Source organism: Fortiea sp. LEGE XX443 (assembly GCF_015206815.1).
Lineage (GTDB): Bacteria > Cyanobacteriota > Cyanobacteriia > Cyanobacteriales > Nostocaceae > Nostoc_B.
Genome location: NZ_JADEXZ010000006.1, coordinates 1 through 57671, shown reverse-complemented (window position 1 = coordinate 57671; position 57671 = coordinate 1). Strand labels below are relative to the sequence as shown.

At 40.8% G+C, this 57671-nt stretch carries 53 protein-coding genes and 1 pseudogene; 25 read left to right on the top strand and 29 right to left on the bottom strand.

Annotated elements, in window-relative coordinates; translation table 11 throughout:
• Positions 1-30: 30 nt before the first annotated feature.
• A complete protein-coding gene (locus tag IQ259_RS04475; protein ID WP_193881429.1) occupies positions 31-453 on the top strand; it encodes a hypothetical protein in 423 nt (140 codons plus the stop codon).
• Between the two features lie 21 nt (positions 454-474).
• On the opposite strand, the gene IQ259_RS04470 is transcribed toward IQ259_RS04475, so the two are convergent.
• The gene (locus IQ259_RS04470) at positions 475-1311 is read right to left on the bottom strand and encodes a DUF4351 domain-containing protein (protein WP_193881426.1); all 837 of its coding nucleotides are present in this window, start codon (positions 1309-1311) and stop codon (positions 475-477) included.
• A 390-nt stretch (positions 1312-1701) separates the two neighbouring features.
• Here IQ259_RS04470 and IQ259_RS04465 point away from each other — a divergent pair, with 390 nt between their 5' ends.
• Positions 1702-2421: a TerC family protein gene (locus tag IQ259_RS04465; protein WP_193881423.1), complete on the top strand. Its 720-nt coding sequence runs from the start codon at positions 1702-1704 to the stop codon at positions 2419-2421.
• A 26-nt stretch (positions 2422-2447) separates the two neighbouring features.
• Here IQ259_RS04465 and IQ259_RS04460 read toward each other — a convergent pair whose 3' ends face one another.
• The 3 genes from IQ259_RS04460 to ndk all read right to left on the bottom strand — a co-directional run bounded on the left by IQ259_RS04460 (position 2448) and on the right by ndk (position 5905).
• Entirely contained in the window at positions 2448-4457 is a 2010-nt protein-coding gene (locus IQ259_RS04460) for an ATP-binding protein (protein WP_193881420.1), read from the bottom strand.
• 16 nt (positions 4458-4473) lie between these two features.
• Complete coding sequence (locus IQ259_RS04455) at positions 4474-5346, bottom strand: substrate-binding domain-containing protein (protein ID WP_193881417.1); 873 nt, start codon at positions 5344-5346, stop codon at positions 4474-4476.
• Positions 5347-5455: 109 nt separating this feature from the next.
• Positions 5456-5905 carry a nucleoside-diphosphate kinase gene (gene ndk, locus IQ259_RS04450; RefSeq protein WP_193881414.1) on the bottom strand — a complete coding sequence of 150 codons (450 nt, stop codon included), beginning with the start codon at positions 5903-5905 and terminating at the stop codon, positions 5456-5458.
• Between the two features lie 193 nt (positions 5906-6098).
• Between ndk and speA the strand changes: the two genes are divergently transcribed.
• Complete coding sequence (speA, locus tag IQ259_RS04445; RefSeq protein ID WP_193881591.1) at positions 6099-8117, top strand: biosynthetic arginine decarboxylase; 2019 nt, start codon at positions 6099-6101, stop codon at positions 8115-8117.
• 77 nt (positions 8118-8194) lie between these two features.
• Here speA and IQ259_RS04440 read toward each other — a convergent pair whose 3' ends face one another.
• The 3 genes from IQ259_RS04440 to IQ259_RS04430 form a co-directional block, all read right to left on the bottom strand.
• Complete coding sequence (locus tag IQ259_RS04440) at positions 8195-9364, bottom strand: sugar phosphate nucleotidyltransferase (RefSeq protein ID WP_193881411.1); 1170 nt, start codon at positions 9362-9364, stop codon at positions 8195-8197.
• A gap of 360 nt (positions 9365-9724) precedes the next feature.
• Entirely contained in the window at positions 9725-10552 is an 828-nt protein-coding gene (locus tag IQ259_RS04435; RefSeq protein WP_193881408.1) for a segregation/condensation protein A, read from the bottom strand.
• A 211-nt stretch (positions 10553-10763) separates the two neighbouring features.
• Positions 10764-11858, bottom strand: a complete 1095-nt coding sequence (locus IQ259_RS04430; RefSeq protein ID WP_193881405.1) for an AI-2E family transporter — start codon at positions 11856-11858, stop codon at positions 10764-10766.
• Positions 11859-11939: 81 nt separating this feature from the next.
• Between IQ259_RS04430 and pdxH the strand changes: the two genes are divergently transcribed.
• Positions 11940-12584, top strand: coding sequence for a pyridoxamine 5'-phosphate oxidase (gene pdxH, locus IQ259_RS04425; RefSeq protein ID WP_193881402.1), 645 nt, complete (start codon positions 11940-11942; stop codon positions 12582-12584).
• Positions 12585-12606: 22 nt separating this feature from the next.
• Here pdxH and IQ259_RS04420 read toward each other — a convergent pair whose 3' ends face one another.
• Together IQ259_RS04420 and IQ259_RS04415 are read right to left on the bottom strand one after the other, a co-directional pair.
• Entirely contained in the window at positions 12607-13026 is a 420-nt protein-coding gene (locus IQ259_RS04420) for a hypothetical protein (protein ID WP_193881399.1), read from the bottom strand.
• A gap of 49 nt (positions 13027-13075) precedes the next feature.
• A complete protein-coding gene (locus IQ259_RS04415; protein ID WP_193881396.1) occupies positions 13076-13429 on the bottom strand; it encodes a hypothetical protein in 354 nt (117 codons plus the stop codon).
• A 331-nt stretch (positions 13430-13760) separates the two neighbouring features.
• On the opposite strand from IQ259_RS04415, the gene IQ259_RS04410 reads away from it, so the two are divergent.
• Positions 13761-14651, top strand: a complete 891-nt coding sequence (locus IQ259_RS04410; protein WP_193881392.1) for a cation diffusion facilitator family transporter — start codon at positions 13761-13763, stop codon at positions 14649-14651.
• Between the two features lie 246 nt (positions 14652-14897).
• Here the strand turns inward: IQ259_RS04410 and IQ259_RS04405 are convergent, their stop codons facing one another.
• The gene (locus IQ259_RS04405) at positions 14898-15305 is read right to left on the bottom strand and encodes a response regulator (RefSeq protein WP_193881389.1); all 408 of its coding nucleotides are present in this window, start codon (positions 15303-15305) and stop codon (positions 14898-14900) included.
• Between the two features lie 383 nt (positions 15306-15688).
• Between IQ259_RS04405 and IQ259_RS04400 the strand changes: the two genes are divergently transcribed.
• The 4 genes from IQ259_RS04400 (at position 15689) to IQ259_RS27040 (ending at position 21767) form a co-directional block, all read left to right on the top strand.
• Positions 15689-17947: an ATP-binding protein gene (locus tag IQ259_RS04400; RefSeq protein WP_193881386.1), complete on the top strand. Its 2259-nt coding sequence runs from the start codon at positions 15689-15691 to the stop codon at positions 17945-17947.
• A gap of 4 nt (positions 17948-17951) precedes the next feature.
• A complete protein-coding gene (locus tag IQ259_RS04395) occupies positions 17952-18407 on the top strand; it encodes a response regulator (RefSeq protein WP_193881384.1) in 456 nt (151 codons plus the stop codon).
• Positions 18408-18409: 2 nt separating this feature from the next.
• Positions 18410-21106, top strand: a complete 2697-nt coding sequence (locus IQ259_RS04390) for a PAS domain-containing protein (protein WP_193881381.1) — start codon at positions 18410-18412, stop codon at positions 21104-21106.
• A gap of 478 nt (positions 21107-21584) precedes the next feature.
• Positions 21585-21767, top strand: coding sequence for a replication restart DNA helicase PriA (locus IQ259_RS27040; RefSeq protein WP_228014358.1), 183 nt, complete (start codon positions 21585-21587; stop codon positions 21765-21767).
• A 200-nt stretch (positions 21768-21967) separates the two neighbouring features.
• Here the strand turns inward: IQ259_RS27040 and rlmN are convergent, their stop codons facing one another.
• The 8 genes from rlmN to IQ259_RS04350 all read right to left on the bottom strand — a co-directional run bounded on the left by rlmN (position 21968) and on the right by IQ259_RS04350 (position 28809).
• The gene (gene rlmN / locus IQ259_RS04385; RefSeq protein WP_193881378.1) at positions 21968-23038 is read right to left on the bottom strand and encodes a 23S rRNA (adenine(2503)-C(2))-methyltransferase RlmN; all 1071 of its coding nucleotides are present in this window, start codon (positions 23036-23038) and stop codon (positions 21968-21970) included.
• Between the two features lie 62 nt (positions 23039-23100).
• Positions 23101-23553, bottom strand: coding sequence for a hypothetical protein (locus tag IQ259_RS04380; RefSeq protein ID WP_193881375.1), 453 nt, complete (start codon positions 23551-23553; stop codon positions 23101-23103).
• 310 nt (positions 23554-23863) lie between these two features.
• Complete coding sequence (locus IQ259_RS04375) at positions 23864-24142, bottom strand: hypothetical protein (protein ID WP_193881372.1); 279 nt, start codon at positions 24140-24142, stop codon at positions 23864-23866.
• A gap of 44 nt (positions 24143-24186) precedes the next feature.
• Positions 24187-24681, bottom strand: coding sequence for a VOC family protein (locus IQ259_RS04370; RefSeq protein WP_193881369.1), 495 nt, complete (start codon positions 24679-24681; stop codon positions 24187-24189).
• Positions 24682-24846: 165 nt separating this feature from the next.
• Positions 24847-25866: an aldo/keto reductase gene (locus tag IQ259_RS04365; protein WP_193881366.1), complete on the bottom strand. Its 1020-nt coding sequence runs from the start codon at positions 25864-25866 to the stop codon at positions 24847-24849.
• A gap of 20 nt (positions 25867-25886) precedes the next feature.
• Entirely contained in the window at positions 25887-26237 is a 351-nt protein-coding gene (gene petJ / locus IQ259_RS04360; protein WP_370567997.1) for a cytochrome c6 PetJ, read from the bottom strand.
• Between the two features lie 296 nt (positions 26238-26533).
• Entirely contained in the window at positions 26534-27466 is a 933-nt protein-coding gene (locus tag IQ259_RS04355; protein WP_193881363.1) for a phosphodiester glycosidase family protein, read from the bottom strand.
• A gap of 95 nt (positions 27467-27561) precedes the next feature.
• Positions 27562-28809 (bottom strand): DUF4912 domain-containing protein, encoded by a 1248-nt coding sequence (locus IQ259_RS04350; protein ID WP_193881360.1) that lies wholly within the window; start codon positions 28807-28809, stop codon positions 27562-27564.
• Positions 28810-29356: 547 nt separating this feature from the next.
• Here IQ259_RS04350 and IQ259_RS04345 point away from each other — a divergent pair.
• The 4 genes from IQ259_RS04345 to IQ259_RS04330 all read left to right on the top strand — a co-directional run bounded on the left by IQ259_RS04345 (position 29357) and on the right by IQ259_RS04330 (position 33081).
• Positions 29357-29716 (top strand): VOC family protein, encoded by a 360-nt coding sequence (locus IQ259_RS04345; RefSeq protein ID WP_193881357.1) that lies wholly within the window; start codon positions 29357-29359, stop codon positions 29714-29716.
• An 89-nt stretch (positions 29717-29805) separates the two neighbouring features.
• Positions 29806-31107 carry a recombinase family protein gene (locus tag IQ259_RS04340; RefSeq protein ID WP_193881354.1) on the top strand — a complete coding sequence of 434 codons (1302 nt, stop codon included), beginning with the start codon at positions 29806-29808 and terminating at the stop codon, positions 31105-31107.
• A 406-nt stretch (positions 31108-31513) separates the two neighbouring features.
• On the top strand, positions 31514-32503 hold the full coding sequence (gene holA, locus IQ259_RS04335) for a DNA polymerase III subunit delta (protein ID WP_193881352.1): 990 nt from the start codon (positions 31514-31516) through the stop codon (positions 32501-32503).
• Positions 32504-32613: 110 nt separating this feature from the next.
• Positions 32614-33081 (top strand): DUF4168 domain-containing protein, encoded by a 468-nt coding sequence (locus IQ259_RS04330; protein WP_193881349.1) that lies wholly within the window; start codon positions 32614-32616, stop codon positions 33079-33081.
• 124 nt (positions 33082-33205) lie between these two features.
• On the opposite strand, the gene mutL is transcribed toward IQ259_RS04330, so the two are convergent.
• Positions 33206-34912, bottom strand: coding sequence for a DNA mismatch repair endonuclease MutL (gene mutL / locus IQ259_RS04325; protein WP_193881346.1), 1707 nt, complete (start codon positions 34910-34912; stop codon positions 33206-33208).
• A gap of 149 nt (positions 34913-35061) precedes the next feature.
• Between mutL and IQ259_RS04320 the strand changes: the two genes are divergently transcribed.
• The gene (locus tag IQ259_RS04320) at positions 35062-35397 is read left to right on the top strand and encodes a rhodanese-like domain-containing protein (RefSeq protein ID WP_193881344.1); all 336 of its coding nucleotides are present in this window, start codon (positions 35062-35064) and stop codon (positions 35395-35397) included.
• Between the two features lie 301 nt (positions 35398-35698).
• Here the strand turns inward: IQ259_RS04320 and IQ259_RS04315 are convergent, their stop codons facing one another.
• The 3 genes and pseudogenes from IQ259_RS04315 to IQ259_RS04305 form a co-directional block, all read right to left on the bottom strand.
• On the bottom strand, positions 35699-36742 hold the full coding sequence (locus IQ259_RS04315) for an adenosine deaminase (RefSeq protein WP_193881341.1): 1044 nt from the start codon (positions 36740-36742) through the stop codon (positions 35699-35701).
• A 215-nt stretch (positions 36743-36957) separates the two neighbouring features.
• On the bottom strand, positions 36958-37125 hold the full coding sequence (locus IQ259_RS04310; protein ID WP_193881339.1) for a hypothetical protein: 168 nt from the start codon (positions 37123-37125) through the stop codon (positions 36958-36960).
• Between the two features lie 126 nt (positions 37126-37251).
• Positions 37252-37831, bottom strand: a pseudogene (locus IQ259_RS04305) (Rpn family recombination-promoting nuclease/putative transposase); the annotation flags it as partial.
• Between the two features lie 206 nt (positions 37832-38037).
• Here IQ259_RS04305 and IQ259_RS04300 point away from each other — a divergent pair.
• The 5 genes from IQ259_RS04300 (at position 38038) to IQ259_RS04280 (ending at position 43108) form a co-directional block, all read left to right on the top strand.
• Entirely contained in the window at positions 38038-39381 is a 1344-nt protein-coding gene (locus IQ259_RS04300; RefSeq protein ID WP_193881336.1) for an adenylosuccinate synthase, read from the top strand.
• Positions 39382-39623: 242 nt separating this feature from the next.
• On the top strand, positions 39624-39923 hold the full coding sequence (gene rplY, locus IQ259_RS04295) for a 50S ribosomal protein L25 (protein WP_193881333.1): 300 nt from the start codon (positions 39624-39626) through the stop codon (positions 39921-39923).
• A gap of 174 nt (positions 39924-40097) precedes the next feature.
• A complete protein-coding gene (locus IQ259_RS04290) occupies positions 40098-41648 on the top strand; it encodes an AAA family ATPase (RefSeq protein ID WP_193881319.1) in 1551 nt (516 codons plus the stop codon).
• Positions 41649-41734: 86 nt separating this feature from the next.
• Entirely contained in the window at positions 41735-42229 is a 495-nt protein-coding gene (locus IQ259_RS04285; RefSeq protein WP_193881316.1) for a hypothetical protein, read from the top strand.
• Between the two features lie 87 nt (positions 42230-42316).
• Positions 42317-43108 (top strand): YdcF family protein, encoded by a 792-nt coding sequence (locus IQ259_RS04280; protein ID WP_193881313.1) that lies wholly within the window; start codon positions 42317-42319, stop codon positions 43106-43108.
• Between the two features lie 132 nt (positions 43109-43240).
• On the opposite strand, the gene IQ259_RS04275 is transcribed toward IQ259_RS04280, so the two are convergent.
• Together IQ259_RS04275 and IQ259_RS04270 are read right to left on the bottom strand one after the other, a co-directional pair.
• A complete protein-coding gene (locus IQ259_RS04275; RefSeq protein ID WP_193881310.1) occupies positions 43241-43654 on the bottom strand; it encodes a putative toxin-antitoxin system toxin component, PIN family in 414 nt (137 codons plus the stop codon).
• Positions 43647-43877, bottom strand: a complete 231-nt coding sequence (locus IQ259_RS04270) for a hypothetical protein (RefSeq protein ID WP_193881307.1) — start codon at positions 43875-43877, stop codon at positions 43647-43649. Before IQ259_RS04270 ends, IQ259_RS04275 begins: the two co-directional genes overlap by 8 nt.
• 215 nt (positions 43878-44092) lie before the next feature.
• Here IQ259_RS04270 and IQ259_RS04265 point away from each other — a divergent pair, with 215 nt between their 5' ends.
• Positions 44093-44314: a hypothetical protein gene (locus IQ259_RS04265; RefSeq protein ID WP_193881305.1), complete on the top strand. Its 222-nt coding sequence runs from the start codon at positions 44093-44095 to the stop codon at positions 44312-44314.
• Between the two features lie 5 nt (positions 44315-44319).
• Here the strand turns inward: IQ259_RS04265 and IQ259_RS04260 are convergent, their stop codons facing one another.
• The 3 genes from IQ259_RS04260 to IQ259_RS04250 form a co-directional block, all read right to left on the bottom strand.
• Complete coding sequence (locus tag IQ259_RS04260; protein ID WP_193881302.1) at positions 44320-44592, bottom strand: ferredoxin-thioredoxin reductase variable chain; 273 nt, start codon at positions 44590-44592, stop codon at positions 44320-44322.
• Between the two features lie 548 nt (positions 44593-45140).
• Positions 45141-47078 (bottom strand): protein phosphatase 2C domain-containing protein, encoded by a 1938-nt coding sequence (locus IQ259_RS04255; protein ID WP_193881585.1) that lies wholly within the window; start codon positions 47076-47078, stop codon positions 45141-45143.
• A 502-nt stretch (positions 47079-47580) separates the two neighbouring features.
• Positions 47581-47877 (bottom strand): DUF3288 family protein, encoded by a 297-nt coding sequence (locus tag IQ259_RS04250; RefSeq protein ID WP_190587988.1) that lies wholly within the window; start codon positions 47875-47877, stop codon positions 47581-47583.
• A 230-nt stretch (positions 47878-48107) separates the two neighbouring features.
• Here IQ259_RS04250 and IQ259_RS04245 point away from each other — a divergent pair, with 230 nt between their 5' ends.
• Positions 48108-50552 (top strand): ATP-dependent Clp protease ATP-binding subunit, encoded by a 2445-nt coding sequence (locus tag IQ259_RS04245; protein WP_193881582.1) that lies wholly within the window; start codon positions 48108-48110, stop codon positions 50550-50552.
• 71 nt (positions 50553-50623) lie between these two features.
• Positions 50624-50830 carry a hypothetical protein gene (locus tag IQ259_RS04240; RefSeq protein ID WP_193881300.1) on the top strand — a complete coding sequence of 69 codons (207 nt, stop codon included), beginning with the start codon at positions 50624-50626 and terminating at the stop codon, positions 50828-50830.
• A 301-nt stretch (positions 50831-51131) separates the two neighbouring features.
• On the opposite strand, the gene IQ259_RS04235 is transcribed toward IQ259_RS04240, so the two are convergent.
• A complete protein-coding gene (locus IQ259_RS04235; RefSeq protein WP_193881297.1) occupies positions 51132-51950 on the bottom strand; it encodes a response regulator in 819 nt (272 codons plus the stop codon).
• Positions 51951-52086: 136 nt separating this feature from the next.
• The gene (locus tag IQ259_RS04230) at positions 52087-52296 is read right to left on the bottom strand and encodes a hypothetical protein (protein ID WP_193881294.1); all 210 of its coding nucleotides are present in this window, start codon (positions 52294-52296) and stop codon (positions 52087-52089) included.
• A 916-nt stretch (positions 52297-53212) separates the two neighbouring features.
• Here IQ259_RS04230 and scyA point away from each other — a divergent pair.
• The 3 genes from scyA to scyC all read left to right on the top strand — a co-directional run bounded on the left by scyA (position 53213) and on the right by scyC (position 57535).
• Complete coding sequence (gene scyA, locus IQ259_RS04225; RefSeq protein WP_193881291.1) at positions 53213-55105, top strand: scytonemin biosynthesis protein ScyA; 1893 nt, start codon at positions 53213-53215, stop codon at positions 55103-55105.
• A gap of 353 nt (positions 55106-55458) precedes the next feature.
• Positions 55459-56520 carry a tryptophan dehydrogenase ScyB gene (scyB, locus tag IQ259_RS04220; protein WP_193881288.1) on the top strand — a complete coding sequence of 354 codons (1062 nt, stop codon included), beginning with the start codon at positions 55459-55461 and terminating at the stop codon, positions 56518-56520.
• 37 nt (positions 56521-56557) lie between these two features.
• Positions 56558-57535, top strand: a complete 978-nt coding sequence (gene scyC, locus IQ259_RS04215) for a scytonemin biosynthesis cyclase/decarboxylase ScyC (protein ID WP_193881285.1) — start codon at positions 56558-56560, stop codon at positions 57533-57535.
• Positions 57536-57671 lie beyond the last annotated feature (136 nt).

Below are 57671 nucleotides of genomic sequence, written 5' to 3'. Positions count from 1 at the left end.
TGATACCTTTAACTCCTCATCACAGTTTTTATGCCTAACCAAAGTGAAACTGCAAGCTACGAAGGACAATTGGACAAATTTGCAGAAACTTTAGCAACAGCTAGAAAAATGCAACAAGATTGGCTAACTTATGGTTTAGATTTTGTCCATATATATGTTGAAGATGTTGATGGAGATTGGCTAGAAACCTGGAGACATGATGAAATATTAAATAATTCTTTATTAGATAAAATTAAAGAATTTTTAGTAAGTAATGATGCCGTAGCTGTACAAGTAAGACAGCAATTAAACGAGCGTTCTTTGTTTGATTTTGCAGTTAATTTAGCAGAATCTTGGCGAATTCCTGAAGATAGAGAAAGGTTATCTGCTGTTAAAAATTTATTAGCTGGTGATGATGCAGACGATAGAAAATTATTCGATTTAGCAAATAATCTTTTAGAAAAATTGCGCTAGTGCATTCAGGCAAAATCGATTCTAGTGATTTTCCAACCAAGATGCTAAATCAGTCAAGTGTTTAAAGTCGAGCAAAGCCTCACCTAAAACTTCTAACTCATCAATAGAGAGTTCATCAAACTGCGATCGCATTGTTTGTGGTAAGATGCCCACCTGACGAGTTAAGAGTTTGAGAATTAGCGATCGCGCCTCTTCTAGTCTGCCCTCAGTCCGACCTTCCTGGCGACCTTCCTGAAGAATATCCTGATAAATCACTGATTCCCGCATCATACCCTCCCGAAACATTTGCTGAATCAATCCTTTCTCAAATTTTAACCCAGCTAAGATTTGAGCATAGGTAGACACCTCACGTCGCTGTTCTGGCTCAAGTTGGGTAACTCTTTGAGCTACTGTTTGCAACAGAGCTTCTGCATTTGTTGAAGCTGCAAGTGAGGCTAAAGGTAGCAATGCTGGCTCGTTGAGCAACTGTGTTGGGTCTTGCTCCCACATCCGTATTACCCGATACTCGTGGCGCGTAGACTCTAACTCAAAGACCGTCTCAATTATCGTTCCTGGTGCTGGTGGTAAAAGTAATACTACTACTTGTGTAACTGGTAATCGATACAAACGATGCAGTCTGACCCAATAGTCTAGCATTCGCAGGGGTAATGGCGGATTCGATTCTAATTTAGTCTGAAATTCTAAATGCAGAATTCGCCCTTGCAGTTGTAGAAATGTTATGTAATCTGCTCGAATTGGCTCAATACTCAGTTCTGTTTTTAATACTTCTACTGAGGATTGTTCACTCTCAAGCACCCAAGTGGCAAAACGGTCGGGATACTTTTCTGACAAAAGTTTACACAGGTTATCAAAAGACATTCAAAACAAGCATTGGCAATTGATTTATTATATAGCTGCTTTGTTGGACAATCTACGTAAACGCTTGCGGTAAGGCAATGTTGCGGGGGTTTCCCGCGTTGTAGCAAGTGGCGTTAGAGGCTTTAATTCTTGCTCCCCTTCCCTACAAGGGAAGGGGTTGGGGGTTAGGTTTGAGAGAAAGTTGTACACGGCGTGATTTAAAAACCAAGAAAATCGCCAAAATTTGTGTATAATGAGACACATTTAAGCAGTATTGTAAAAATACTGGGATGCGATCGCTGCCATTATGCAGCGTCTACACGTTAAGCTGGATAAAAGTAGCGAACTATTACGCTTTTTTATAGAAAAACGTTCTGTTAGTTTTTAATTTTTCTGCTTGAGAAACCCGGAATGCTAGACCGTATATTTGACTATCTCCACTTTCAGTTCAGCGTAGAAGCTCCTATAGTCCTGCTAATTCTGGTGTTTTTAGAGGCGGTGCTATCAGCTGACAATGCGATCGCTCTCGCCGCGATCGCCCAAGGATTAGAAGACAAAGAACTAGAACGTCGGGCGCTAAACTATGGTTTGATTATTGCCTACGTGCTGCGAATTAGCCTAATTTTGACTGCTACCTGGGTACAAAATTTCTGGCAATTTGAACTTTTGGGTGCTGCCTACTTGCTATGGCTAGTATTCCAACACTTTACCTCAGAAGAAACACAAGACGAGCATCATCACGGGCCGAGGTTTAATTCTGTTTTGCAAGCGATCCCCATAATTGCATTTACAGACTTGGCATTTTCCTTAGATAGCGTGACAACCGCGATCGCAGTTTCCCAAGAAAAATGGTTGGTACTGACTGGTGCGACTATTGGGATTATCACACTGCGATTCATGGCTGGATTGTTTATCCGTTGGTTAGATGAATATGCCAACTTAGAAGATGCCGGCTATATGACTGTAGCTTTGGTGGGCTTGCGTTTGCTATTAAGAGTCATCAACAATGATTTAGTTCCACCAGAATGGTTAATGATTAGTGCGATCGCGCTAATTTTAGCTTGGGGATTTTCTAAGCGCACAGTGATCGCATCACCCCAACTAGAACCAGAAAAGACTGAAGTAAAGTAAAAAATAAAAAGCAAAAGATTCTAGAACTAAACCTTGAAAGGTTTAGTTCTAGAATTAGGAAGTGTAATGACAAACTCTGTACCCTTTCCTGTTGATGAAATACACTCTAATAAACCACCATGCTTTTCCGTTACGATTTGATAGCTAATTGATAATCCTAAACCAGTTCCCTTCCCAATTGGTTTAGTTGTAAAAAAAGGATCAAATAAACGCTGCTGCAATTCTTTGGGAATTCCTATCCCGTTGTCAGCAACTCTAATGATGATGTTTTCATTGTTATATTCCGATGAAATGCGAATGAATGGGTGTGGAGAAAGCCCATTTTCCCAAGCTTCATCCAAAGCATCAATTGCATTTGCCAAAATGTTCATAAACACCTGATTTAATTGTCCTACAAAGCAGTAAATTTGAGGCAATTCACAATATTCTTTAATTACTTGAATCTCCGGGCGATGAGTTTGTGCTTTGAGGCGGTGTTGTAAAATTAGTAAAGTACTGTCTATACCATCATGGATATTAGCAGCTTTAAATTCGGCTTCATCCAAACGAGAGAAAATTCGCAAAGAAAGAACAATTTGATGAATGCGTTCAGCGCCAACCTGCATAGAAATCAATATTTTAGGCAAATCTTCTATGAGATATTCAAGATCAACTTCCTCTATCACTTTTTGAATATGTGGATGGGGGTGAGGATAGTGCTGTTGATAAAGTTGTATCAAATTTAGTATATCCTGAATGTACTGTTCGGCATATTCGAGATTACCGTAGATAAAGGTGACAGGGTTATTTATTTCATGGGCAACACCAGCAACTAATTGTCCTAGAGAAGACATTTTCTCGGTTTGAATTAGTTGTAATTGGGTTTGCTTAAGTTCTTTTAAAGTCTGTTTTAAATCAATATTTTTTTGCTGAATTTCTTCTGTTCGTTCTTTTACTTTTTGTTCTAGAGTTTGGCTATAAGCTTCTAATTTTACTTTTGCCTGATACTGTTCTAACAAAAGTTGTTTTACCTGTTGAATTAACTGATTTAAAGAAGTGGCTAAAATACCAACTTCATCTTGAGTAATTATCGGTGCTTGTAAATCGAAATTAGAATCTTTTGTGACTTGTTTGGCAATATTAGTAACAGCGTATAAAGGGCGAGTAATTGTTTGAGCAACTATAAATCCTACAATTGTAACAAACGTTCCTCCTAATAAAAACAAAAATACTAACCTGAGCCAAAGCAATATCTTAGTAGTTTCTAGTTCAGAGATTGGATAAATTACAGTTATTGTAACAGACTGACTAGCTGCTTCTAAAAAAACACTTTTAGCTAAATATTGTTGCTGATTAATCACCACTTTTATCGTATTAGATAAATTAGGAGATGGTGGTTGCCATTTGAGATGAGTAATTTTCGGTAATGTTGCTGCAACTATTCTGCCTTTTTGGGTGGCGATTATTTCTTTGGAAGAGCCAATAACAATTTTTTGTAATAACTGATCATTCAATAAATGACCAATAATAATTCCTCCCAGCAGTTTTGTCGAAGATTTAATCGGATGAATCACTACTTGCAAGACTTTTTGACTTTCTTCAACATCAATAAAATCAGTAAAACCAGCTCCATTAATAGCACTATTAATAATAGCTCTATCGAGTAATTTGGCTTGAATTAATTCTGCTTTTCGTGCATCCAGTAAGATATTACCCTTAGTATCAACTACTTTAATCCAATCCAGACCTAAAATTGTTTTGAGGGGTAGTAGAATTTGTAAAAGTTTTTGTTTATCTTGCTGTTCAACTGCTGAAGTAATTGCTTCCCGTTCAACAATCAAATTAGCTAGTATTTCTAGATGTTCCTGTTCATGCTTCAAATCTTGGTGAATTCGTTCAGCAAAGCTGGCAACTTTCTGGTAAAGACTCTGCTCAAGATTCTCTGTAAACCAGTGTCCAACCATAAATAAACATAAGATAAATACACCCAAAAACACAGTCAAAAATGGCAGCACAATCTTCTGTCTGAGATTGAGCCGAAAAGGGGATTTTCGCATAACGGTTGCCCTGAGATTAATTACTAGGAATAAAGCCTTTATCTAGGAGTAATTTATTACCTTCTGAACTAAAGGTAAAATCGATAAATTTTTGAGTACTAGGTGGAGGTGCTTTATGCCAAATAATTCCCAGCTTGCGTACCATCTGGTACTTACCGTTAGTTAAATTCTCTTTGTTTGGAGCGATACCATTGAGACTGAGGCGATGGACTGGCAGTTGATTGATGAGAGAATAAGCTAAAGAAAATGCACCAATAGAATAAGGAGTGTTTTGTAAAGTATCGATTAACTCCCCTTCTTTGTTTAAAACTATGGCATTGGTGGTAGTTTCGTCTTTGCCCAAGTAGTATTTTCGTAGTAATTTTTTAGCAGATTCATCTTCGGGTCTATCTAAAACCACAATTTTAGCGTTCGGCCCGCCTAACTGCTGCCAGTTGACAATTTTTCCGGTGTAAATTGACTGCAACTGAGCAGTAGTCAGATTAGTCACACCCTGAACACTGTTGTGAGTTGCAACTATGAGCAAATCTTGTGCCAATTCACGATATTGAATTTTACCGTTATTCTCTTCGGGCTTGAGTTTGTGGCTACTACCAGCGATATCGACGATACCATTTTTCAGGGCAGCGATCGCCCCTTCAGATTGACTAAGCGATACAAAATCTATCTTGGCAGTTTTGTCTTGGGCTTGATAAGCCTCTGTCAATACTTTAAAAATTGTTACAGATGAGCTAGAACCAGCAATTTTGATGGCTGACTGAGTTTGTGAATCATTTTGACTGGCAATTTGGCTCGGATTGCTAGTATTTGATTTGATTGAGTTACAACTACCAAGCACTAGGAAGATCATTCCTAAGATTATTAGTCTCGGAACAGTAACTATGTTCATAAAAGAGTCGCCGCACATACCTAGATTTAAACTACCCAAATAACTGCAAAAAATAACAATCTGCGGAAGGAATCCCCCCGCAGTCCTGTAATCACCTTTTTACTTTATTTTACTCGTGCAACCAAGGTGTTAATTGTGGTTGCCAATTAACTAATTCTTCATCTTTAAACCACAGAGCAACTTCTCGTTGTGCAGTTTCGGGAGCATCAGAACCGTGAATCAGGTTGCGTCCGATATTGATCCCAAAATCGCCTCGAATTGTTCCTGGTTCCGCTGTTAAGGGATTTGTTGCCCCAATTATCTTTCTTGCCGAAGCAATTACACCATCACCTTCCCAAACCATCGCTACTACGGGGCCGGAAGTGATAAATTCAACTAAGCTACCAAAAAAAGGTCGTTGGCGATGAACATCATAATGTTGTTCCGCTAATTCTCGGCTGACTTGGAGAAATTTCAACCCCACAAGGGTAAAACCTTTAGTCTCAAATCGACCGATAATTTCACTAACTAGTCCACGTTGTACGCCATCAGGCTTGATAGCTAAAAATGTGCGTTCCAAAGCTGTCTCCCAAAACTTAATACAATTTTTATTTAGTCAAAAGTCGATAGTCAAAAGGTTTTGTAACTATTGACCGTTGACTATTGACTCTTGACCAATCAGAGTTTATCTCAGAAATCATCTCCGGGTGCATATCCAATACCAAATGAATGCGCTAAATTGTTTATTCGTGGGTGAAACACAGAGGTCAGAAATGGGTGTTGAGTCAACTGCTACATCTGATGAGGTGGTACAACTACCGTCAAATGGTCATAAATCTGAAGTGAAAAATCACAAACACAAAAAGCTATTACCACCTAGCACTACCGCAGGAGATTTGCCTCGCGCCTGGAAAATCGAGGATAGCGAAGCACTATACCGCATTGAGGGATGGGGACAACCTTATTTTTCAATTAACGCTGCTGGTCATATTACTGTCTCCCCCAAAGGCGATCGCGGGGGTTCCCTTGACTTGTTTGAATTAGTCAACGCCCTGAAACAACGTAATTTAGGGCTACCCATGCTGATTCGCTTTTCTGACATTTTAGAAGACAGAATTGAGCGGTTAAACGCTTGTTTTGCGAAGGCGATCGCCCGCTACAACTACCCTGGTGTTTACCGCGGTGTATTTCCTGTCAAGTGCAACCAGCAACGGCATTTGATTGAAGATTTAGTCCGGTTTGGCAAACCCCATCAATTTGGTTTAGAAGCTGGTTCCAAGCCGGAATTAATGATTGCTTTGGCTTTATTGGATACCCCCGGAGCATTGTTAATTTGCAACGGCTACAAAGACCAGGAGTACATCGAAACAGCGATGTTAGCCCAAAGACTAGGGCAAACCCCAATTATCGTTTTAGAGCAGATTGAAGAAGTCGATTTGGTAATTGCAGCCAATCGTCAGTTAGGGATCAAGCCAATTTTGGGAGTGCGTGCCAAACTCAGCACCCAAGGGATGGGGCGCTGGGGAACTTCCAGTGGCGATCGCGCGAAGTTTGGTTTAACAATGCCAGAAATTATCGAAGCTGTAGACAAATTGCGCGAAGCCGAATTGATGGACTCTTTGCAGTTGTTACATTTCCATATCGGTTCGCAAATTTCTGCCATCAATGTAATTAAAGATGCCATCCAAGAAGCCAGCCGTATTTACGTAGAGTTGGCAATGTTGGGAGCAGACATGAAATATCTCGATGTCGGCGGTGGCTTGGGTGTAGACTATGACGGTTCCCAAACCAACTTCTACGCCTCCAAAAACTACAACATGCAGAACTATGCCAACGATATTGTGGCAGAGTTAAAAGATACCTGTGCGGAACGGCAAATTCCCGTACCCACACTGATCAGTGAAAGTGGACGGGCGATCGCCTCCCATCAGTCAGTACTGATTTTTGATATTCTCAGTACCAGTGATGTCCCCCTGAATCCGCCAGAAGCCCCACAAGAGGGAGAATCACCAATTATCAATTACCTGTGGGAAACTTACCAATCCATCAACAAAGAAAACTATCAAGAGTTTTTCCACGATGCAACGCAATTCAAAGAAGAAGCAATCAGCCGCTTCAACCTCGGAATTTTGCGCTTGCGAGAACGAGCTAAAGCTGAACGGCTATACTGGGCTTGCTGTCAAAAAATTCTAGACATTACCAGACAGCAAGATTACGTACCCGATGAACTGGAAGACCTGGAAAAAATCATGGCTTCCATTTATTACGCTAATTTATCAGTGTTTCAATCAGCACCAGATTGTTGGGCGATCGACCAGTTATTTCCAATTATGCCAATCCATCGCTTAGATGAAGAACCAACGCGGCGGGGAATTTTGGCAGACCTCACCTGCGATAGTGATGGTAAAATTGACCGTTTTATTGACCTGCGCGATGTCAAATCAGTTTTAGAACTGCACACCTTCCAACCAGGCGAACCCTACTACTTAGGTATGTTCCTCAATGGCGCTTACCAAGAAATTATGGGTAACTTGCATAACCTGTTTGGTGATACCAACGCCGTTCATATCCAACTAACACCCAAAGGGTACCAAATTCAACACGTTGTCAAAGGTGACACCATGAGCGAAGTGGTAAGCTACGTACAGTATGACTCAGAAGATATGGTAGAACACATCCGCCAGCGCTGCGAGAAAGCTTTAGAAGAAAAACGCATTACCCTCGCAGAATCTCAACGACTGATGCAAACCTACGAACAGAGTCTCACAAGATACACATATTTGAATAGTTAGAAAGTAAAAAGGAAAAAGTAAAAAAGCAAAATATTATGTTTTTTACTTTTTCCTTTTACCTTTTGACTTTCATTTTCCTAACTAGCGTTTGTCCCTAGCAACTCTTCAATCGCTTGCCGTTCTAGAGGAGTATTGACTGGCGGTGCTTGACGAGCATCAGTAATCAGCCAGTCTAAAGCAGCTGCTTGGACATCAATTGATGATCCCGTCTTATCCACACAGTAACGACCAAACACGAGCTTATCAACTAGGCGGACTCCTGGCCCCAAGCGCGACCATTCAAAAATGACGCTGTTATCTACTGTTGCGCCACTACATATCCAGCAATTCGGGCCAATCATCGCCGGCCCGACGATTTTTGCCCCATCTTCAATTCTGGTCATACCACCAATGTAAACTGGGCCTGTGATATCCACCTTGTCCCAATTCACGGCAACATTTAAGCCAGTGTAGATCCCAGGGGCGACTTCGTGACCAGGAATTTGCACGTTTTTGATTTCACCCAGCAACACACCGCGAATCGCCCGCCAGTAGTCTGGGACTTTACCGATATCTACCCATTCAAAATCCATCGGAATGGCATAGAACGGCGCACCAACTTCCACTAATTTGGGGAAAAGCTGGCTACCAATGTCATATTCAACTCCAGAGGGTATGTATTTAAATACCTCTGGCTCAAAAATGTAAATACCTGTGTTGATGTTGGTGCTGAGGGCTTCTTCCACTGAGGGTTTTTCTTGGAAAGCTTTGATGCGCCCATCGTCATCGGTGACAACCACACCGTAACTAGAAACTTCTTCTAGGGGAACGGATTTGGCAATGATGGTAGCAATTGACCCTCTGGATTTATGCCACTTCACAGCTGCCGTCAAATCTAAGTCAATTAAAGCATCACCGCATAATACTACAAAAGTATCATCAAAAAATGGCGAGAAGTCTTGGATGCGCCGCATCCCGCCGGCTGATCCTATAGCTTCTCCAATTAGTTTACCTTCATCATCAATTTTACCTTCAAAAGAATAAGCAATCTGGACATCAAACCGCTGACCATCACGGAAATAGTTTTCAATTTCCTCAGCCAAATGGCTAACGTTGACCATAATCTGATCAAATCCGTGTTGGCGTAGAAGTTCCACCAGAAATTCCATTACTGGCTTTTGCAGGATGGGAATCATCGGTTTGGGAGTCGTGTAGGTAATGGGACGAACGCGAGTACCCTTACCCGCCGCGAGAATCATCGCTTTCATAAGATTTTATTCCTCAACCACAAGCCAGTTTACTCTACTCAGTACTGAGTGCTGAGTGCTGTTAGCAGCAGCGGGGCGTTTAGCCCGTGCTGAGTAAGTTAAAAAGTACTTAATCTTCAGCACTTCCAACTCAACACTATTCATTTTCAATGAGTGATACTTAATCATCAATTTTGATTTCTGCTCTAAGTAACTCCTAGAAACAGGGATAACAGGAATTTGCTGGTTGTTGCAACCATAGATAGAGATAGACGACAAGCATAGGGAGAGCATGGACGGAGGCATCGCTTATTTTTTAATTACATAGATAGCTTCGGTATCTTGTGTAAATTACTTATATTTTTAGCATGAACCATTAGTTTAGTTTATTGGCTGTTCTAATGGCTTTGGGATGTTAGCTGCATCTGTAATCAGTCGAATTTTAATCTCTTGGTAAAATTCCTCTTGCAATAGCTCTACTTTAGATTGAGCCGACAACAGCAGTAAAGCCCAAAAAACGCCAACTAGGGGGCTGTGTTCGGACTCGTGGCTAGAACCGTTTTGGTGCAGTTGCTTCGTTTGAGACCACAATTGTACAAGCTGTTCAAGGCTGACATAATTTTGTTCTTGAAGTAGTTCTTGAGCGGCAAAATGTAATACCTGCTCCAGTTCCCCAGCTACCTCTGTAAGATTTTCCTGGTGAGCCAATTCTAGCGCCTGCCGCATAGTGCGGACACTGGGCTGACGCTTGGGACGAATAGGTTTATCAATTTTCTGAACCAGTTTTAGCTGGTTTGCCATCAGCTGCAATTGCTCAATTAGCTCTTGCAGGGTAACGCGACGCTTAGGCGGCGGCATGGCAGATGAACGGCGGCGTAAGTGTAACTCTAATGGCAGACGACGCTGATGTAAAAGGCCGTTTTCCAGATCAGATATAGCATCATCCCCCAGAATTTCTGGTACATTTTCAGATGTTGACCATTGCATCAAGGTGTTCGCTTTGAATAACACGAGCATTGATGCAGATAAAAAAGCCTGTCCAGATTGAGATAAGTCAGATTCATAGCCTTTGACTGTTGTCTCTGGTGCCATGAATTCTAAATAACGGTCAATCACCTCAATTACTTTGACATCCCAAGGGTCTATTTCCCCCTGTTCAGCTTGGTCAATCAGGAGTGTTATCGTCTCTAATAGCTCGGAAGCATCCATTCTGATTTCCGAATTATGGAAGTTGTGATTTGAGGTAGGTGAAATAAATGCCAGCAAAATGGTCTAGTTAATTTAATTATTTATCGACAAATTAATATATCATTCGCTTTTTATACTGGTGTTTCAGTAAGATAACTTAATGTCAAGAGTCAATGGTCGTTAGTCATTTGTTCTCTTCTCCCTGCACCCTGCCCCTCTGCTTCCTGCCCTCCTAATTTCTATCCTTTTCTGGTGGATTGTGGGGAATTGTGACAGTTGATACGAAATTACTACCTTTGTTACTCTTAATGGCATCAAAAGTGCCTTTAATCGTACCAGCGATGGGAACAGCCACAAGTGTACCCAACAATCCGGCAATTTCAAATCCCATCAAAATAGATATAAAAATCCAGATTGGATTTAGTCCAATAAAATTGCCCAGTAACTTGGGGGCTAACAAATTATCTTTAATTTGTTGCATAAAAATCGCTGTTGTGGCAACTTGCACCCCTAACCAACCATTTTGTAGCATTACTAAAACTGTTACCAAACCAATGCCGATAGTCGCTCCGATAAAGGGAATGAGTTCGGATAAACCAATAAGTATGGCAAATAATAAAGCAAAAGGTACTTTCATGCCAATAAAAATCGGGGTGAGAGCCACCACCATAAATAAGCCTAGTAATAATTGACTTAAGAAAAATCTTTGAAAATTAAGCTGTAAAGAGACCGTTAAAGGCACTCCAATATGAGAAGGCAAAAGATTAATCAAACCGTACCAGACACGATCGCCATATAAAAGCATATAAAATGCTAAGACCACGACTAACATCAGATTTAATAATCCTGATAATAAAGTTCCAGCCACTCCTACTGCACTAGAAGCCAACTGCTGCAATATATTTTGAATGCTGGCATTGATTTGCTCACTCAATACTCGTAAATCTAAAGGCAAACGCCGCCGTTGTGCAAATGCCTCAAGCTGTTCTAGATTTGCTTGACTAGTGGTTAACCAATCAGGAATCTTATTTAACAGTTGAATGGTTTGGTCAATTACTATGGGTACTAAAGTCACGCCTAAAATCACCACGAGAGTTAATGTCACTAGCAAAACTATGATTACTGCCTGTGTACGCGTGACACGAGCGCGTTCAAAGAACTTAACTGGGTAATTAAGTAAAAATGCTAGAATCGCCGCAACACTCAAAATGGTAATTGGGTGCTTAAAATAGTTGAAAAGTACCGACAGCAACCAAACATTGAGAGCGATCATTGGGCCGCTCAGACCGTAGAATAACAGAGTTTGCAGAGAGGCTGAACGGCGCATTGGATTTAATTATCTAGATATTGTAGATATTTTTAACAAAGCCCTGTATAAGTGTATCTGTTATCGAGGAAATTTATGACGATGGACACTACCATAGCTGACCTCCGCAAGGATTACACATTACAAGACTTAACTGAAACCGAGGTTAACTCTAATCCATTTATACAATTTAAAAAATGGTTTGAGCAGGTATTAGCATCTCAATTACCAGAACCCAACGCTATGACTTTGGCAACTACAACGCCAGATGGGAAACCTGCGGCTAGAATGGTGCTACTAAAAGACTTTGATGAACGAGGCTTTGTCTTTTTTACCAATTACAACAGTCACAAGGGACAAGAACTCGCAGAAAATCCCCAAGCAGCTTTGGTTTTTTGGTGGGCGGAATTAGAACGCCAAGTCCGAATTTGCGGCCATGTAGAGAAAGTTTCGGAAGCAGAGTCTGATGGCTATTTCAATAGTCGTCCTCCCAACAGTCGCCTCGGAGCTTGGGTTTCTCATCAAAGTGAAGTCATCGAAAGCCGAGAAGTTTTAGAACAGCGAATGCGGGAGTTTCAGAGTAAGTATGAAAATCAGGAGATTCCTCGTCCTTCGAATTGGGGAGGCTTAAGAGTCATACCTTCAGAAATTGAGTTTTGGCAAGGTCGCCCTAGTAGATTACACGATCGCCTGCTTTATACTCTTTTAGATGATGGCAGCTGGAAAATTGAGCGATTATCACCCTAGAGGCCACAAAAGGAGGGCTAATTCATTGCTCAAAAACATACTTCTGTGCTACCTTCCAATAACGTGAGAACCGCTTCAAATCGATATAGCCGTCATACTCAAAAAATGGTTCCACTTCCAACACTTCCAATTCTAAAGAACGCTCTATTTCATCGCAGATATCATCAAACCTGGGACTGGGGCTTGTGACTGTCACCACTAAATTGGCATTATGCTCTTTAGCAAAGGCTAAAATTTCTTGGGCAACATTGCCACGGCGAATTTCCACTGGCAACTCTAGCAAGCATTCATAAATAAAAGCAATGCGTTTGAGACTTAATTGCCATTCTTCAATTAAAGCATCGTCCCAAACCCAAATAGCAGGGACATCAGGGTATTTTTGGAGTGCGGGGTTGGATGGACTGAGACAATCTCCATGCACCCAAATAATTGCTTTACTCATGAAATTTACGGCTCATGCCATTTAACTTTAATAAGTAGTCGCAACCAGCTTATCCCACTTGTTCTAAATACTGGTTAATATCTTCAATCAGCCGAGTTAGTTCAGCTTCAGTAGTTAAGCGGATACTAACATCACGCACTGTCAGTAAGACTTTGGCTGCAAAGGGGGTAGGCCAGATATTAGGATTACAGAAAATTTCTAAAAATACCTCGCCAGTGTAACGATATTCCAGGGGAGGCTGAGGAGTGGATTTACCAACGCCAGCAGCAGGTTTCGCCGCGACAGCTTTCAGACACGCCATTAATTGATTTATAGCGGCCTTTAATTCTTGGGCTGCTTGGGGTGAAAAACTGAAGGAGACAGAACCTTCTACTAAGTTCAATGTCAAGGGAGTTGAAGACATGAGCTTGATTAAACCTTTTTGATATTTACCTATATTACCGGATGAGGATACATTACACTGAGCGAATTTTGGCGTGTTGGGATGAAATTACTAAAAAAATTAATGACATTTGCCTATTAATTAATGATAAAAATCTGTGATTAGTTATTAATAGATATCTGATAAATGACAAGGTTGTGGCTCAGATTAATCAGAAATAATCGCAATAGTTTCAATAAAAACCTTGAGTGCATATAGGGAATTATTCTAACTAAGTAAAAATTCTCTGTATCTGATGGACGTTTTAAGTTTTACACTTAGAAGTCATAGAACTTGCTGTTAGAAAAAATCTATGACATACGATAACCGGGCAGCTGTCAGAAAAGTTTTAATTATTACCCTATTACTCAATTTATTCGTTATGGGATTAAAGGCTATTGTGGGTTATTGGACTGGTTCTTTAAGCTTGTTAGCTGATGCTTTGCATAGTGTGACAGACAGCGCCAATAATGTTTTAGGATTATTTGCGAGTCAGTTTTCTTCGCCATATCCTGATCGTGAACATCCTTATGGACACCAAAAATTTGAAGCTGTAGGAGCTTTAGGAATCGCTGCTTTTTTAGGTATAGCTTGCTTTGAAATTCTTCAAGGAGCGGTGGAGCGAATAATTAAAGGTGGTGAGCCTGTACGTATCTCGCCACCTGAGTTGTGGTTACTACTAATTGTGTTGGGTGTAAATATTTTTGTGGCGTTTTACGAACGCAGAATAGGTCAACAAGTAGGTAGCTCAATTTTAATTGCTGATGCTACCCATACCATGAGCGATGTTTGGGTAACTATTTCAGTGATTGGCGGCTTAATTGGAGTTTGGCTTGGTTATCAATGGCTAGATATCGTGTTAGCTTTCCCGGTGGCTTTGTTGGTATTTTGGAGTGGCTGGTCAGTTTTAAAGGCTAATTTACCTTGGCTGGTAGATCAAATAGCGATCGCACCAGAAGCCATACATGCGATCGCCACTTCTGTACCTGGTGTGATGAATTGTCATGATATTGCTTCTAGAGGTCTTTTGGGTAGGCAAGTTTTCATTGAAATGCACTTAATAGTGGATGCGCCAGATGTAGAAACTGCTCACCGCATCACTGAAAATGTTGAAAGGCGGCTAGAAGAATGCTTTCATCCCGTGAGGATTATGATTCACGTCGAGCCGCCAGAATATAAATCTGAGCAGATTAGTTTTAATTAGTGGTATAGCAGGTGACAGGGAACAGGTGACAGGTGACAGGGTTAAAAGTCTTTTAGTGCATGAGTTTTATCATTGGCCGATGTCCTAACTGCCTTGGCTACTGCTATAAGTAATCAGACAGAATTAATTACACAAATTTTTGACTGTAACCTGTAACCTTTAACCTATTACCTATCTTCACCCATGAATTTTATTGTGTCCGACTACTTAAGTCAATGCTAACTGCGTCTTTCCTTTTCCCATTGGCTAATAACTCTGACAGGTTGCAACTAAATTGGCAACGATCGCCACTAGTTGACTGGGGTCAACTGGTTTAGCTACATGAGCCTGAAAGCCGGCTTCTAAGGCGCGGACACGATCTTCACTATCTGCATAGGCGGTTAAAGCGGCTGCGGGGATTTTTCCCCCTTGGTCTGGTTCAAGCGATCGCACTTTGCGAATCAGAGTATAGCCATCTTTACCAGGCATAGCAATATCACACACCAAAACTTTCGGCTGTAGCTTGACTAGTGCTTCTAGTGCAGCATCGGCTGATGCTACTGCTACAACAGTGGCTCCATCTGTTTCTAAGACAGTGGTAACGTAAAAGCGACTATCATCATCATCATCAACTACCAGGACGTTTAAGCCAGCAAGAGGTAGAGGAGGCTGCATAAAATCTCCATTAACTTGGAAAAATTCTGTTTTTTTCTAGTAGATTTGTGGTTTTTCTTCGGCTACCATACTATTGGCAATTTTACTGCGATCGCAGCAGATTTTATGTAAAATAACCTCATTTATTCCAGTCTTTTTGCTATTTTCAGTTTTTTAATTGCTGGAATTTTGAATTTCCACCTCAATTACTTTTTGTGAATATTTATGTGAGGACAAAATAAATAATACTCTAATCAATAATATGTTTAATGGGACACTAACCAAGATTGATGATTCTCTAACTAAAGTCGTATTTCTCAAGATGTATCTCCATACTTCAAGTTGACACCTGCACCAGAGTCTAAAGCTATATTAGTAACACTTGTAATGGTTTTAACCTAGACGTGAATACTAAAGATAATAACATTGCCTTTCAAGTTGACCTAACTAACTGTGATAAAGAGCCAATTCACATACCTGGCTCAATTCAGCCACATGGCATAATTTTGGCATTACAGGAGCCAGAACTGACTATTGTGCAAATTAGTTGTAATACCTTAGACATATTGGGTATTCCTCATACACAATTACTCAATCAACCCTTAACTAAAATTTTTGATGACGAACAAGTTGATCTATTAAAAAATTCTTTTAATCAAGAAGAATTACAATTCATCAATCCCCTGGAATTAACTATAAAAGTTGGTCTTAATAATTTAGATTTTGATGGTATTATTCATCGAGCCAATGGAGTTTTTGTTTTAGAACTAGAACCGAATTTATTGCCAAAAACTAGTAGCTACTTCAAGTTTTATCATGTAGTGAAGCAGTCTATGTCAAAGCTACAGACAGCAAACACTGTGATAGAACTTAGTCAAATGCTGGCCAAAGAAGTGAAAAAAATTACTGGATTTGATCGAGTCATGGTCTATCGATTTGATGAAAATTGGCATGGTGCAGTCATTGCTGAAGAAAAACCAGAATCTCTCACTTCTTACTTAGGGTTACACTACCCTGCTTCTGATATTCCGCAACAAGCTAGAAAACTCTACATCCAAAATTGGCTGCGGTTAGTACCAAATAGTAATTACCAACCAGCAGTAATTGTACCTGCAAATAACCCTGTGACGCAGCAGCCATTAGATTTAAGTGGCTCGACTTTGCGTAGTGTTTCATCTTTACATATTGAGTATATGCACAATATGGGCGTGACAGCATCGATGTCTATTACTCTGATGAAAAATCAGAAACTCTGGGGATTGATTTCCTGTCATCATCAATCGCCTAAATACGTTCCCTACGAAATTCGTAATGCCTGTGAATTTTTAGGTCAAATGACATCCATAGAACTTGGGAATAAAGAGGATAGTGAAGATACAGAATATAAAATTCAATTGAAATCTATTTTATCTAAATTAGTGCAGTACATGTCTTTAGAAAAGAATTTTGTTGATGGTTTAATTAACTACCAGCCAAATCTTCTAAATCTTGTCAATGCTCAAGGAGCAGCGGTATGCTTTGCAGGAGAATTCTTTACCCTTGGTAACACGCCAAAAAAACGATATCTGCAAAATTTAGTGGAATGGATAAATCAAAATTTGCATGAAGAAATTTTTTATACCGATTCACTGTCGCAAGTTTATGCTGAGGCCGAAGAATTTCGAGATGTGGCTAGTGGTTTGATCATGCTGCGTTTTTCTAAAACACAGAAAAACTATGTTTTGTGGTTTCGTCCAGAAGTAATATATACGGTAAATTGGGGAGGTAATCCCCATAAACCAGTTGAAATAACAACCAATGGAAGTTTGCGGTTATCACCGCGTAAGTCTTTTGAGTTATGGAAAGAAAGGGTGCAGTTAAAGTCCCTTCCTTGGAAGACTTGTGAAGTGAATGCAGCACGAGAATTGAGAAGTGCGATTGTTGATGTGGTGTTGCGGAAGGTAGATGAATTGGCACAGTTAAATATTGAATTAGAACGCAGCAATAACGAGTTAGATGCTTTTGCTTACATTGCTTCTCATGATTTAAAAGAACCACTGCGGGGTATTCACAATTACTCTAATTTTCTGATTGAAGACTATGGTGAAACTTTAAATGAAGAAGGAAAAGCAAAGTTAAAAACCTTGATTCGCCTCACTCAACGGATGGAAGATTTAATCGATTCGCTATTGCATTTTTCCCGCTTGGGGAGAGTGGATTTATCCATGCAACAAACTGACATTAATCTTGTTGTGGAGCGAAGTTTAGATTTATTGAGTGCGCGAATTGAAGATATGGGTGTAGAAATTCGGATTCCTAGACTGTTACCCACAGTATATTGCGATCGCATCCAAGTAGGCGAAGTATTCAATAATTTAATTGCTAATGCCATCAAATATAACGAAAAAGACCAGAAATGGATTGAAATTGGCTATCTAGAGCATCCAAATCAACCAGTCATATTTTACGTGCAGGACAATGGTATTGGTATTCTTGACAAACACTTTGACTCAATTTTCCGCATCTTTAAACGATTGCACGGGCCAAGTAAATATGGCGGTGGTACTGGAGCAGGATTAACTATTACCAAAAAAATTGTAGAACGACATGGCGGTAAAATTTGGGTGGAATCAAAATACGGCGAAGGAACTACCTTCTATTTCACACTCCAAGGAGTGGATTAAACCAATGATTGGGAATCCCACTCAACCTTTACTAGTGATTGAAGATAGTGACGAAGATTTTGAAGCTTTCTATCGAATCATGCAGCGTCAAGGAGTTATCAATCCGATCTTTCGTTGTCAAGATGGCGATGAAGCTCTAGATTTTCTCTACCATACCGGATCTTATAAAGATGATCAAACTGCTCCCCGTCCAGCAATTATTTTGGTAGACCTCAATTTACCAGGAACTGATGGGCGAGAAGTCATCAAGCAAATTAAACAGGATAAAAATTTAAAAACTATTCCTGTGATTGTATTAACTACTTCTGCTAATCCAAAAGATATAGAAATATGTTATCGATATTGTGTTAACAGCTATATTTTGAAGCCAATCGATATCAACCGCTTGATACAAACAATCCAAAGTTTTATCACCTATTGGTTAGATATTGTAATTCTCCCTGATGCTGTAAGCAAGTAGTCATGGTGCAACCGCTAACCGTTTTAATCATCGACGATTCGCCGGAAGACCGCCAGGTTTATCGTCGTTATCTGCTGCAAGACCAGGAATATAGCTACACCATTCTCGAATCAGAATCGGGAGAGGAAGGATTAGCACTATATCAGCAATTTTGTCCAGATTGTATTTTATTAGATTTTCTCCTGCCAGATATGGATGGACTAGAATTTCTGGCAGAATTGCCAAAACTGACAAAAAAAGCAATGCCAGCCGTAGTTATGTTGACAGGGTATGGTAACGAAACTATTGCTGTTCAGTCCATGAAAAGTGGTGTTCATGATTATTTAGTAAAAGGACAGACGACAGCAGAACGTTTGCGTTCTACTATCCACTCAGCAGTTGCTCAACTAAAGTTGCGTCAAGAACTGCAACAAAGTGAAGCACGCTTGCGGGAAACTCAGCAATTCATTGAACGCATAGCCGAAACAACACCAGGGATTTTATATGTATACGATGTAGCGGAAAAGCACAATGTCTATCTGAATGGTCAAGTTAATAAATTGCTTGGTTACACTCTCCAACAAATTCAAGATATGGGGAGGGAATTCTTGACTAAGTTCATGCACCCAGATGATTGTCCACTTTTTTCTATTCATCTACAAAAATTTGCATCGGTTCAAGATAGCGAAATTTTGGAATTTGAGTACCGGATGCGACATGCTGATGGTCAATGGCGTTGGTTTCATAGTCGAGATACTGTGTTTAGCAGAAATGATGATGGTTCGCCACGCCAGATTGTAGGTACAACCCATGATGTTACTGTACGCAAGCAAACTGAGGAACAGCTACGCTTAAGCAACGAGCGTTTTCAATTGGCAGCAGCAGCAGTTAACTGTCTCATATACGATTGGGATATCACAAAAAATATAGTTGAGCGAACAGAAGGACTAACTCGGATTCTCGGTTACTCTCAACAAGAGGCGGAACCCACTCAACAATGGTGGATGGAAAAAATACATCCCGAAGATAGAGACTTCTTGCAAAATTATTACCAGATGATGTCTGCCGATGATAACTACTATGCTGTGGAGTATAGAGTCCGGCATAAAAATAACCAGTATCGGTATGTACTGGATCAAGGAGTGATGACACGAGATCAAAATGGGCGGATAATTAGGGCGGTGGGTAGCACAACCGATATTAGCGATCGCAAACATCAAGAAGCTGCACTGCGTGAAAGTGAAGCCAAGTTTCGCAGAATCGTCGAATCGAATGTTATTGGTATTTATTTCGGTGATTTTAGCGGCCGCATCCATGAAGCTAATGATGCTTTTTTGCAAATGTTGGGTTACACCCGCGCAGAATTAGTAGCAGGAAATCTTAGTTGGGATGCTTTAACTCCACCAGAATATCAATCCCTGGATCAACAGAAGGTTCAAGAATTGCAAACTTCGGGAGTTTGTACTCCCTTTGAAAAAGAGTATTTTCGTAAAGATGGCACGCGTGTACCCATTCTTTTGGCAATTGCTGGCATTAATGACACCAATAAGCAAGGCTACAGCGCCTGTTTTGTGCTTGACCTTACCCAACGCAAACTTGCAGAAGCAGCGTTGCGTGAAAGTGAAGCCCGTTACCGCTATTTATCTGATTCAATACCACAACTTGTCTGGATTTGTAATGCTGAATGGGAATGTGAACATGTTAATCAACGCTGGTATGAATTTACTGGACAAACAATTGAAGAAGCGCAGGGCTTAGGTTGGACAAATATTTTACATGCAGATGACATGCAATTATTTATCCAGCAATGGATGAAATCTTTGCCAACAGGAGAACCTTACGAGCAGGAATTACGGTATAGAAAACGTGATGGTAGTTATCGCTGGTATTTAGCTAGAGGTGTACCCATCAAAGATGAACAAGGAACGGTAGTTAAGTGGTTTGGTACAAGTACAGATATCGACGATCGCAAACAATTAGAAGCGGAACGTCAGCGCCTGTTACAACTAGAACAAACCGCCCGCGCCGAAGCTGAAGCCGCCAACCGCACCAAAGATGAATTTGTGGCAATGGTATCACATGATCTGCGATCGCCTCTGAATGCAATTTTGGGTTGGGCCCATCTGCTGCGAACTAGGGAGTTTGACAAAGAGAGTGTTAACTGTGCGCTAGAAACTATCGAACGGAACGCGCAATCCCAGGCAAAACTCTTAGAAGACTTGCTCAATATATCTCGGATTCTGCAAGGCAAGTTACGCCTAGAGTTGAAACAAGTCAATTTAGTAGCAATTGTGGGTGAAGCTATCCAGACTGCTTATCCAGCCGCCAATGCTAAAAAGATTCATCTCGAATCTGTGATTGATCAGTCAACACCACCGATAACTGGTGATAGCGATCGCTTGCTGCAAGTTTTAGGAAATTTACTTTCCAACGCGATTAAATTCACCCCATCCGGCGGACGAGTGGACGTTAAATTATTTTGTCATAACCATGATGCCTGTATCACAGTCAGTGACACAGGTATTGGTATTAGTCCAGAATTTTTGCCTTATGTGTTTGAACGCTATCGTCAAGATGATCGGATTCACAAACAAGGCGGTTTAGGATTGGGTTTAGCGATCGCTCGTCATTTAGTAGAACTACATGGTGGCACAATTCAAGCTGCTAGTCTTGGAGAAGGAAGAGGTTCTACTTTTAGCATCAAGTTACCTTTGCAGTAAATATCATCTGAATACAAATAAATTTCAGATGCCAGAATTAGTTATAGGTAATCGATTTTTTTATCGGAGTAAAAGATTATCTATAGCTTTCCCAAAGATTAAGCAAAGTTTAAAATTGAGATTTTGTTACCAAAGATACAGTAATCATTTGTAATTAACTTTTGAATACAGAAATAGCTTTGTAATAAATTTGAAGTGACTGAAAATAAACCTCTCTCAAAGTTTTAATCATAGGGATCATCCCATTTCTAAGTAAAAACAACTTAAAAGTAAATTTATATATCTAAAGTGGGATGGTAAAAGCACCTATTGATTAAGATAATAAACAAAGCCATAGCAAAAGTTTACTAGCATAAAATTTTCTTTAAATTTTTCAGCCATAATTTTGGCTGTTTGTTACGTTTGTTAAGACCAGAATTTTTCGGTTAAACTAACAGTCCTACCAATCAAAACATAGTTAATATCCAGGGATTTTAAAATGCAGACAGTACAAAAAATTTACTGCCCAAATTGTGGTAAAACAGCAGAGCGTTATTATATTTTGGATAGTGAATTAACACGCACACAATGCTCAAGCTGCGACTATTTAATGATTAGCTGCACACGTACCGGCAAAGTTATTGAAGCTTATGCCCCAGGAATTCAACTAAGTAAAAGGTAAAGAAAAATATACATAGGCAGACTGATAAAAGTAAACATCATTGTGTTAAGTCGAATGATGTCTAAAAATCTTTTCCCTTCTGCCTTTTTTGAAGTATGGCAGTAGCCAAGGCAGTTAGGACATCAGCCAATGATAAAACTCATGCACTAAAAGACTTTTAACCCTGTCACCTGTTCCCTGTCACCTGCTATAAATTGCTTTTACTTTTTATTTACTCTCAACTGTCCACAAGCTGCATCAGCTTCTAAACCACGAGAATAGCGGACAGTAACAGCAATATTTTGTTGTTGAAGGACATTGACAAAAGCTTGAATGCGATCGTGCTTGGGGCGTTGATAGTCAACTTCTTGAATTGGGTTGTAAGGAATCAAGTTCACATGACTTTGAAATCCCCGTAGATGTTTTGCTAGTTCCAAGGCGTGTTCTGGTAAATCGTTGACACCAGCCAGCAGGACATATTCAAAAGTGAGGCGGCGGCCTGTGATTATGACATATTCCCGACATTCAGCCAGTAAATCTTCTAAAGGATAGGAACGGGCGCTGGGGATAAGTTGTTCTCGTAATACTTGGTTGGGGGCGTGGAGGCTTACTGCTAAGGTAACTTGTAAATGATGTTGGGCAAATTGACGAATGCGATCGCGGATTCCGACTGTAGAAACAGTAAGCATCCGCTGTCCAATACCGACATCTTGATTTAACGATGTAATCGCCCCTAAAACATTATCGACATTCAGCAATGGTTCACCCATACCCATGAAGACCACATTGCTGACTCGTTCCTGAAAATCTTCTTGTACAGTTAATACTTGATCAATGATTTCATGACGGCCAAGGTTGCGTGTGTAGCCACCTTTACCAGTGGCGCAAAAATCACAAGCCATTGGACAACCCACCTGGGTAGAAACACAAACTGTTAACCGTCTTTCTGCGGGAATGCCAACAGTTTCCACAATTTGCCCATCAGCCAGTTGTAGCAGATACTTGACTGTACCATCGGGTGCAGTTTTGCGGTAATGTATGGTTGAGCGGCCAATGGGAATATCTGCGACTTCCGCCCGCCATTGTTTAGGAAAAACAGAAATATCAGCAAGCGATCGCACTTGCTTATGATAAATCCAATCATGTAACTGCTTACCTCGGTAGGCAGGTTGTCCCTGCTGCTGCACCCAAGCGGTTAACTCGCTAACCGAAGCACCGAGTAAGGGAGGAATAAGTTCTAATGTTTTAGAGGTGGGTGAGTCAACCTGAGAAATAGATGGCGTAGCAGACATAGAGACTTTCGAGTTGAAACTTGGATCTCTATCCTAAGCTGTTACGCTTGAAAATTGCATAATCAATTAGAGTAACCACTGACATACTTAATTACTGGGTCTGTTTGCACAACCTTACCATTTTTGACAATATCAAGGCTTGCCCCATTCACGATATATTCATATTCTTTATTCTTAGCGACATATCCTGTGCCTTCTTCTGTGTAAGCGCGAAGAGAACGGATACCTTGACGATTGAGTTTAGAAATGCCTGTGTAAAAAAGCTTTCCACGCTTGTTACAAATATGAATATAAAAATTAGTAGTTTCAATGTAAGCTTCTAGCCTTCCGCCTCCAGCGTGCCAAGGGCAAGAATAGGCATTTGCAATCATCTTACTATTCACTGCTGAAAGTTGAGTAGATAGTAATGGCGCAGCAATCGCAGATGAAGATGTCCCAACAATTCCAGTTAGTAGTGAAGCTGTAGCCAGAATTATGCCAAATAATTTATTTTGTGTTTGATGAAAACTGTTCATGACTAGTTCTGAAGTTTGATTACTCTAGACTTCAAATCCAGCTTGTAGTTTTTCGGAATTTTGATTCAAACTTACATAGCAGGTGACAGGGAACAGGTGACAGGTGACAGGTGACAGGGTTAAAAGTCTTTTAGTACATGAGTTTTATCATTGGTCGATGTCCTAACTGCCTTGGCTACTGCTATAAAATAAAGAAAGCAGAGAACCAAGTTATTCACCAAATCTGATTCTCTACATTCTTAAAAAATTAACCGGACACTCTACCGTTTCTAATACAGTTCGGATAAGGATTTTTACAAAAATTAAATTATCAAGATGGTGGTGGAATCAAGCTGGCTGTTTTGGCGACACTATCCCAAACTATCCAACCGCAAGAATTATCTACATCACCTGCATTATCGGTAACTTTAAAATATAGTTTTTCTCCACCTTTGGGTTCAATGGCAAAATCAGCATTTTGAGCATAAACTACTTTGAAACCTCTGTCGCGTAAACAATACATTGCCCAAGCTTTCAACGATTGCTTATATGGTTCGTGGGGAATTGGTGGTTTAGTGATTGCTGCTTCGATGACTTGAAATATCTGCATTGCTATATGAGAAGGGGAAGGACATATCAGGTTTAGATACCGACTCAATACGGGCTGAATGCCTCGCTACCGCTAACAGCACTCGGTACTTTCATTTCAGGTTGAGGATCGCAACGAATTTCAATCATGAAACCATCGGGGTCATAAAAGTATACACCTTTACCTGTAGGGCGGTTGACTGGGCCATGAGCGATCGCTACCTTATTCTCCTGCAAAACTGCTAGTGCCTGCTCAAATAATCGCGGATCTATATCAAAAGCTAGATGATAAGCTCTCGTAAAACTCTGCTCTGGATCTGGATTTGGTGGTGTAAGATCAGGTGTCCAAAACAAGTCTAAAATTACTCCGTCGGGAGTAACGAAGTTGGCAACTTTTCCTTCGGCGACAAGTTCAACTAGGGTTGCGGGTACTTCCTTACCTGTCAGTTCATGCAAGCCTAAAACACTACCATAAAAGTGACGCGAAGCTTGCATATTTTTGACGTTGAGAGCAATGTGATGCACTCTCCGCAAATGTCCAGGAGCAAGAATACTTTTCATAAAGCAGCTAGATGATTATGACTTTTGATTATTCTTGAGATTTTCCAGAAATTAATTTTTGCCAACACCCCGAATTATATCGCGTTGCGGCGAGTAGCGTGTGCTTGAGAAAATACAAAAAAACTTCCGATAAAGGAAGTTACAAAAGTAATGACAAATTCTTAATTATCTTCGATATTCGTCACCACAATCGCCAATAATCTGATATAAATCGCGTGATTGCTGAGAGATGTGATCGATGCGATCGCAATCTTCTTGATCTAAACTAAAATTAAATACTTTGGCGTTATTTTCGATGTGTTCCGATACACCCAACCTTGCACCAACAATCACACCTCCTACTGCTGGTTTATCTAAAATGTAACGTAGTGCTACATTAGTAATAGTTACGCCATACTTATCAGCAATTTCTTTGAGTGTAGAAAGCAATTCCTGAAATAATCGCCAACCACCCCAAGCATCAATCATATTTTTATACTTACGCAAGCTGGCTGTGGCTAAATCAACGTTTCGTGGTTCCGGCTTACCCAAATATGTTTCTGAGAGAAAACCACCACAAACTGCACCATAACTAAAAAGTTTAATATCGTGCTGCTGACAAAATTGTACCATCGCAACTTCTGGACGGCGGTCAACTAGAGAAAATTGCACTTGGTTAGAAACAATTTTAATACCTGCATGTATGATAATTTGCAGGTGTTTTGTATCAAAGTTAGTCAAAGCTAGGTGCTTAATTTTTCCCTCTGTTTGCAGTTCTGTCATATATTTGAGGGCATCTAGATAATTTTTATCTTCATATTCCCACCAGTGGAATTGCATTAAATCTAAAGATTCAACATTCATTCTCCGCAAAGCAATATTGATATTTTCCTCAACCAATTTTTTCGTCATTTTGCGAGGACGAGGAACCCATTTTGTCAAAGCTTGTAGGTTAGCTAAAGCTTCTTTACCTCTGGTAGCAATGAGTTGATTGCGAAATTCACCAATAAAATCTTCAGCAGGGCCATAATGATCAGCTAAATCCCAGGTAGTAAAGCCTGCATCCATATATTGGAACATACCTTGAATCGCAGCTTTGGGATTAATCTGTCCATGTGCGCCAGACACTTGCCACATGCCATTTAATATGCGACAAATGCTTAAATCGGGAGTAAGTTGAAGACGACTTTCTGTAGATAGCACCATACTGTTGAATTTTGAATTATTTAACGCCAGTCTTTTGCTGCTTGTTCAAGAACGTAAGCGGCAACATCTTGAATTTCTTTTTCAGTGAGGCGGTCTTTGTAAGCAGACATATTACTTTTGCCATTGGTGACAATGGATGTAATTGCCTCTATTGAATCCATACCATATTTCTTGAGAGCTTGCTTTTTTAAATTCTTACCCCGTCTAATAATGTTACCACCGTTAATATGACAGCCAGCACAATGAACGCTAAATATTTGTGAGCCGTTGGCTAGATCATTTGCACTTACAGGTAAGGTAAAAGTAGTGGTCAATAACAAAATAATTAAACATAACAACTGGATGAGTTTCAGCGATTTATTTTTCATCATGTTGACGTATTTTTTGGTAGAAATTATGGATTTATATAAACTATGAATCAAAATTTATTTTCTCATAAGTAGGTGAACATCTTATACCAATTCGTAATTCGTAATTAAGAAATTCTGATTTGGTCTGGGTTGTGGGGTTTGAATGTGTTGCCTAATTTTAGAGAATTGGTATTAGAATTTGAAAGCAAATCAAGGCGCAAACTTGCTTGATGGCGATCGCCTACGGTGGGGATCATCCCATCGCATGATTCATGTCAAGCTGTTCTGATACTATAAAATTATTCTTTCAATAAAAATTATTTTGAAATTTTGTAAATCAAGAAAACTGAACCAATTGCTCCGCCATTTTCCACATAAATCTTTTGGTTGTAATATAATCCTGGAGAGCCACCACCATCAAATAACATTCCTTCTTGGATTTTACCTAAACAATTATTACGAGCAATCTCTTCTAAAACATCATCAAATTTATCTGGTAGTAACTCTTGATTTAACTGAGAAGTTTCAATAACTGAATTAGCTTTCAAGTCATTAACTAACAGAATTACATAACCTTTACTAGTTGTAGCTACCATAGAGCGATTAGTCACTTGCTTACAGGCCAATTCTCCTAAATCTTGACAGATATCTTTAAATTTACCTTGACGATAAAATCTGCCATTACCGCCAACTAAATTGTAATTAAGAATATTGTTGTCTCTTCTCCCAGCATGGATTGTAGCTTTTCGCTCTTGGGGTTTTCCTCCTGAAATTCCAAAGGAAGAACGTCTATTTTTAAATGCTCCTGAATACTCAACTCCGCGAGAAATATTTAAGCCTTGTGGTTGATCATCAGTGCCTATATAGTCGGCGTTAATTGCTGCTAGAGGTCGTTGCCCATTTAACTGAGAATTTCCATCAGTAATGATTTGATTAAATTGCTTTGGTATATAATTCCTTAGCAATTTTCCCTGTTGATTTTTAGCATAAAGCTTGTGAGATAAACCTACATTGACTTTGAAATCTAATTTTGGTGATTTAGGATTAAAAATAATTACATGGTTGATGCCTCTTTCGGATTTTTTACCTTGATTATTAGTCTTGAAAAACTCAATACTGAATTGAGCATTTTCACCAGCACAAGTTTTAGATAATTTTGTTGATGAATTGGCAGTATTTTCTTGACAGGCTAATAACAAATTTATCGTCAAGATAAATACAGACACAAGAAATATTTTTTTAATCGGCATACATAAGATAGTAAAAACCCGCTATGAAGACTATAGCGGGTAATAATTCAAAATTTCAATCTGGAGTTATCTAAAATCACCATTTTTCGGCAATTTTAAAATATCCATTCTGGAATGGCTTCTTCTTTGGTGTTGGTATTACGAGATGGTGTTTCACGATTGAACTTCATGTGAATTGAGCGTGTTTGCTCACCATCAGCAGCAACCGCCAAAATTGGATAGTCAATTAAACCATCTTGGAAGGACATCTGGAAGCGGAATGTACCATCAGGATTCAGTTTAATTTCACGACCGCCAATTGTCACAGTTGCATCGGGTTCAGTCGCACCGTAGACAATCAATTCAGCGTCAGCAATTAACCAGAACTGGCGTGGACGTACTGGTACGGCGGAAGCGGAGAAGCCAACACCCGACATTCCCACACCAGACATGGTTAAACCAGAGGTAGTAGGAACAGCCCACATACCTACACCAGATGGGAATACGTAGGAACTGATAGCCTGTTCGGGACGCGCAGAACCTGGAACCTGCTGCATAGAACCAAACAGAGAACCAGCGACTCGTTGTGCTTCAGCAGATTCTGCCAAGCCAAAGATTTGGTCGTAGATGGGGTTGCTGTTGCCATTGGTTCCTGCTGTAGCAAACTTCTTGGCAGGTGGTACTAGTTCGTACAGAGTCTTACCACGCAAGTCTTCTTCAAAGTCAACTGTAATGAAGGCATCTTCAATCCAGTCAGATGGGTAAACAGGTGGAATATGTACTTGGGCAGAACGAGCCAGTACTAACCAACGACCATCAAAGCTACGATAACCGATATCGATGACATAATCGCGATCGCTCACGGGAACTGGTATGTACCATTCTCTGGCTAGTTCATCAACAGGATATTCCTGAATGCTGTGGGGGCTTTGATAATCAAGGCTGATGTCGGTGACATCGTAAATTCGCAGTGCCAACTGCTGTCCACCTTGCCGCCGCAGTTCTTCTTTATGATCGTTGGGAATATCCCAGTAAGTGTAAGCCCATTGAGGATCGCGTGGTAAAAGTACAATTCGACTTTCACCATAGCCACCCGGCAGATCGGCAAGTCCTTCATCAACATCAGCCAGAGAGCCGCCAGTACGGTCTTCTTGACCCAGTTCAAATTTTGCTGCTTCCACGGTTTCCTGTGCCTCCAGAGAACGAGATGGGCTAAACGAAGCTTTACTGCGCTGGACTTCTTGAATTGCTGCCAGCAGTTGTGATTTACGCATTCGGCTATAGCGGGAGACACTGTATTCACTGGCAACTTTGCGTAGTTGCCGTAATGTCATCTCCTCTAGCGGTGGGCGTTCTTTTGCCATTAATTTGGCCTCCAGTAGTTTTAAAGGTAAATTATTTCTCCGGTTACAGAATGCACTATAAAAGTGTCATCTATCCCAGATGAATTTCTTATTCCTGACTCCTGGTTTTGCCCAGTTTTTAAAGTTTTTTAATTCGCTTTTAAAATGAGGGTCACTCCCTTTTAATTTTCCTTGGATGCTTGGGTAAGCATTTTTCGGGATCGGAGGAGTCGTTTTGTTAAGTAAATATTAACCAGTAATCCTCGGTATTGATCAAGGGGTGTAAAGGCACTTTTTTCAGGGTTTCACGAATTTAATAGATTTTGCGGGATCATTTTGTCATGAAAGCTTGACAATTGCATGAAGTACCAAAAATGAATGTATTGAAATCATGACATTTGCTTTTACAAAGCCAGAAAAACCCTGATGGATAGACTGATCTCCTGTCAGAGCAAGGGCGATCGCTGCTGAGATTTGATCTCGATTTATACCTAGAGTACGCCAGCGATCGATTAATTGTGCTGCAAATACGTCAAAATTTAAATGAAAGCGATCGCCCTCACCAAAAATGCAGATTACCCAGAGCCTTCATACAGCCCTTCTCGTTACTGACTTAGAACGCTCCGAATACTTTTATGGCAAAGTGTTAGGATTATCCAAAATTGACCGATCCCTGAAATATCCTGGTGCATGGTATCAAGTCGGTAACTATCAAATTCACTTAATAGCTGCATCAACTGTACCAACCGACAATCCAAACGAAAAATGGGGACGCAACCCTCACATTGCCTTTGCTGTGGCTGATTTAGAACAAGCTAAACAAGAATTGCTCAGTCACAATTGTTCTATTCAAGCGAGTGCTTCCGGCCGCCCTGCTATTTTTACTCAAGATCCAGATGGGAACGTGATTGAGATGAGTGAAGTGTGAAGTATGAAGTATGAAGTATAGAATTTTATTATTTAGCCTTCTGCCTCGTGACTTTTGACAAAGGACAAGTGACTATTGACAATTGATTAATGAAAATTATTGCCTACATTTATTGTGACCCTCTCCTAGAACCTGTAACTCAAAACATTAATTGGGAATGGGATGTGGAACGGGTTTATGAAGATTTGGGCAAACCAGAGACGCGATCGCAGTTACAACAATTACTGACAGATTGCCAAAATGAACCTGTAGAATGTTTGCTAGTGCGTCGTTTGGAAGAATTGGGGGATACTGTAGAGGAAGTAAGCGATCGCTTAAATGAATTAGAGACGATGGGAGTAGCGGTAATTGCTACTGAGCAATCCTACACATCAGAAAAATCCCATTTCCGCGCTGACTTGCTGAAATTACTCCAAGAAATCCAATATCAACAACGTAGTCGGCGCATCCGTCAAGGACACGCACGCAATCGTCTCGAAGCAGCACCTCCACCGGGGAAAGCACCTTATGGTTATCGCCGGGGTCAAGGAAAATACATCATTGACCGCAGCACTTCCCCAGTTGTGAAAGATTTTTTTGACAACTTTTTACTCTACGGTTCCTTGCGGGGAGCAGTACGTTACTTAGCAAAAAAATACGGAAAGAAAATTTCTGTCACCACAGGAAGACGCTGGTTAACGAATCCAGTTTATCGGGGTGATACTGCTTATCTCAATGGTGAGATTATCTCAGACACCCATGCAGCAACCATTTCCAAAGAAGAAGCTGCCCAAATTGACAGACTTTTGCGGCGTAACAGCCGCTTACCATCTCGAACCGCAAGTGCGCCGCGTTCTTTAGCCGGGTTAGTTGTTTGCAGTGAATGTAACTCCCATACAACAGTCACCCGTGTTACCCGCCGCTACCAAGATAAAGAGTATCTTTATTTACGTCCTATCAGTTGTCCCCTCAGTCCTAAGTGTCGAGCTATTCCATACCAAGAAGTTTTGGAATGTACGATTGAAAAAGTCTGCCATGATTTACCATTAGCAGTAGAAGGAATAAATTCGCCTCAATTAGACACAGTAAAGAATAATTTAGGAGATGCGATCGCTCGTCAACAAGAAATCCTAGCTCAGTTACCTGCTTTAATTGAAACTGGCATTTTAGATTTAGAAACAGCAAAATTAAGGGAGTACAAACTCCGCACAGAAATCTCTGCACTCCAAGCAAGACTAGCAACACTTCCGCCAGATGATCTCCGTTCTGTGGCTCAAGCAGTTTCCATTCCTCAATTTTGGTTAGATTTATCGGAAGCAGAAAGACGCTTTTATCTGCGAGAATTTATTCGGCAAATTGAAATTATTCACCAAGATAAAGAGTGGGATTTACGAGTTGTGTTTATTTTTTAGCTGAAGCAGCAGAAGCCCCGCACTCTCCCTCCTACTGTGTACACACAAGTCTTTTAAAGTTGCTACGCCAGTAGGATGGATTAATTTTTACAAGTCGATGTATTAACAGTATTAACATTGTGAGTCTAGACATTAACATTGCCAGGCGATGAATTAACATTGTGAGTCTAGGCATTAACATTGCAGGCGATGAATTAACATTGTGAGCCTAGACATTAACATTGCTTGGCGATGAATTAACATTGTGAGCCTAGACATTAATATTGCCTGGCGATGTAAGTAGAAAGGTGCAAATAAACCGAACTATGTAACGGAAAGTAAAGTAGCTTGAAAACCTCTTCCCTTCTGCCTTCTGCCCTCTGCCTCCTGCCTTGTCATAACGACAATTTTTAACACCGACCTACTTATGCCAATTTTTGTTTACTGGGGTGAAGATGACTTTGCTATTGAAAAAGCGGTTACTTCGTTGCGCGATCGCATTTTAGATCCTCTGTGGACAGATTTTAACTATTCTTATTTTGCTCCTGATCAACCTGATGCGGCGATTTCAGGTTTAAATCAAGCGATGACTCCTGCTTTTGGCGCTGGTGGACGTTTGGTTTGGCTCATGAATACAAACCTCTGTCAACAATGTCCTGAAAATGTTTTGGCGGAACTGACGCGCACCTTACCAGTAATTCCCGAAAATTCATTTTTATTACTCACCAGTCGCAATAAACCAGATGAACGGCTAAAATCTACAAAATTGGTGAAGCAATTCGCCACGGAGTTCCGCGAATTTTCCCTCATTCCACCTTGGAAAACGGAATTAATTGTGCAAGCTGTTCAGCAAGTCGCTCAAGCTGTGGGAGTCCCACTTACTCCTAAAACTGCTGAATTCTTAGCCGAATCTGTAGGTAATGACACAAGGCTGCTTTACAACGAATTAGAGAAATTACGGCTTTATTATCTAGATAGCAAAAAGCCTTTAGATGTAGACACAGTTAGCCAATTAGTCAGAAATACTACGCAAAATAGTCTACAATTAGCAGCAGCAATTAGAACAGGAGACACAGGTAAAGCTTTAACTATTTTAACTGACCTGTTGAATGCAGCCGAACCAGGCTTACGAATAGCGGCAACTTTAATTGGTCAATTTCGCACTTGGTTATGGGTCAAAATTGTCACAGATAGCGGTGAGCGAAACCCACAAGCGATCGCCCAAGCGGCTGATGTTAGTAACCCTAAACGTATCTACTTTTTACAACAAGAAGTCAAATTCTTGTCTGTGCAACAACTAATCTCGTGTTTACCGTTACTGTTAGAGTTAGAAGTCAGCCTTAAGCAAGGATCTGCGGAAACATCTACACTCCAAACAAAAGTAATTGAACTCTGTCAAATATGTAAAGGCAACTGAAAATACATATAAAATTTCGGTACACTGAGATTTTGTTGGAACTTCTCGCTCCTAAAATAATTCACAATCAATAAAGCACCCCTAAGATTGAGTTCTGTGTCACCGAGATTATGAAGAGAATTGCTAATTTGGTTTTCCAAAATACTCTGGAAAGTTTATTAACTAGAACTTGCCTTTTTGGAGTTATGGCTACTGCTAGTTTGTTTGCCAGCACTTTAATATTTACAGGCAAAGCTCATGCTCAAACTCCAGTAGTGAATAATAATGAAATCGTTAGCTATGCCCAAGCTGTCTTAGCAATGGAACCATCGCGTCAACAAGCCTTCGGAGAAATCAAAAAATTGATTGGTGGTAGAGAAATACCGCAGATTGTTTGTAACGACCCTAAGAGTATTAACAATTTACCGCAGAAAGCCAGAAATATTGCTGTAAATTACTGTAATCGCTCTCAACAAATAGTTGAAGAAAATGGTTTAAGCATTGAGCGTTTCAATAAGATTACTGTAGAGATTCAAAATGACAATAACTTAAAAAGACAGATTTACAATACATTGATTCGCCTGCAAAAAAAATCCTAAGTCAGATAATTTTGGATTTTGGATTTTAACACAGTAATTGTATAAACTTTTGGAAAATCCATTTGTCGCAATCATTTTTCCAATTGGTATAAGACAAATTTAACTTTTGCCTTTTGCCTTGTATTTATATTCCGTGGCTTTTACCAATTACCCAATGTCTACGGAAAAATCTTGACAAGGCTGATTCTTCTAGGGATAAATAGATAGGTCTTCCGTGGGGACAGGTACGGGGGTTACGAGTGCGTTGCCATTGCTCTAATAGTGTTTGCATTTCTTGTAGGTTCAGTGGTGTGCCGTTACGAATAGCACTGCGGCAAGCGACAGCTACTTGAGCAGCTTGTAAATCGCCTCCCCAACTGAGTTCTAAAATTGCTTCTGCACAGTCTTCGCGCTGCTGTAAAAGGGCGGGTATATTACGAACTGCCCAAAGTTGTTCGCCAAATGTTTCTATCTCTATACCAATGCGTTGCAATTGGGAAACTTGGGCTGGTGACAACTGATAAAGAATAATTGACGGTTCAACAGGAAGCATCTGCCAATTATCACATATTTGTTCGTACAAAACTCGCTCGTGGGCAATATGCTGTTCTACTAGCCACATACCGCTGGCATGTTCGGCAACAATGTAAGTGTTGCTAACTTGGGCGACAGCTTTGAGGGAGTGCTGAGTGCTAAGTGCTAAGTGCTGAGTATTGTCTTCTGGTTTGGGGTTAAAGTTATAGCCGCCTTTTTCTTCAGCAGCTTTGAGTAATTTACTGACTCTGGTTGTGTGAACAGCTTCTTTAAAATTAGCCGAATCAATACGGAGTGCTTGGTCAATGGCTTGGGTGATTTGCCCTTGCCAATAGTTTAGTTCATTGAGATAGATTTCGGTTTTGGCTGGATTGCGATTCCAGTTAATTTGGTCGGGAGAAATGAAAAGATGTAATAAACAAATAGGATAGCGATCGCGTGGTAATGTCCTATGAAACGCTGACAAAATTGTTTGCTCAAGTTCTGGTGATTTTACCATCCGTCCGTTAATAGCTATCCGCACCCAGTCTGGACGATGGCGATGACAACGGTCTGGTAATCCTACTACTAAATTAAGTGCTGAGTGCTGAGTGCTGAGTTTTGAGTGCTGAGTGGGGAGTTGGGGGTTAGGGATTTCTAGTTTTAGTTCTTGTAAATCACCTTGTCGGACTTGCGGTAAGATTTGCGGCAGTAGTTGTCCTGTGGTAGCAGCGGGGGAAATGGTAAACCATACTCGGTCATTTTGCCAAAGTTGCCATGTAACTTGGGGATGACAAAGGGCAATTTGATGAATTGTCGTTTGTACAGCTTTCATTTGTTGCGTGGCACTGGGTAAACCTTGACGGCGTGACACGCAATTACCAAAAAGATTGGAGACTGTGACTACTGTACCAGGTGCGATCGCGGTTGCTTCTACTTCTTGTGCCTTGCCATCATCACCATAAACCACCCGCCATCCTAAATCGCCATCGTTTGGACGACTCAAAATTTCCAAATCTGCAAGAGTAGTCAAGCTGTGCAAAGCTTCACCACGAAATCCCAAGCTGTTAATGTTCCATAAATCATCACTAGAGTGAATTTTACTAGTGCTGTGGGCTGTGGCTGCTTGTTGCAAATCTTCTAGGTTCATCCCACAACCATTGTCGGCAACGCGGATGCGCCACTGCTGCGGCCACAGGTAAACCACAATTCTGGTTGCACCTGCATCCAAAGAATTTTCTACTAATTCTCGGACTACAGAAGCAAACGAGTCTATGACCTCGCCAGCGGTAATGAGATATACGACCTCTGTTGGTAAAGCTTGAATAGTAGATGACATAAATTCTAGTTTAAGCCAGCCAAGCAACCACTGAATAGAATAAGTAGTTTTATCTATACCTCAACAGAAATTTTTATTAATTGTAAAGAAACCTCTATTGAAAGTCGATTTTTGATAGATTGCTTGTGAGATGTAAGCGGGAAATGCTTATGAGTAGTAACTTAGTCACCGATGCTCACGATTTAAAGTCTCGGTTGGAATGGGGTCAACCAGCTTTTACAATTATTGATGTGCGCGATCGCCACAGTTATAATCATGGTCACATATCTGGGGCAATTCCAATCCCCTTAGATGACCTGGTAAATCGCGCCAAATCTACTCTACACAAAGAACGCCATATTTATATCTATGGCGACAATGACCAACAAACCGCCCAAGCCGCACAAGTACTGCGTGGTGCTGGATTTTCTGAGGTAGGTGAAATCAAAGGTGGTTTAATTGCCTGGAAAACAGCTGGCGGCGCTACAGAGGGTGTGGCAGCGTAAACAGCATAACTAGGGAGTAGGGGTGGGGAAAAGACATTTTTATGTATGTCATATCACATGTTCCGCCTAACCCTAGCGATTAAAAATCGCGGCTACACAAACTAAGTCCGCCTGCGCGGACTGACGAAAAATGAAGGCTTTAGAACCCGCGTAGGCGGGTTTTGCCTTTGTAGCCGCCTTGGTACAGCAATCAAATCACAGTTCATAACATTAAACAGATGAGAAAATTGAGACAACACAAGGCTTTTTACCCTGTTACCTGTCACCTGTTACCTGTCCCCTGTTACCTGTCCCCTTGCTACTAATCTTTCATAGCCAAAACTTTAGCTGTTTCTGGCTGAAGTAAACCATTTAGCAGCGATGCGGGACGGTGACTGTAAGGCCATGCAAAAGCGTGGCGAAAAGCAGCATCTTGGCAGGCTTGTAGCTGTGCAAAGCTGATAATGTCGTAAGTCAAGAGATTTTCGTACTCAAATGGCAAACGGACATTATGTAAACCGGCGTTGTCAGTACAAATCGCAATATCTACCCCTGCATCAAAACAACGGTCAAAAACTAATTTTAGTTGGCGGATGTCTTGTAAAGTCCCAGTTTTAAGGTAAGTTGTGGGGCAAACTTCTAAACACTGTCCCCTTCTAGCCACATCCTGTAATAACTCTGGATATAACAATGGAATTTGGATACCGTGACCAATCCGCATCAGATATGGTAAAAGTTCTGGGTAACAACCAGCGGTGGTTTCGTAAAGATGTCCAGTGGTATTAATGCCTTGCGATCGCGCATAATCATATAAACTAATCCATTCTTGCAGGCGATCGGCATAATAGCTATCTCCCCCTGCTATATCTATCCCACATACATAATCTTTGTTCTGCACTGCCAAATCAATAATCGCCTTATTCACCTCATAAGGCAGGCGCGAGTGCATACACAAAATTTGGCTAGTGACAATGGGATATTCTTGCAGGTGACTGGCTTTACCCACCACGGACACTATTTCCGCCATCTTGTCAATTCTTTGTGATTGACCCAGATGTTCTGGTGTCCGTAAATACGGTGTATAACGCAGTTCGAGATAAGCTAAGTTTTCAAATATATAAGCACCCCGCACCAAGCGATAAATAAAGTAAGGCAAAGTCTCTACAGTTTGCACACTTTCAACTAAGGTATGCAATTCTAAATATTCATCTAGGGTATTGCGGGGTCTTGTATAAAAATTTTCAAATTCTCCGTAGTTGGGAAAACGAGAAACTAATTCCGCAGAATGTCGCTCAAAATATCGCCATAAAACACGCGGTACAACCGAACCGCCCAGATGTCGATGCAATTCAGCATGTAAAGTCATAATATTATTTTGGATAAAATTTTGATGATCTTAACAAAAATATAGAAATAAAAAATCTCTGCTATGAGAAAGATTCGGTAAAGCTATGGTTAATAAAAAAAGCAGCACAATAAAATCAGTGTGAACTGTAGGGTATTGTTGAGGTACATGGGAGAACGATTGACGCTTTTCTCCTCAATCAAAAATATCGGAGTTAAATGTAGGTTAAACGATCTCTATTTTATGCCTTTACTAAACTCTCGTACCCATCGGCGAAAAGCTTTCAGGGTTTGGCTGCGTCCTTCAGTTTGACTGCGATCAAGAAACTGAGGAATGCAATCAATTATGGGGAAATCAGGAAAGCGAGAACTAGCATTGCCATCTTGATGCTGCCCATCCTGCAATAGACTGATTCGTAGTTGTTCGTAAAGAATGATTTTAGTATAGCGACCCAGTATGAATGATAGAACTAAAACTTTGGACTTCCACCTACTATGATGCTGACAAAATTATTTATCAAAAAACATCCTCTAAAACATCTGTCTTAACTCCTCGACCGAATTGACAGTTTTGATAGCTTGTTGAATCGCCTTTAATTGCGACAAATCAGTGATTCGATTGATAAAAGGCATTAATTCTAACCCAGGATTACCAAATTTTATCTCCAAAGCCAACTCAATACCTGACAACAATCCTTCTCTTAGCCCCCGTGCTTCTCCGCTTGCTTCTCCTTCACGTAAAATTTCTTGATACCAAGGTGATTCGCGTAACACAGCCATATCCCACCTCATAATTTCTTGAACTAAAGCACTCTCTAGTACAAACGTAGCAAAAAAAGCTAAGACTGTTTCTAGTTGATTGAGTTGTTCATCAGCACGTAGCATTTGCAATGCTTCTCTAAGTTATCGGCTCAGAATCGCCGCCTTTAAGAATGGGTACAAAGGGCAGTAAAGATGGTAGAGGTTGTTGAAATGCAATGTTGACATCAACCTCCCAAAGATTAATTACCCGATAATCTTGTATTGCCCGTAATCCGGCAATATTTGATATGAAGCTTGTAGGTATTTCTATATCCCTTGTAGAGAGAATATTGATTAATACAGGATACGTACTCACGAAAAATTATGTAAAAAGCTTACAGCATGAGTGTTCTTTTTGTTGATGCTTCAAGGATGTTTTTCACTTGCAAAAATCGCTTCTTTTCGCTTTTACCTAACCCGTCCCAAAAATTTAATTTTCTCCAATTTTCTTGACATAAATTGCAGTATATGTATAGAATTACAATTTGTGGAAACTTTACTTCTTAATATAAACGCTTGGCTAACGTTATTGTCATAGGTGCTCAGTGGGGCGACGAAGGGAAAGGTAAAATAACCGACTTACTCAGCCGCTCCGCAGATGTAGTGGTACGTTACCAAGGGGGTGTCAATGCTGGGCATACAATCGTAGTCCAGGGTCAAACTTTTAAACTCCACCTGATTCCCTCTGGTATTTTGTATCCAGATACCGAGTGCATCATCGGCTGTGGGACAGTCATTGATCCACAGGTTTTGATCGCAGAACTCGACCAACTAGAAACACTTAATATTTCCACCGCCAAACTGTTGATATCTGAGACAGCCCATGTCACGATGCCTTACCATCGGTTGATTGACAAGGCATCAGAAGAACGGCGGGGAAGTCATAAAATCGGCACTACAGGGCGAGGAATTGGCCCAACCTATGCTGATAAATCAGAGCGTACAGGCATCAGAGTTTTAGACTTAATGGACTCAAAAGGCCTGCGCGAACAGTTAGAGTGGACAATCAATTATAAAAACGTCCTTTTAGAAAAACTTTACAACCTGCCGCCTTTAGACCCCAAACAAGTGATTGATGAGTACTTGGGGTACGCCGATCGCTTGCGTCCTTATGTTATTGATACATCGCTCAAAATATACGATGCCATTCAACGGCGACGCAACATTTTATTTGAAGGAGCGCAAGGCACACTCCTAGACTTAGATCATGGGACTTATCCTTATGTTACCTCCTCTAACCCCGTAGCTGGTGGGGCTTGCGTCGGTACAGGTCTAGGGCCAACAATGATCGACCGGGTAATTGGGGTATCCAAAGCCTACACAACCCGCGTAGGAGAAGGCCCCTTTCCCACAGAGTTAGACGGAAAACTGGGAGAACATCTGTGCGATCGCGGTGCAGAATTTGGCACAACCACCGGACGCAAGCGGCGCTGCGGCTGGTTTGATGCTGTGATTGGTCGCTATGCCGTCCGCATCAACGGTATGGACTGTATGGCAATTACCAAACTCGATGTTCTCGACGAGTTAGAAGAAATTCAAGTTTGTGTCGCCTATGACATAGATGGCGATCGCTGCGAACACTTCCCCACCAGTTCCCGTCAGTTTGGCCGTTGTCGCCCCATCTACAAAACCTTACCAGGATGGCAGAAGTCTACAAGCGACTGTCGCACCCTGGAAGACTTGCCACAGCAAGCACTAGACTACCTAAAATTCTTAGCAGAATTGATGGAAGTTCCGATCGCGATCGTCTCTTTAGGAGCCAGCCGCGATCAAACCATAATTGTAGAAGACCCCATTCACGGCCCCAAACGTGCATTACTGCACGCTGACGGCACACCTGCCTCCTTACTCAGTGCATAAACTGTTGAAGAAGGCAGAAGGCAGAGGGCAGAGGGCAGAAGGTTTTGTTTAGAAGGGGATTCCGACCCTTCCTAAACAAGAGCCACCAAATTTTCAATTTGGTGGTGGTCTTAAACCCTTACTCCCTTCTCTACGAGACGCTCCGCGAACGGTCGTGTGGCAGGAATCAGAATCCCTTCTGCCTCCTGCCCTCTGCCTTTCTTGATAACTAAAAACTTACAACAAACAACTAGTAACTTGACATGACTCTAACAGTCGAATCTCAAAAGCGGCCAGAAGGCAGTAAACCAAATGCTTTGCGTCGTTCTGGCCTAATCCCCGCCAATTTGTACGGACATAAAGGTGCCGAATCCATTTCTTTGGTAGTTGATGCCAAAGTTGTTGAGCGCCTCCTGAAAAAAGCTGCTGTTAATAAGACAGAAATTGAACTTAGCATTCCTGAGCTTGAATGGACTGGTAAAACCGTCCTGCGGGAAGTTCAAATTCATCCAGCGAAGGGTACACCTTACCACCTGAGTTTTTTTGCTTCTACTCAAGCTTAGAACAGGTGTATGGTCTGTCTGTATAGACACTCCAAGTTTGTAATAATTGCTGATTAAACCAGGGTTTTACCCCTGGTTTTTTGTTAAGCTACAAACGTGAATATTTAAATTCAAAATTGCAACAGCCAATGATTTGAGATAATAATCTGCGGTTTAAAAACTAATACTGCCAATATGACAGAAGTAACTCTTCCCGCTTTAATTCAGCACATGTTACAGCCCGGATTTTATCCTCATCCTGTAACAGAACCTATTCAACTATGTCAAACTCATGTTTCTTATGTGCTGCTCACGGGAGATTATGCCTACAAGTTGAAAAAACCAGTCAATTTTGGGTTTTTGGATTTTTCTACCTTGGAAAAGCGACAGCATTTTTGTCAGGAAGAGTTACGACTAAATAAACGGGGAGCGGCGGAACTGTATTTGGATGTGTTACCCGTGACTCAACAAGGCGAGGAATATCATCTAGCAGGAACAGGAGAGCCTGTAGAGTATGCAGTCAAAATGCGCGAGTTTCCCCAAGAAACCTTATTGAGCAGCTTGTTTGAACAGGGCAAGTTACATGAGGCTGACTTGGAAGAATTGGGACAGGTTGTGGCTCAGTATCATGCCAAAACACAGACAAATGACTACATTCAAAGTTTTGGCGAAGTCCCTCAAGTGCGGGCTGCATTTGATGAAAATTACGAGCAAACTGAGAAATATATCGGTAAACCCCAGACACAGCAGCAGTTTGACGAAACTAAAGCCTTTACAGATAAATTTTTTGCCGAAAGACAAGAGTTATTTCAACAGAGAATTAAAAATAACTATATTCGAGAATGTCACGGAGACTTACACCTACGCAATATTTGTCTGTGGCAAGATAAAATTCTGCTATTTGATTGCATAGAGTTTAACGAGCCGTTTCGCTTTGTCGATGTCATGTACGATATCGCTTACGCGGTGATGGATTTGGAAGCACAGCAGCGCCAAGACTTGAGTAATGCCTATTTCAATACTTATGTAGAGCAGACTGGCGACTGGGAAGGCTTAGAAGTATTGCCCATATATTTAATTCGTCAATCTTATGTCCGAGCAAAAGTAACTTCATTTTTGTTAGATGATCCTGGTGTACCAGAAGCGGTTAAAGAAGAAGCGACAAAAACCGCAGCCAAGTATTACAAGCTGGCTTGGGAATATACTCAACCCAAACAAGGACGACTAATTTTAATGTCGGGGTTGTCAGGTTCTGGAAAGAGTACAACAGCAAAATATTTAGCTCGACAATTTAATGCAATTCACATTCGCTCAGATGCAGTGCGGAAGCATTTAGGCGGTATTCCTTTGTCAGAACGTGGCGGGGATGATTTGTATACGCCGGAAATGACACAGAAAACTTATGCACGGTTGTTGAATTTGGGAACTATACTAGCTAATCAAGGTTTCACGGTAATTTTAGATGCCAAGTATGACCGACAACAACAGCGACAAGAAGCAATTTCCCAAGCGGAGAAATACCAACTTCCTCTCCAGATTATCCACTGCACAGCACCCGTAGAAGTAATTCAAGAGCGTCTTATCAACCGGACTGGTGATATTGCTGACGCTACGGTAGATTTATTGGCATCACAACTCAAGCAAGCTGAACCATTTACCGAATTGGAAAAATCATACATTCATATTTGGGACACTACTCAACCACAGCAGACACAATTAAAACTTTTGAGCGAGAAAAAGGTGTAAAGAGCAAGGGGGTAAGGTATTAAAATTTTCTTCCTCCCTACCCCTACACCCTTATACCCTTGTACCCTTACACCCTTAGTGAACTCATGGCAAAAAATAACAACTTATTCAATTTCACCCCTGAATTTATCTCTCAATTAATATTTGGGTCATTTTTAACGTTCATTTTAATCACGACGGGTTCACCTGCATCCCTAAGTATTTTCTTAGGAATTTTGGGTGGTTTCACTTTAGGTTGGATTACTAGTGCTAGTAAAAATAGTCCCCAAGCTCCAACTGTAGCCTCCTCTGATGGCATTGATGCAGGACTAAAATACTGGTTATTTTTCTTGCTAGGCTTTGTCTGGTTAGGTTACTCTGCACCAATGAGTATCTTGCTGGGGGGAATAGGTGCTTTTGGTGGTGGTTGGATTATTGCTTGGTGGGGTAGTAAAGAAGAAACTAGAACTCAGTTACCAGTTGAAGTTTTAGAAGAGGGAGACGAAAGACCTAGCCTCAGACATACCAAACAGCAAAAAAGAAGAGTTACTCGCCGCTTCCGTCGCGCCAGAGGGATTAATTTTAGATTTTGGCAGAGGTAATAAATTAAAGTCAAAAGTCAAAAGTCAAAAGTCAAACATTCTTTTTACTTACATCTTTTTACTTTTAACTTACAGTACTACCCAATTATGTTTTTATATCTCTCCAAGTTACTACCACTGTTCTTTTATCCCTTGGGATTAGCCAGCGTGAGTTTAGTGGTGGCTTTGATAACACTGTGGAAACGACCGCGTCTGGCGACAGCAGCGATCGCTTTTTCGTTAACCTTATTACTAGTTTGCAGTAATGCTTGGGTGGCTAAAGCACTGGTGCGATCGCTAGAATGGCAACATCTCCCAGCCAAGCAAATACCTAATGCTGAAGCCATCGTTGTTTTAGGTGGTGCAACAAAATCAGCCTTTTATCCTCGACCGGGTGTAGATTTAAGTGAGACAGGCGATCGCGTAATTTATGCAGCACAACTATATCGCCAAAAAAAAGCTCCCTTCATTATTCTTAGTGGTGGTCGCATTGATTGGCGTGGTAGCGGTGCATCCGAATCAGCAGACATGGCAAGTATCTTGACATCTATTGGGATACCAGGTGAAGCAATTTTGCAAGAACCTGATTCTCTTAATACGTACCAAAATGCTGTGAATGTCAAGAAAATTTTGCAGTCTCGGAATATCCAAAAGGTATTATTAGTAACTTCGGCTATGCACATGCCGCGATCGCTCAAAATTTTCCAACGTCAAGATATTAATGCTATTCCTGCACCGACTGACTTTCTTGTTAGCCAGGGAGAACTGCAAGAACTTGGTAGCACTCCTAAAGGCGCATTACTTAACTTATTCCCTGACACTAACAACCTGCATCAATTTACGTTAGCTTTGAAAGAATATATTGGTACTTTTGTCTATCGCTTACGTCGTTGGCTTTAACCTCCCAAGACTGAAAATAAAAGAGTTATGTTTATCGTTACAGATGTTACTCTAAATCTTGTTTTACGAAGAGTACAACGAGTCAAAGAACTTGATTGCATCCAGAAAATATAGTATTTAAACAAGTTTCAATTACTCTTGCTCTAAAAATTGCCTAACGGTTACAATTGGGATATTTTTAAACGGATTTAAAACCAACAGGTCTTGATCACCACTAATAATTATTGTTGCTTGTCCATTAACAGCTAACTCTAAATATTTATCATCCTTTGAATCTCGACAAGCATTGATTGTTTCTTCAATATCAATAAAAATAACTGTTTCATGAAATCCAATTAAAAATAGTTGTCTTTCTCCTGGCGTAATATATTTATCAAACTTTGCTCTTGCTAAAACTTCTTGAATTTCTACCCAAATAGAGTTAGACATCAAGATGATTCCTGTAGTTCTCGCTTTATCCAATGCTTGACGAGGTTGGCTTGATTTAAACAGCAAAGCACTGACTATAATATTAGTATCTAAAACATATTTTTTTTGATTATTCATTTAGAATTGATTCTAAAATTTCTGGTGTCAATCCTCTAGCAACTGCTCTATCACTAATTTCATCCATAATTTTTCCCAAAAAATCCATTTCTCTAGTAACATCTTGATTAAAAAATAAGGCAATAAGAGTTTGTAGAGATTGCTTTTCTTTATTGGTAGCATTTTGGTAAGCTTGAGCAATTTCAGGAGTGACTTTAATAGTAATTTCGTTGTTAGTCTTCATAATTTAGAATTATCCACAAGCGCTGAACTATATATTATAATACAGCTTCAGTGTTTTACCATTGATGTATTTACTTTTGAACGCAATTTTTAAGATGTAGTATTCAAAGTATGTGCAATGACAAATTTATTTCTAAATGATGAACAAAACGAAAAAACTAGTGATGAGAATTTTGCTTGCTACACTTATAAACGAAAGTTAATTTTTTATCATTTATGTCTCACGAATTACCTCATGTTATTCCATCTCTTCAACCTGTAGTTGAAGAAACTTTTAGTGCTTACCAAACAACTCATGAATTTTATTACGAAGTCCAGCAGCGCTTAGAGTTTCAGCGTTATTGTGAATGGTATTACACCACAGCCGAACATCACCGTCAAGAACTAAAAAAAATGCGCGGCGAACTCAATATTTTCAAGTGGTTTCGCCGCTGTTGAGGGTTTTAGATAATTTCTAACTCATTCTCGCGTAAGTGGGCTTTAAATTTTTTACTAAACTGAACTAATATCGGCAAGTTAGCGCTTACAGGTCTACCTTGCCATTGAGTAACAATACCCATAACTTCGCCTTCTGAGCCTTTGAGGTCAAAAGCTTCACCGCGATATTCAGGATGATGATAAACTACTACCGATTGATTTACACGGACGCGATCGCCAACTTTCATAAGAACATTTACACCTAGCTTTTGCGGTTCCACAAGAATTTCCACAGCCATCCCTCAGCGAACTATCTTATTGAAAAAAGGACTGTTTACAACAGTTATTTTTCATATTGGATCTAGACAAACGCTCTATTTTATGCGTCTGCAACTGTTATACAAACAAAGCCTGACCATGCAGGCTTTGATCATAGTTAGTCAGCGACAAATGTCTCACTGCTTTTATCTCCTCATTGCACTTGTCCACGCTTGCGGGTGTCTCAGAAGCGCTTTTTTGAGGATTAGTCAGCTAAAGGGCTAAAAAAGACCCATTTTACTTTTGCTGTGCGCTTTAACAACAGTTCCAATTTTACATCAAATGGAATCCGTTCCTACATGCTGTGCTTGATGATAGTAGCGTTCATTAAATGAACAGTGCTGAGTTAAAAGACCGCGGGGTATCAACCTTCTCCCGATTATAAGATTCAGCCCACAAGGGGCGGGGCATTTACCATAGTGCCAAAGTGCTGAGTACTCTTTTTCTTACTCAGCACTCAGTACGCTGCTCAACTCCCGCTACCGCTAACAGCACTCAGCACTGAGTATAGTAAATATACTCTAAACGGCTACTTACGCTGTGAGCAGAATGACTGTACTGTTTGGGGTAATTTTCGACACATTGTTTGGAATGTTTGGGGATTTATTTGCCACCAAGCTAATAATCCTAGAGTTGTACCCCCAACGAGCAAAGCTAATAATCTGCCAATCATTACTAAAGGCTTACGTCGGTTAAGTTTCTTGATTGACGTTGGAATTGGCGGAGCGGTTGGTTTCTCTGTCAAATCCAAATCTAATAAAGCTTGAGCGCTTTCTGTCAAAGCCGGTTCTTCTACTTCTGGTGTTTCTGTTTCTACAATCTCTTCTGGCGGAGTTAATGAAGTAACTGGCACTAAATATTCTTTAGCAAGCCGACAAAGGGTTAGAACAACCGATGTATTATCATGACCATTTTTTTGGTTGGCAAGATTAATCAAATTATGGACAGTTTCTTCAACTGAAAGTTCGCCTGTTAACACAGGTATGGCAAAATCCTGCCAAGAGTGTTCTACCCAATGATTATCACTTAAACCATCAGAACACAGCAGTAATAATCCTTCTTCATCGATGATGAATCTTTGAATTGACAGTCGCAGTGATTCTGCATCTTTTGTGCCTAATGCTTGAGTTAAGGCCGTTGCATCTACTCTCTGGAGTGCTTGACGATAGAAACTCCTAGCAAAGCGGACTTCTCGCCAAGCTACATCATCATCTACTGTTAGTAACTGGCAGTAGTTACGAGTTATCCAGTAAGCGCGGCTATCTCCAATATTGGCTAAATAAAGCTCATGAGCATTATCAGATTGCCATCCAGAAATTGTTGCTATTTTTTGGGGTAATTGCAGCGCCATCACCAAAGTTGTCGCCATGCGTTCTCTACCCTGGCGTTTCTGTTCGTCATTGCGTGAGGAAATTAAATTATTTACTACCCGCAAACTAGCTTCTAATTGTTCTTGCAACAATTTTGGTGCTACAGGTTCAGATTGTTCGGCAACTTCTGCTAATAAGGCACGGATTTGTAATTTTAATGATTGTACTGCCATTTGACTGGCAACTTCACCGCCTTGGTGTCCACCGATGCCATCACAAACCATTGATAAGCGTGGCATTAATGGATTGTATGGTTCATCTGTATTGGGGTAGCAAGTATCTTCGTTTTGGGTTGGTTCTGTGCCGATGTCTGTAGCTCCTGCTGCCTGAAGACTTAGAGGTAATTCTGCTGCTGCTGAAAGTAAAAGAGTATTAAGTTGAGTGGTGATAGTTTCTAAATTTACTGCGCGATCGCACATTTGCTCAACTATGTTCTGCAATGATTGAGCTACTTGTGGTTGTGCTAATGCTATCCAAGACTGCCAAGACTGTCCTAAATTACGTAACCTGAGCTTTTCATCAGTTTGCGCCGGATGAAGTTCTAACAGTCTCACACACCAACCTTGCACCCGTAAGTTATCTGGAATTAGTAAACTTTGCTCAACTCCCAATTCTGCTAAAGGTTGCCAAAGTTGGAGAATTTGCCATAGCCAATAAACTTGTCTGACTGCTGTGGCTTGTTCCCAGACATCGGCTATGGTTGGGTAAAGATTGCCTGTCTCATCTATTGGCACATTTTCCAGCAACAGAATATCTTCTGCATCTGCTGCTAAAGCAGGAACAAACCCATAGACTTGGGGAAGATGTAAATGCTGTTGATAAAGTTTTAAATAAGGAATAACTGTTTTTGGTAAGTCTTGTGAAGCTTCTGGCGGTAGTCCTAGTTGAGTATCTAGCCAGATTTGCTGTTGGATAACTTCATATCTATCTGCAACTTGGGTTTCTGGTAAGATGTTGGCGGCTAGAGTGCCAGTAGCCCAGAGGTAACGGTGAATTAAGGGAGTTTGACAATTGGTACAGATGCGGTCTTCTATAAGATTAACCGGGCGATCGCAGCTAGGATTTATACAATAAATTATGCGTTGAGTAGAAATCATCATAAATAAGACTTACGCATTAACAAAAAATTTTGTCTAGATATTGGCAATCATTATAGGCTTACACACTGTATAAGAAGATTATTAACTGTAAGGTAGGTTACGCTGTCGCTAACCCACCATCCTTAAAGGTTTGATCATCCGGTGCAGACAAGATGCTCACACTACAAGACTTGTATTTAACACGCCGAGTGCAACTTTTTCTCAAACCTAACCCTGTTTTGTCACTCTTGGAAAACAATAATCGAAGCTTGATTCTGAAATTTTGATTTGATAAAGCTTTAAGTCAATATTTTCTAACAGTAACTAAAATTTGTAGCCAAAATCTGAAAATTAAAGCTCCAAAAGGCAGCCATTAGGTTTTACCAAAATAACAAAAACTTTGAAGCACCTCTAAGGCTCTAGCAATTGTTGATTTGCCCACATCATTTTTCCCAACTTAAATTAATGTACGCTACGAGTGTGCTGCTCTGCTTGTCGCAACTGTAATTCAAATTTCAGACTAATTCCAATCTTGCTCTTCTTTCTTACCGCGACTTTTGTAAATCCCCCCTACGTCGTGGATTTGGCGAGTTTTGGCAAAAAGTTCAGCTTCAGTCAAACCCCACTGCTGCAAGACTTTATCTAGGTCTTTTTGGATGTCTCGCGCTCCGGGAAAGCCTTGATAACGGATGCGTAGCCGGGCTAATTCTGCCAAATTATAGTCTGTTGCTTCTTGAGCGAGTAGAATATCAATAAAGGGGCGATCGCGGTTGTAAAGTGGATGTTGCTGGTCTTTACTTCCGTGCTGTTCTGCCATAGTTTATACCTTTAGTCTGATTATTAATTCATTCTGAGTCTAGAGTTAATATTCCGGTGATCGCCGGATAATTAAAGATGAGGGCAACCACACCTTAAGTCTTACGGCTCTCACCACTGCCAGCCAATATTAAATAAAGATACATTGTCTTTAAGAAAATACAAAAAGTTTTAATGAGGGTGAACATCATCTCACCCCAAGCCCAAGCAGCAAGGGAGCAAGAACCCGCTATGTTTGAACACTTCACTTCCGAAGCAATTAAAGTAATCATGCTCGCTCAGGAGGAAGCACGTCGCCTGGGACACAACTTCGTAGGAACGGAACAAATTCTCCTGGGTTTAATTGGAGAAGGATCGGGAGTTGCTGCCAAAGTGCTGAACGAGTTGGGCGTTACCCTCAAAGAAGCACGACGGGAAGTTGAAAAAATTATTGGTAGAGGTTCTGGATTTGTACCACCAGAAATTCCTTTTACGCCGAAGGTGAAAAACCTCTTCGAGCAATCGTTTAAAGAAGCTCATAGTCTAGGACATAACTACATCAACACAGAACACTTGCTTTTGGGATTAACCGAAGCTGGTGAAGGTGTTGCGGCCAAGGTACTGCAAAATCTGGGAGTTGACCTCAGGCTGATTCGGACTGCTGTCCTGCGTCGTTTGGGTGAAGATGGCAATAATGTGTCTGTGGGTGGCAATGGTTCACGGCGGAACCGGCAAGCACTAACCCTAGAAGAGTTTGGCAGAAATCTGAGCAAACTCGCCCAAGAAGGCAAGCTAGACCCTGTAGTTGGTCGAGAAAAAGAAATTGAGCGTGCTATTCAAGTTCTCGGTCGCCGGACGAAAAATAATCCTGTGTTGATTGGCGAACCAGGAGTTGGTAAAACTGCGATCGCAGAAGGTTTAGCACAACGTATTGTTAACCAAGATGTTCCTGAACTGTTGTTGAATAAACAAGTCATTAGCCTAGATATGGGCTTAGTAGTTGCAGGGACTCGCTTCCGTGGTGATTTTGAAGAACGCCTAAAAAAAATCATGGATGAAATCCGCTCGGTCGGTAATATCATCCTCGTGATTGATGAAATTCATACCCTCGTAGGTGCAGGTGGTACAGAAGGCGGCTTAGATGCAGCCAACATCCTCAAACCAGCCCTAGCGCGGGGTGAACTTCAGTGTATTGGTGCTACGACTATTGATGAATACCGCAAGCACATCGAACGCGATGCTGCTTTAGAACGGCGTTTCCAACCTATTTTGGTCGGTGAACCCTCAGTTGAGGAAACCATTCAGATACTCTACGGCTTGCGTGGCGCTTATGAACAGCATCACAAAGTAGAAATTTCTGATGCAGCCGTGTTAGCAGCCGCCCAGTTGTCAGATCGTTATATTAGCGATCGCTTCTTGCCAGATAAAGCCATAGACTTAATTGACGAGGCTGGTTCTCGTGTCCGGTTGCGGAACTCCCAGATTTCTGCCAACAAGGAACTGAAGCGTCAATTGACAAGTGTCACCAAAGCTAAACATGAAGCTGTTAGAATTCAAGACTTTGACAAAGCAGGTGAACTCCGCGATAAAGAATTAGAAATTGAAGCTGAGTTACACACAGAACAAACTATTTCTATCCCCATTGTTGACGAAGAAGACATTGCTCAAATTGTCGCCTCCTGGACTGGTGTCCCAGTCAATAAACTGACTGAATCGGAATCAGAGTTGCTGTTGCACTTAGAAGATACCCTCCATGAACGGTTAATAGGTCAAGAACAAGCGGTTACATCTGTCTCCCGTTCCATCCGGCGTGCCAGAGTTGGGTTAAAGAATCCCAAACGTCCAATCGCCAGCTTTATCTTCTCCGGCCCTACAGGAGTTGGTAAAACAGAATTAGCCAAAGCCTTAGCAGGCTATTTCTTCGGTGCAGAAGAAGCCATGATTCGGTTCGATATGTCTGAATACATGGAAAGCCACACCGTATCTAAACTAATTGGTTCGCCTCCTGGTTACGTTGGCTACGATGAAGGCGGACAACTCACCGAAGCTGTACGGCGCAAACCATACACAGTGCTGCTGTTCGACGAAATCGAAAAAGCGCACCCCGATGTCTTTAATATGCTGCTGCAAATCTTGGATGACGGTCAACTCACCGATGCTAAAGGTCGGCGGGTAGACTTCAAGAACACCTTAATCATCCTGACTTCTAACATTGGTTCTAAGGTGATTGAAAAAGGTGGCGGTGGTTTAGGCTTTGAATTTGATAATCAAGCCCAAGCCAGCTATCATCGGATTCGCAACTTAGTTAATGAGGAGATGAAAGCTTACTTCCGTCCTGAGTTCCTCAACCGATTAGATGAAATTATCGTCTTCACTCAACTAACTAAGGATGAAGTCAAGCAAATTTCTGACATCATGCTCCGCGATGTTGCTAACCGCTTGACAGAAAAAGGTATTATCCTCGAAGTCACCGAAGCATTCAAAGAATTGGTGGTACGCGAAGGTTATAACCCCAGCTATGGTGCAAGACCTTTGCGTAGGGCAATTATGCGCCTGTTGGAAGATTCCCTAGCTGAAGCACTGCTATCTGGTGAAATCAGCAATGGCGATACAGCTATTGTAGATGTAGACGACGACGGTCAAGTTAAAATCCGCAAGTCAGATACCCGTGAGTTACTCTTGGCGAATGCTTGCTAATTTTGACGCTCCATCACTGTGAAAGTAAAAACCCCCTGATTGATTTATCAGGGGGTTTTTGGCAATTCATCATGATAAGAGTTTACATACCGAAAATTTTTAGTGCGATCGCCAAGCAAGATTCTGATACCAATTTGAAGAATGATCGCTACAGATGTAGGTTGGGTTTCGTCCCTCAACCCAACGCCTTAAAACCTTGTAGATGTTGGGTTTCACTTCGTACCCTTCGGGAAGCAAGCTACTACCCAACCTACGCATCTGTCGCATTCTTTTTTTAAATTGGTATGATTTAGAATATTTTGTGAACTACCTACACTAACCTGACAATAAAGTGTAAGCTTCCCAATTCATTGGGGATTGCCTTGGTCTTCGTAGATTTTTTACGTACACAAGACTTTAGTCTTACATCGCCTCCAAGGGCAGAAGCGCGCAAACCTTCGTTTTTAAGATTAATTGCAGCATTAATGTCTCTATTATGTTGTTTTAGGTAAATGCACCACATTGTAAGGGCGCAAGGTTTTGCGCTCTTGCATTAAAAAGTACTGTAATTGCAGCGATCGCCTTCCTTGTTAAAATTGATCAAAGTTCTTTATTTCTAGAACACAATCGCCAAGCATGGGGAGGTAAATTATGATGTTGGCGAAATTGGCGCGAGAAATGACATACATGTTGATAGCCCAATACTCTCGCAATTTGTTCAACTGTCTCATCAGTATTTTTGAGTAAGCAACGAGCTTCCGCCATCCGACGTTTAACAATCCAGTTGTTGACAGTTTCTCCCGTTCGTTTTGCGACTCGATTAGTTAAGTAAGCAGGTGAATAACCAACCGCCTCAGCCACATCACTTAAAGTAATTCCTTGGCGGAAATAAGCTTCAATAAAGTCAAAAACATCTTTTAATTGCGGAATAGCGGGAAAAATCGACGTAGAATCAGGAGTGATAGCTGGATTCTGCTCTACTGTTACTGATTGTGGAGATTTCTGGACTATATTATTGCACCAATTTTTGAGAGAGGCTTGCTTTCGTAGTCGAGTAGCGATCGCTTTGAGCAATTCGTCCAGTGTAGAAGGTTTGGTAATATAGTCGTCTGCGCCTAATTCCATACCTTTACGAATATCTGCTCTAGTGTCACTACCAGACAGAAAAATGAAAGGAATACCTACTGTTAGCGGATTTTGATGTAACGCATTCAGAACACTGTAACCATCTAAATGAGGCATCATAATATCGCAAACCACCAAGTCAGGTAAATTCTCTTGTGCTTTTTGAATACCCACTAAACCATTTTCAGCACCTATAGCGTCAAAACCTTCTAACTTAAGACCTTTTAAGTAAAGATTACGGGTAACACTATCATCTTCAATGACGAGTATTGTTTTTGATGATTTAGAAATCATTGTTCTGTTATTAACATTTGGTAGTAATTCTTTTTTGAGCCTTAAACAGGGATAAAACTAATTACTTACAGCAAATTCTTTGTCATTCCAAGCTAGGAATTTTGAGTTGTAAATACTCAATACTCATTGCTGTCGATTATAATAGTGTGGAATTAAGTAGAGATAAAGATGTTTCAAGTTTTACCTTTGTTTCTTTGAGTTTAGCAACCTGATGTTGCAAATTATCGTTTGTATCTCTTAATTCCTTTATCCACTTTTGAACGCTTAACTCTACTATTCCAATATTCTTATCTCGCACAAAAGCACAGCTAAATGTTTTACCTTGATCTTCTAAACAGTTAAACATTTCAAAGATATTTCTACTAAAAATATCCGACCTTCTTTAGCTCTGTTTTGACTAAAACTAGGGTGTGGGGTGTGAAGGGAGAAGAAAAAACTTTCTTTTTGTACACCCCACCTCAGAGCCAATAGGGTTCAAGCCCCCACTAATTTCCCCGACACCCGACACCCAACTTACAACACCCTTCTTTTTGACTAAAATCCAGTTATGCAGCGTTTGAGAAGATTTAGCTTAAATCAGCCAGTTTTTGCTCATAAGTTAATCCTCTTAATTTTTCTTAACTCACCCAGGAATCTAATATAGAAAAATCTAATTTTCTATCCGCCGAAAGAAATACATTATGTTTTCAATTTTTTTATAAGCATTGCTGCGCCATCTTCCATAAGATAGGGCTTTGATTGAGAAATTGAATAAATATCACTTGGTGGCTAATAGCACTAAAAAATAAGCAAAAAGCCACATAATCAACTACATAATGCTAGACACGGAAGTAAAATAATTTGCCTTTAATTTGCATAGTTATGGGATGCAATTTGAATGATTGTTAGCTTACTTGATGTAAAAAATCATATTAATTTATTTAAGTTTAATGTGACACAACTTGCTAATTAACGCAAGATTTATGCAACTTAGCAGTTTAGCAAATACCACAACTGCGAAAAAATTGGTAACGGCATCAAAAAATTTTTCATTGCCAATAAGTATTAATTTCCCTTACTCTGGTTTCCATAGGTACTGCTTTAATTTTCTCCACTTTCTCAACATTTTTTTACTGAACTGAAAAGCCGCACAAACATCTACTGTCAAATCAGCTTGGTCATGTCCGTAAGATAAGCAACAAGTTTTTTAGTGCTATGTATCGCTAATTATCTAAGTTCATATTCAAGAGCTTTGTGCAAGTATCGGGAATCAAGTGAAAGCAATGAGTCAAAATTATACTGATTCTAATTCTCAGCAAGTTACTACTGAGGTATATCAAAAATTGCCTACAAACAGTACAAAATATATAGAATCTCCGTCAAGAGATTCACACCAACTTGACCATTTGGAGCATCAAAGGGTGGCTCAAACTTTGTTACCCAACGATGCTATCTCTACGCTCACAGTTGCGGAAGCGATCGCCCAAATGCTGGTTAATTTAGGTATAAGCAGTGCCTTTGGTATTGCTGGGGGTGCAATGGCCAGCCTATGGAATGCCCTATCAAACAGTAAAATGCAAGTGCTGAACTTTCGCCATGAAGCGGGTGCGGCTTTTGCTGCTGTGGAAGCTTACTTTGCCAGCGATCGCCCCACTGTAGTATTTACCACAGCCGGGCCAGGCATTACCAACGCCCTCACCGGGTTATTTGCGGCCCGTGGTGAAGGTGCAAAAGTGATTCTGCTGTCGGCTTGCACCTCAGCACCGCAACGCGGACGCTGGGCGATTCAAGAAACCAGCAGCTATACCTTACCTAGTGGTGGAATCTTCACCTCAGGTGCATTGTTTAACTATGCCATCACTGTCGAGTCTGCTGCCCAACTCCCTCAAGTTTTCCGCAAACTAGCCCTGGGTTTAGCCCAACCAGGAGGATTTGTCGCCCACTTGAGCATTCCCACATCTGTGCAAACAAGTTTAGTAGAAGGCATTTCCTGGCCACAACTAGATGTTGATGCTTATCAGATTACTGCTCAAACAGAAAAAGTCGCTAAATCTGCACAGTTATTATTCTCAGAATCATTTGCTATCTGGGTTGGTTTTGGGGCGCGGAATGCAGCTGACGAAATCTCCAAACTAGCAGAGAAAACAGGGGTAGCCGTGATGTGTTCCCCTCGTGGGAAAGGCATCTTTCCCGAAAATCATCCGCAGTTTGTTGGTGTCACAGGTTTGGGTGGTGATGCTTCCGTGATTACGTATATGGAAAAACAACCGCCAGCCCGCACCCTCGTACTAGGAACTCGCCTAGGGGAACCAACTTCTTTCTGGAGTCCGACAATGATTCCAGCCAAAGGCTTCATCCATGTAGACATAGATCCGGAAGTACCAGGAGTGGCTTATCCTCACGCTCATACTTTCTCGATTCAGTCTGATATCAAAGCCTATTTACAAGAACTTCTGAAGCATTTACCAGAAACTCCTCGTCCTACTGAGTTGTTACCTAACCCCCAGCCTGAACCAATTGAACCTGGTTCAGACTATCCAGTGCGGCCAGAAGTATTGATGGCCGCAATTCAAAAGATAGTTGTTGAGGGTAGTGATGCAATAGTATTGGCAGAGTGCGGTAACTCCTTTACTTGGTCAACTCATTGTCTGCGCTTTACCGAACCCCATCGTTATCGAGTCAGCACCGGAGTTGGTGCAATGGGTCATACTGTTACAGGCGTAATTGGTGCAGCCCAAGCTTGTCGAGGTAAAGCCGTTGCCATTGTTGGTGATGGGGCGATGCTCATGAATAACGAAATCAGCACCGCCGTAAAATATAAAATCCCTGCGGTTTGGATTGTCCTCAATGATGCCAGATATAATATGTGCCATCAAGGCATGAAAATATTGGGATTAAAAGGTGCAGATGCAGAGATTCCCCCAACTAATTTTGCGATGATTGCTCGTGGTATGGGTGCAGAAGGAGTCGGAGTCTTGAGAGAGTCTGATTTAGAAGCTGCCCTAAAACAAGCGATCGCATCTCAAGTTCCCTTTGTCGTCGATGTTATCATCGATCCTGATCGTCCTGCACCTTCTGGTGGACGGAACAAGAGTTTAGCAGCTCAAGGTGTCAAAGCCAACGGCTCAAATATTATTAAAACTTCAGCCCACCAAGTTTCCTTTCCCTTAGTTTAACCTTCCGGCTGGAGCATTTTAGGTCGTTGGCGATCGCTGGCTAAAAAGCTTTCTTTTTAGTCGACATTCATACCACAAATATTCAGCTTTAACCAGTTTTGTATCTTACCAAAATGGCAAAGTTAGCTAGTCCTTTGCTATTTAGCTAATTTTGCCGCCTTCTTTTCCATTAATTAATCACTAATTAAGTAGAAAGGTGCAAATAAACCGAACTATGTAACGGAAAGTAAAGTAGCTTGAAAACCTCTTCCCTTCTGCCTTCTGCCCTCTGCCTCCTGCCTTGTCATAACGACAATTTTTAACACCGATCTACTTACCCTAAATAATTCACAATCAAGATGTGAGAAATCAAAATGCAGCTATTTGAAACTGTTAGAGAAATGGGTCACGAGCAAATACTTTATTGTCATGGTAAAAATCCTGATATCAGAGCAATTATTGCCATCCATGACACTAGCTTAGGGCCAGCGATGGGAGCTACAAGGCTCTATCCTTATATTAATGAAGAAGCTGCTTTGAGAGATGCTTTACGGCTGAGTCGGGGTATGACATATAAAGCTGCTTGTGCCAATATCCCCGCTGGTGGAGGGAAAGCAGTTATTATTGGTAATCCCGAAGATAAAACAACAGAAATGTTAAGAGCCTATGGACGCTTTGTAGAAAGCCTTAAAGGACGTTTTATTACAGGTCAAGATGTCAATATTACCCCACAAGATGTCCGCATAATTAAACAAGAAACTAATTATGTAGTTGGTGTAGAAGAAAAATCAGGTGGCCCCGCACCAATCACCGCTTTAGGAGTATTTTTAGGCATTAAAGCTGCTGTAGAATTTCGTTGGCATAGCCAAAGACTTGAAGGCATGAGAGTTGCTGTGCAAGGCTTAGGTAATGTTGGCAAAAACCTTTGTCAGCATCTACATGAGCATGGTATTCAACTTTTTGTTACTGATATTAACCCAGAAAAAACAGCAGAAATAAAACACCTATTTGGTGCTACTGTTGTAGAGCCAGAAGAAATTTATGCTTTAGATGTAGATATATTTTCTCCCTGTGCAATGGGTGGAATTATTAACAGCACCACAATTCCACTAATTCAAGCCAAAATTATTGCTGGTGCTGCTAATAATCAGCTAGAAAATGAACGTTTACATGGACAAAGACTGGTAGAAAAAGACATTCTCTACTGCCCTGATTATGTAATTAACGCTGGTGGCATTATCAACGTTTATAACGAAATGATCGGCTATGAAGAAGAAAAAGCTTTTAAGCAAGTAAATAACATCTACGACACACTTCTGAAGATTTTTAGCATTGCTCATCAGCAAGAAATTACTACTAATGATGCTTCCAAAAGATTAGCAGAAGAACGGATTTTGAAAGCCAGAATTAGTAAAAACCAGCAAATTGCTGCGTAAAAATGAGCGATTTATTACTTTGAGGGGCGACAAACGAATGGAAAAAAATACATTTGCAACATCAGCTTATATTGCTACTTCACCGGAAACAGCCTTTGAGTATCTTTGTAGTTTAAAAAACTTAGATGACTGGACATTGTTTAGTCGGATGAAAGAGCAAATTGACGAAGATACATGGCTCGGAACTGCATCTGGCTATCACAATAATCTTTACTATCACGTGAAGAAACTCGAAAACCCACTATTCTATGGCATTGAGTGGCACTGTGGATTTGAGTACAATCAATACTTCCAAGTATATCCCGTCTTACTTTTTCCACCCAATTATATAGAACCAAAAACAGACGAAGAAGGTGTGTATTTTCATTGGTTGAGCTTTGTTGATCCAAAACGACAAACACCAATGATTATGCAAGGAATTCACACAGTACATACTTCTGAGTGTCGTTCTCTCAAAGCTAATTTAGAACGCAAACTTGGTCGGACTACAGCAGCTAAAGGGCGCTACTTTATCGATACCGACACTATCTATATTGATGCTCCAGTAGAAATCGGAGTCAATTATTTAACAGATGTCAAAAATATCAATGAATGGGCGCATTTAGTACGTCCTGTAGGAGAAGTGAGCGGCTCATCGGGTGAGTTTTTGGATGAGTATAACCAAAAAGTCAAAATCTCGGTGCGTGTTCATAGCTTGAGCAAATACTACTTGTTAGAACAAGAATATTTTTATCCAGATTACGACTATTATCAGCGTTCTGTGGCACTGCTAATTCCTACCGCTTATGCTTTTGCTGACCCTGATGCTTCTGGTTTGATACTGCATCGGATTACTTTCTGGAAAGACGGAGAACAATTAGCACACGGCAAACTCCAGATTGAGGACTTCGGCGCTGAAAGCATGAACATTAAACGCCTTCTAGAAGGTAAAGCTGGCAACCTAAAGTCCTTTGACAGAGGAATGAGCTATGTACCAGTAGTAAAAGAGCCAGAATTAGTTGCTAATGGTCGTTAACTAACTCCTCGTGAAAAAAGCAGGGGAGCAGGGAGCAGGGGAGAAAAACCACCCACAAGGGGTGGGGCTTCCCTACGGGACGCTACGCGAACAACCAAGGGAGAAAAGGAGCAAGGGGGCTTTTGCCCACAAGGGG

What these genes read in the sequence shown, in the direction of transcription:
- IQ259_RS04475 (WP_193881429.1), top strand. Translation starts at nt 31, where the DNA reads ATGCCTAACCAAAGTGAAACTGCAAGCTACGAAGGACAATTGGACAAA.
- IQ259_RS04470 (WP_193881426.1), bottom strand. Translation starts at nt 1,311, where the DNA reads ATGTCTTTTGATAACCTGTGTAAACTTTTGTCAGAAAAGTATCCCGAC.
- IQ259_RS04465 (WP_193881423.1), top strand. Translation starts at nt 1,702, where the DNA reads ATGCTAGACCGTATATTTGACTATCTCCACTTTCAGTTCAGCGTAGAA.
- IQ259_RS04460 (WP_193881420.1), bottom strand. Translation starts at nt 4,457, where the DNA reads ATGCGAAAATCCCCTTTTCGGCTCAATCTCAGACAGAAGATTGTGCTG.
- IQ259_RS04455 (WP_193881417.1), bottom strand. Translation starts at nt 5,346, where the DNA reads ATGAACATAGTTACTGTTCCGAGACTAATAATCTTAGGAATGATCTTC.
- speA (WP_193881591.1), top strand. Translation starts at nt 6,099, where the DNA reads ATGGGTGTTGAGTCAACTGCTACATCTGATGAGGTGGTACAACTACCG.
- IQ259_RS04440 (WP_193881411.1), bottom strand. Translation starts at nt 9,364, where the DNA reads ATGAAAGCGATGATTCTCGCGGCGGGTAAGGGTACTCGCGTTCGTCCC.
- IQ259_RS04435 (WP_193881408.1), bottom strand. Translation starts at nt 10,552, where the DNA reads ATGGATGCTTCCGAGCTATTAGAGACGATAACACTCCTGATTGACCAA.
- IQ259_RS04430 (WP_193881405.1), bottom strand. Translation starts at nt 11,858, where the DNA reads ATGCGCCGTTCAGCCTCTCTGCAAACTCTGTTATTCTACGGTCTGAGC.
- pdxH (WP_193881402.1), top strand. Translation starts at nt 11,940, where the DNA reads ATGGACACTACCATAGCTGACCTCCGCAAGGATTACACATTACAAGAC.
- IQ259_RS04420 (WP_193881399.1), bottom strand. Translation starts at nt 13,026, where the DNA reads ATGAGTAAAGCAATTATTTGGGTGCATGGAGATTGTCTCAGTCCATCC.
- IQ259_RS04415 (WP_193881396.1), bottom strand. Translation starts at nt 13,429, where the DNA reads ATGTCTTCAACTCCCTTGACATTGAACTTAGTAGAAGGTTCTGTCTCC.
- IQ259_RS04410 (WP_193881392.1), top strand. Translation starts at nt 13,761, where the DNA reads ATGACATACGATAACCGGGCAGCTGTCAGAAAAGTTTTAATTATTACC.
- IQ259_RS04405 (WP_193881389.1), bottom strand. Translation starts at nt 15,305, where the DNA reads ATGCAGCCTCCTCTACCTCTTGCTGGCTTAAACGTCCTGGTAGTTGAT.
- IQ259_RS04395 (WP_193881384.1), top strand. Translation starts at nt 17,952, where the DNA reads ATGATTGGGAATCCCACTCAACCTTTACTAGTGATTGAAGATAGTGAC.
- IQ259_RS04390 (WP_193881381.1), top strand. Translation starts at nt 18,410, where the DNA reads ATGGTGCAACCGCTAACCGTTTTAATCATCGACGATTCGCCGGAAGAC.
- IQ259_RS27040 (WP_228014358.1), top strand. Translation starts at nt 21,585, where the DNA reads ATGCAGACAGTACAAAAAATTTACTGCCCAAATTGTGGTAAAACAGCA.
- rlmN (WP_193881378.1), bottom strand. Translation starts at nt 23,038, where the DNA reads ATGTCTGCTACGCCATCTATTTCTCAGGTTGACTCACCCACCTCTAAA.
- IQ259_RS04380 (WP_193881375.1), bottom strand. Translation starts at nt 23,553, where the DNA reads ATGAACAGTTTTCATCAAACACAAAATAAATTATTTGGCATAATTCTG.
- IQ259_RS04375 (WP_193881372.1), bottom strand. Translation starts at nt 24,142, where the DNA reads ATGCAGATATTTCAAGTCATCGAAGCAGCAATCACTAAACCACCAATT.
- IQ259_RS04370 (WP_193881369.1), bottom strand. Translation starts at nt 24,681, where the DNA reads ATGAAAAGTATTCTTGCTCCTGGACATTTGCGGAGAGTGCATCACATT.
- IQ259_RS04365 (WP_193881366.1), bottom strand. Translation starts at nt 25,866, where the DNA reads ATGGTGCTATCTACAGAAAGTCGTCTTCAACTTACTCCCGATTTAAGC.
- petJ (WP_370567997.1), bottom strand. Translation starts at nt 26,237, where the DNA reads ATGATGAAAAATAAATCGCTGAAACTCATCCAGTTGTTATGTTTAATT.
- IQ259_RS04355 (WP_193881363.1), bottom strand. Translation starts at nt 27,466, where the DNA reads ATGCCGATTAAAAAAATATTTCTTGTGTCTGTATTTATCTTGACGATA.
- IQ259_RS04350 (WP_193881360.1), bottom strand. Translation starts at nt 28,809, where the DNA reads ATGGCAAAAGAACGCCCACCGCTAGAGGAGATGACATTACGGCAACTA.
- IQ259_RS04345 (WP_193881357.1), top strand. Translation starts at nt 29,357, where the DNA reads ATGCAGATTACCCAGAGCCTTCATACAGCCCTTCTCGTTACTGACTTA.
- IQ259_RS04340 (WP_193881354.1), top strand. Translation starts at nt 29,806, where the DNA reads ATGAAAATTATTGCCTACATTTATTGTGACCCTCTCCTAGAACCTGTA.
- holA (WP_193881352.1), top strand. Translation starts at nt 31,514, where the DNA reads ATGCCAATTTTTGTTTACTGGGGTGAAGATGACTTTGCTATTGAAAAA.
- IQ259_RS04330 (WP_193881349.1), top strand. Translation starts at nt 32,614, where the DNA reads ATGAAGAGAATTGCTAATTTGGTTTTCCAAAATACTCTGGAAAGTTTA.
- mutL (WP_193881346.1), bottom strand. Translation starts at nt 34,912, where the DNA reads ATGTCATCTACTATTCAAGCTTTACCAACAGAGGTCGTATATCTCATT.
- IQ259_RS04320 (WP_193881344.1), top strand. Translation starts at nt 35,062, where the DNA reads ATGAGTAGTAACTTAGTCACCGATGCTCACGATTTAAAGTCTCGGTTG.
- IQ259_RS04315 (WP_193881341.1), bottom strand. Translation starts at nt 36,742, where the DNA reads ATGACTTTACATGCTGAATTGCATCGACATCTGGGCGGTTCGGTTGTA.
- rplY (WP_193881333.1), top strand. Translation starts at nt 39,624, where the DNA reads ATGACTCTAACAGTCGAATCTCAAAAGCGGCCAGAAGGCAGTAAACCA.
- IQ259_RS04290 (WP_193881319.1), top strand. Translation starts at nt 40,098, where the DNA reads ATGACAGAAGTAACTCTTCCCGCTTTAATTCAGCACATGTTACAGCCC.
- IQ259_RS04285 (WP_193881316.1), top strand. Translation starts at nt 41,735, where the DNA reads ATGGCAAAAAATAACAACTTATTCAATTTCACCCCTGAATTTATCTCT.
- IQ259_RS04280 (WP_193881313.1), top strand. Translation starts at nt 42,317, where the DNA reads ATGTTTTTATATCTCTCCAAGTTACTACCACTGTTCTTTTATCCCTTG.
- IQ259_RS04275 (WP_193881310.1), bottom strand. Translation starts at nt 43,654, where the DNA reads ATGAATAATCAAAAAAAATATGTTTTAGATACTAATATTATAGTCAGT.
- IQ259_RS04270 (WP_193881307.1), bottom strand. Translation starts at nt 43,877, where the DNA reads ATGAAGACTAACAACGAAATTACTATTAAAGTCACTCCTGAAATTGCT.
- IQ259_RS04265 (WP_193881305.1), top strand. Translation starts at nt 44,093, where the DNA reads ATGTCTCACGAATTACCTCATGTTATTCCATCTCTTCAACCTGTAGTT.
- IQ259_RS04260 (WP_193881302.1), bottom strand. Translation starts at nt 44,592, where the DNA reads ATGGCTGTGGAAATTCTTGTGGAACCGCAAAAGCTAGGTGTAAATGTT.
- IQ259_RS04255 (WP_193881585.1), bottom strand. Translation starts at nt 47,078, where the DNA reads ATGATTTCTACTCAACGCATAATTTATTGTATAAATCCTAGCTGCGAT.
- IQ259_RS04250 (WP_190587988.1), bottom strand. Translation starts at nt 47,877, where the DNA reads ATGGCAGAACAGCACGGAAGTAAAGACCAGCAACATCCACTTTACAAC.
- IQ259_RS04245 (WP_193881582.1), top strand. Translation starts at nt 48,108, where the DNA reads ATGTTTGAACACTTCACTTCCGAAGCAATTAAAGTAATCATGCTCGCT.
- IQ259_RS04240 (WP_193881300.1), top strand. Translation starts at nt 50,624, where the DNA reads ATGATAAGAGTTTACATACCGAAAATTTTTAGTGCGATCGCCAAGCAA.
- IQ259_RS04235 (WP_193881297.1), bottom strand. Translation starts at nt 51,950, where the DNA reads ATGATTTCTAAATCATCAAAAACAATACTCGTCATTGAAGATGATAGT.
- IQ259_RS04230 (WP_193881294.1), bottom strand. Translation starts at nt 52,296, where the DNA reads ATGTTTAACTGTTTAGAAGATCAAGGTAAAACATTTAGCTGTGCTTTT.
- scyA (WP_193881291.1), top strand. Translation starts at nt 53,213, where the DNA reads ATGAGTCAAAATTATACTGATTCTAATTCTCAGCAAGTTACTACTGAG.
- scyB (WP_193881288.1), top strand. Translation starts at nt 55,459, where the DNA reads ATGCAGCTATTTGAAACTGTTAGAGAAATGGGTCACGAGCAAATACTT.
- scyC (WP_193881285.1), top strand. Translation starts at nt 56,558, where the DNA reads ATGGAAAAAAATACATTTGCAACATCAGCTTATATTGCTACTTCACCG.